Annotated in this window: 64 protein-coding genes and 2 tRNA genes (1 of these 66 cut by a window edge); 34 read left to right on the forward strand and 32 right to left on the reverse strand. The window is 59.8% G+C overall.

Annotated elements, in window-relative coordinates:
• Positions 1–216, forward strand: a 216-nt coding sequence (locus tag ACR0EF_RS14805; protein WP_480763984.1) for a hypothetical protein, incomplete at its 5' end; no start/stop codon positions are given.
• A gap of 283 nt (positions 217–499) precedes the next feature.
• On the opposite strand, the gene ACR0EF_RS14810 is transcribed toward ACR0EF_RS14805, so the two are convergent.
• Both ACR0EF_RS14810 and ACR0EF_RS14815 read right to left on the reverse strand, forming a co-directional pair.
• Complete coding sequence (locus ACR0EF_RS14810; protein WP_170343225.1) at positions 500–1,873, reverse strand: D-alanyl-D-alanine carboxypeptidase family protein; 1,374 nt, start codon at positions 1,871–1,873, stop codon at positions 500–502.
• Between the two features lie 306 nt (positions 1,874–2,179).
• Positions 2,180–2,881, reverse strand: coding sequence for an HAD family hydrolase (locus tag ACR0EF_RS14815; RefSeq protein ID WP_170372081.1), 702 nt, complete (start codon positions 2,879–2,881; stop codon positions 2,180–2,182).
• Between the two features lie 92 nt (positions 2,882–2,973).
• On the opposite strand from ACR0EF_RS14815, the gene clpS reads away from it, so the two are divergent.
• Genes clpS through hemF form a run of 4 tightly spaced genes read left to right on the forward strand, consistent with a single transcriptional unit; the run spans position 2,974 to position 6,051 of the window.
• Positions 2,974–3,315 (forward strand): ATP-dependent Clp protease adapter ClpS, encoded by a 342-nt coding sequence (gene clpS / locus ACR0EF_RS14820; RefSeq protein WP_093963054.1) that lies wholly within the window; start codon positions 2,974–2,976, stop codon positions 3,313–3,315.
• A gap of 39 nt (positions 3,316–3,354) precedes the next feature.
• A complete protein-coding gene (locus ACR0EF_RS14825) occupies positions 3,355–4,320 on the forward strand; it encodes a class I SAM-dependent methyltransferase (RefSeq protein WP_170373014.1) in 966 nt (321 codons plus the stop codon).
• A 37-nt stretch (positions 4,321–4,357) separates the two neighbouring features.
• On the forward strand, positions 4,358–5,158 hold the full coding sequence (locus tag ACR0EF_RS14830) for an SDR family NAD(P)-dependent oxidoreductase (protein ID WP_093963056.1): 801 nt from the start codon (positions 4,358–4,360) through the stop codon (positions 5,156–5,158).
• Between the two features lie 8 nt (positions 5,159–5,166).
• Positions 5,167–6,051: an oxygen-dependent coproporphyrinogen oxidase gene (gene hemF / locus ACR0EF_RS14835; protein WP_170373015.1), complete on the forward strand. Its 885-nt coding sequence runs from the start codon at positions 5,167–5,169 to the stop codon at positions 6,049–6,051.
• 4 nt (positions 6,052–6,055) lie between these two features.
• Here the strand turns inward: hemF and ACR0EF_RS14840 are convergent, their stop codons facing one another.
• A complete protein-coding gene (locus tag ACR0EF_RS14840; protein ID WP_093963058.1) occupies positions 6,056–6,466 on the reverse strand; it encodes a hypothetical protein in 411 nt (136 codons plus the stop codon).
• A 192-nt stretch (positions 6,467–6,658) separates the two neighbouring features.
• Between ACR0EF_RS14840 and ACR0EF_RS14845 the strand changes: the two genes are divergently transcribed.
• Positions 6,659–7,171, forward strand: a complete 513-nt coding sequence (locus ACR0EF_RS14845; protein ID WP_170372087.1) for a toxin-activating lysine-acyltransferase — start codon at positions 6,659–6,661, stop codon at positions 7,169–7,171.
• A 9-nt stretch (positions 7,172–7,180) separates the two neighbouring features.
• Here ACR0EF_RS14845 and modC read toward each other — a convergent pair whose 3' ends face one another.
• Genes modC through modA form a run of 3 tightly spaced genes read right to left on the reverse strand, consistent with a single transcriptional unit; the run spans position 7,181 to position 9,748 of the window.
• On the reverse strand, positions 7,181–8,278 hold the full coding sequence (gene modC / locus ACR0EF_RS14850) for a molybdenum ABC transporter ATP-binding protein (RefSeq protein ID WP_170373016.1): 1,098 nt from the start codon (positions 8,276–8,278) through the stop codon (positions 7,181–7,183).
• Positions 8,275–8,967 carry a molybdate ABC transporter permease subunit gene (gene modB, locus ACR0EF_RS14855; protein ID WP_170342025.1) on the reverse strand — a complete coding sequence of 231 codons (693 nt, stop codon included), beginning with the start codon at positions 8,965–8,967 and terminating at the stop codon, positions 8,275–8,277. The genes modC and modB overlap by 4 nt, the downstream gene beginning before the upstream one ends.
• Positions 8,968–8,971: 4 nt before the next feature.
• Positions 8,972–9,748 (reverse strand): molybdate ABC transporter substrate-binding protein, encoded by a 777-nt coding sequence (gene modA, locus ACR0EF_RS14860; protein ID WP_170373017.1) that lies wholly within the window; start codon positions 9,746–9,748, stop codon positions 8,972–8,974.
• A gap of 240 nt (positions 9,749–9,988) precedes the next feature.
• Between modA and ACR0EF_RS14865 the strand changes: the two genes are divergently transcribed.
• From ACR0EF_RS14865 to ACR0EF_RS14875, 3 genes are all read left to right on the forward strand, one after another.
• A complete protein-coding gene (locus ACR0EF_RS14865; protein ID WP_170373018.1) occupies positions 9,989–11,242 on the forward strand; it encodes an aminotransferase class V-fold PLP-dependent enzyme in 1,254 nt (417 codons plus the stop codon).
• A 77-nt stretch (positions 11,243–11,319) separates the two neighbouring features.
• A tRNA-Val gene (locus ACR0EF_RS14870) sits at positions 11,320–11,395 on the forward strand.
• Between the two features lie 158 nt (positions 11,396–11,553).
• Complete coding sequence (locus ACR0EF_RS14875; RefSeq protein ID WP_170365240.1) at positions 11,554–12,306, forward strand: outer membrane protein; 753 nt, start codon at positions 11,554–11,556, stop codon at positions 12,304–12,306.
• A 136-nt stretch (positions 12,307–12,442) separates the two neighbouring features.
• Here ACR0EF_RS14875 and ACR0EF_RS14880 read toward each other — a convergent pair whose 3' ends face one another.
• Positions 12,443–13,378, reverse strand: a complete 936-nt coding sequence (locus ACR0EF_RS14880; protein ID WP_170373019.1) for a mechanosensitive ion channel family protein — start codon at positions 13,376–13,378, stop codon at positions 12,443–12,445.
• A gap of 61 nt (positions 13,379–13,439) precedes the next feature.
• Positions 13,440–14,255, reverse strand: coding sequence for a response regulator (locus ACR0EF_RS14885; RefSeq protein ID WP_170373020.1), 816 nt, complete (start codon positions 14,253–14,255; stop codon positions 13,440–13,442).
• A 57-nt stretch (positions 14,256–14,312) separates the two neighbouring features.
• Between ACR0EF_RS14885 and ACR0EF_RS14890 the strand changes: the two genes are divergently transcribed.
• From ACR0EF_RS14890 to ACR0EF_RS14905, 4 genes are read left to right on the forward strand one after another with little or no spacing between them, the layout of a single operon-like run.
• Positions 14,313–14,537 carry a NepR family anti-sigma factor gene (locus ACR0EF_RS14890; RefSeq protein ID WP_367646417.1) on the forward strand — a complete coding sequence of 75 codons (225 nt, stop codon included), beginning with the start codon at positions 14,313–14,315 and terminating at the stop codon, positions 14,535–14,537.
• Positions 14,530–15,075 (forward strand): RNA polymerase sigma factor, encoded by a 546-nt coding sequence (locus tag ACR0EF_RS14895; RefSeq protein WP_170373021.1) that lies wholly within the window; start codon positions 14,530–14,532, stop codon positions 15,073–15,075. Before ACR0EF_RS14890 ends, ACR0EF_RS14895 begins: the two co-directional genes overlap by 8 nt.
• A gap of 6 nt (positions 15,076–15,081) precedes the next feature.
• Positions 15,082–16,842, forward strand: a complete 1,761-nt coding sequence (locus ACR0EF_RS14900) for a sensor histidine kinase (protein WP_170373022.1) — start codon at positions 15,082–15,084, stop codon at positions 16,840–16,842.
• Positions 16,820–18,316 carry a phospholipase D family protein gene (locus ACR0EF_RS14905; RefSeq protein ID WP_170373023.1) on the forward strand — a complete coding sequence of 499 codons (1,497 nt, stop codon included), beginning with the start codon at positions 16,820–16,822 and terminating at the stop codon, positions 18,314–18,316. The genes ACR0EF_RS14900 and ACR0EF_RS14905 overlap by 23 nt, the downstream gene beginning before the upstream one ends.
• Here ACR0EF_RS14905 and ACR0EF_RS14910 read toward each other — a convergent pair.
• The 4 genes from ACR0EF_RS14910 to ACR0EF_RS14925 are packed head-to-tail and all read right to left on the reverse strand — an operon-like array spanning position 18,313 to position 20,978.
• On the reverse strand, positions 18,313–19,314 hold the full coding sequence (locus tag ACR0EF_RS14910) for an AI-2E family transporter (RefSeq protein ID WP_170373024.1): 1,002 nt from the start codon (positions 19,312–19,314) through the stop codon (positions 18,313–18,315). The two genes, ACR0EF_RS14905 and ACR0EF_RS14910, sit on opposite strands and share 4 nt — an antisense overlap.
• Before the next feature lie 9 nt (positions 19,315–19,323).
• A complete protein-coding gene (locus ACR0EF_RS14915) occupies positions 19,324–20,085 on the reverse strand; it encodes a DUF883 family protein (RefSeq protein WP_170360304.1) in 762 nt (253 codons plus the stop codon).
• Positions 20,078–20,476, reverse strand: a complete 399-nt coding sequence (locus tag ACR0EF_RS14920; protein ID WP_170373025.1) for a phage holin family protein — start codon at positions 20,474–20,476, stop codon at positions 20,078–20,080. Before ACR0EF_RS14920 ends, ACR0EF_RS14915 begins: the two co-directional genes overlap by 8 nt.
• Complete coding sequence (locus ACR0EF_RS14925) at positions 20,469–20,978, reverse strand: hypothetical protein (RefSeq protein WP_170373026.1); 510 nt, start codon at positions 20,976–20,978, stop codon at positions 20,469–20,471. The genes ACR0EF_RS14920 and ACR0EF_RS14925 overlap by 8 nt, the downstream gene beginning before the upstream one ends.
• Before the next feature lie 212 nt (positions 20,979–21,190).
• Here ACR0EF_RS14925 and ACR0EF_RS14930 point away from each other — a divergent pair, with 212 nt between their 5' ends.
• The 3 genes from ACR0EF_RS14930 (at position 21,191) to ACR0EF_RS14940 (ending at position 22,827) form a co-directional block, all read left to right on the forward strand.
• A complete protein-coding gene (locus ACR0EF_RS14930; protein WP_170365257.1) occupies positions 21,191–21,388 on the forward strand; it encodes a CsbD family protein in 198 nt (65 codons plus the stop codon).
• Positions 21,389–21,482: 94 nt separating this feature from the next.
• On the forward strand, positions 21,483–22,103 hold the full coding sequence (locus tag ACR0EF_RS14935; RefSeq protein WP_170373027.1) for a PRC-barrel domain-containing protein: 621 nt from the start codon (positions 21,483–21,485) through the stop codon (positions 22,101–22,103).
• A 154-nt stretch (positions 22,104–22,257) separates the two neighbouring features.
• Positions 22,258–22,827: a PRC-barrel domain-containing protein gene (locus ACR0EF_RS14940; RefSeq protein WP_170373028.1), complete on the forward strand. Its 570-nt coding sequence runs from the start codon at positions 22,258–22,260 to the stop codon at positions 22,825–22,827.
• An 86-nt stretch (positions 22,828–22,913) separates the two neighbouring features.
• On the opposite strand, the gene ACR0EF_RS14945 is transcribed toward ACR0EF_RS14940, so the two are convergent.
• Positions 22,914–23,663 carry a Crp/Fnr family transcriptional regulator gene (locus ACR0EF_RS14945; protein ID WP_170373029.1) on the reverse strand — a complete coding sequence of 250 codons (750 nt, stop codon included), beginning with the start codon at positions 23,661–23,663 and terminating at the stop codon, positions 22,914–22,916.
• A 63-nt stretch (positions 23,664–23,726) separates the two neighbouring features.
• Here ACR0EF_RS14945 and ACR0EF_RS14950 point away from each other — a divergent pair, with 63 nt between their 5' ends.
• The gene (locus tag ACR0EF_RS14950; RefSeq protein WP_170373030.1) at positions 23,727–24,125 is read left to right on the forward strand and encodes a hypothetical protein; all 399 of its coding nucleotides are present in this window, start codon (positions 23,727–23,729) and stop codon (positions 24,123–24,125) included.
• A 95-nt stretch (positions 24,126–24,220) separates the two neighbouring features.
• Here the strand turns inward: ACR0EF_RS14950 and ACR0EF_RS14955 are convergent, their stop codons facing one another.
• Entirely contained in the window at positions 24,221–24,412 is a 192-nt protein-coding gene (locus tag ACR0EF_RS14955; RefSeq protein WP_093961670.1) for a PLD nuclease N-terminal domain-containing protein, read from the reverse strand.
• Between the two features lie 187 nt (positions 24,413–24,599).
• Between ACR0EF_RS14955 and ACR0EF_RS14960 the strand changes: the two genes are divergently transcribed.
• A complete protein-coding gene (locus ACR0EF_RS14960) occupies positions 24,600–25,454 on the forward strand; it encodes a formate/nitrite transporter family protein (protein WP_170373031.1) in 855 nt (284 codons plus the stop codon).
• A gap of 166 nt (positions 25,455–25,620) precedes the next feature.
• Here ACR0EF_RS14960 and ACR0EF_RS14965 read toward each other — a convergent pair whose 3' ends face one another.
• Positions 25,621–25,905 (reverse strand): DUF883 family protein, encoded by a 285-nt coding sequence (locus tag ACR0EF_RS14965; RefSeq protein ID WP_170367725.1) that lies wholly within the window; start codon positions 25,903–25,905, stop codon positions 25,621–25,623.
• Positions 25,906–26,028: 123 nt separating this feature from the next.
• Between ACR0EF_RS14965 and ACR0EF_RS14970 the strand changes: the two genes are divergently transcribed.
• The 4 genes from ACR0EF_RS14970 to ACR0EF_RS14985 all read left to right on the forward strand — a co-directional run bounded on the left by ACR0EF_RS14970 (position 26,029) and on the right by ACR0EF_RS14985 (position 28,936).
• A complete protein-coding gene (locus tag ACR0EF_RS14970) occupies positions 26,029–26,190 on the forward strand; it encodes a DUF1328 domain-containing protein (protein WP_093961673.1) in 162 nt (53 codons plus the stop codon).
• A 51-nt stretch (positions 26,191–26,241) separates the two neighbouring features.
• Complete coding sequence (locus tag ACR0EF_RS14975) at positions 26,242–27,867, forward strand: acetolactate synthase large subunit (protein WP_170373032.1); 1,626 nt, start codon at positions 26,242–26,244, stop codon at positions 27,865–27,867.
• A gap of 69 nt (positions 27,868–27,936) precedes the next feature.
• The gene (locus ACR0EF_RS14980; protein WP_170373033.1) at positions 27,937–28,437 is read left to right on the forward strand and encodes a Dps family protein; all 501 of its coding nucleotides are present in this window, start codon (positions 27,937–27,939) and stop codon (positions 28,435–28,437) included.
• A 124-nt stretch (positions 28,438–28,561) separates the two neighbouring features.
• The gene (locus tag ACR0EF_RS14985) at positions 28,562–28,936 is read left to right on the forward strand and encodes a YidH family protein (protein WP_170360284.1); all 375 of its coding nucleotides are present in this window, start codon (positions 28,562–28,564) and stop codon (positions 28,934–28,936) included.
• A gap of 393 nt (positions 28,937–29,329) precedes the next feature.
• On the opposite strand, the gene ACR0EF_RS14990 is transcribed toward ACR0EF_RS14985, so the two are convergent.
• From ACR0EF_RS14990 to ACR0EF_RS15000, 3 genes are all read right to left on the reverse strand, one after another.
• Positions 29,330–29,406, reverse strand: a tRNA-Arg gene (locus ACR0EF_RS14990).
• Between the two features lie 21 nt (positions 29,407–29,427).
• A complete protein-coding gene (locus tag ACR0EF_RS14995) occupies positions 29,428–29,904 on the reverse strand; it encodes a GNAT family N-acetyltransferase (RefSeq protein ID WP_170373034.1) in 477 nt (158 codons plus the stop codon).
• Positions 29,905–30,216 (reverse strand): ETC complex I subunit, encoded by a 312-nt coding sequence (locus ACR0EF_RS15000; RefSeq protein WP_093963390.1) that lies wholly within the window; start codon positions 30,214–30,216, stop codon positions 29,905–29,907. It abuts the gene before it with no gap.
• A 160-nt stretch (positions 30,217–30,376) separates the two neighbouring features.
• Here ACR0EF_RS15000 and uvrB point away from each other — a divergent pair, with 160 nt between their 5' ends.
• The 3 genes from uvrB to ACR0EF_RS15015 all read left to right on the forward strand — a co-directional run bounded on the left by uvrB (position 30,377) and on the right by ACR0EF_RS15015 (position 34,324).
• Positions 30,377–32,563 (forward strand): excinuclease ABC subunit UvrB, encoded by a 2,187-nt coding sequence (gene uvrB, locus ACR0EF_RS15005; protein ID WP_170373035.1) that lies wholly within the window; start codon positions 30,377–30,379, stop codon positions 32,561–32,563.
• A gap of 8 nt (positions 32,564–32,571) precedes the next feature.
• A complete protein-coding gene (locus ACR0EF_RS15010; RefSeq protein ID WP_170373036.1) occupies positions 32,572–33,471 on the forward strand; it encodes an abortive infection family protein in 900 nt (299 codons plus the stop codon).
• A gap of 151 nt (positions 33,472–33,622) precedes the next feature.
• Entirely contained in the window at positions 33,623–34,324 is a 702-nt protein-coding gene (locus ACR0EF_RS15015; RefSeq protein ID WP_170373037.1) for an ORF6N domain-containing protein, read from the forward strand.
• Here ACR0EF_RS15015 and ACR0EF_RS15020 read toward each other — a convergent pair.
• From ACR0EF_RS15020 to ACR0EF_RS15035, 4 genes are all read right to left on the reverse strand, one after another.
• Positions 34,321–34,674 carry an MmcQ/YjbR family DNA-binding protein gene (locus ACR0EF_RS15020; RefSeq protein WP_170342062.1) on the reverse strand — a complete coding sequence of 118 codons (354 nt, stop codon included), beginning with the start codon at positions 34,672–34,674 and terminating at the stop codon, positions 34,321–34,323. The genes ACR0EF_RS15015 and ACR0EF_RS15020 overlap by 4 nt on opposite strands.
• 56 nt (positions 34,675–34,730) lie before the next feature.
• Entirely contained in the window at positions 34,731–35,288 is a 558-nt protein-coding gene (locus ACR0EF_RS15025; protein WP_170367709.1) for a lysozyme, read from the reverse strand.
• A 27-nt stretch (positions 35,289–35,315) separates the two neighbouring features.
• Positions 35,316–35,606, reverse strand: a complete 291-nt coding sequence (locus ACR0EF_RS15030; RefSeq protein WP_170365278.1) for a hypothetical protein — start codon at positions 35,604–35,606, stop codon at positions 35,316–35,318.
• Positions 35,607–35,766: 160 nt separating this feature from the next.
• A complete protein-coding gene (locus ACR0EF_RS15035; RefSeq protein WP_170342067.1) occupies positions 35,767–36,207 on the reverse strand; it encodes an excalibur calcium-binding domain-containing protein in 441 nt (146 codons plus the stop codon).
• A 71-nt stretch (positions 36,208–36,278) separates the two neighbouring features.
• Here ACR0EF_RS15035 and ACR0EF_RS15040 point away from each other — a divergent pair, with 71 nt between their 5' ends.
• On the forward strand, positions 36,279–36,788 hold the full coding sequence (locus tag ACR0EF_RS15040; RefSeq protein ID WP_170373038.1) for a HugZ family pyridoxamine 5'-phosphate oxidase: 510 nt from the start codon (positions 36,279–36,281) through the stop codon (positions 36,786–36,788).
• Here ACR0EF_RS15040 and ACR0EF_RS15045 read toward each other — a convergent pair.
• Together ACR0EF_RS15045 and ACR0EF_RS15050 are read right to left on the reverse strand one after the other, a co-directional pair.
• Positions 36,773–37,180: a universal stress protein gene (locus ACR0EF_RS15045; RefSeq protein ID WP_093963399.1), complete on the reverse strand. Its 408-nt coding sequence runs from the start codon at positions 37,178–37,180 to the stop codon at positions 36,773–36,775. The genes ACR0EF_RS15040 and ACR0EF_RS15045 overlap by 16 nt on opposite strands.
• Before the next feature lie 72 nt (positions 37,181–37,252).
• Positions 37,253–37,573, reverse strand: a complete 321-nt coding sequence (locus tag ACR0EF_RS15050; RefSeq protein ID WP_093963400.1) for an antibiotic biosynthesis monooxygenase family protein — start codon at positions 37,571–37,573, stop codon at positions 37,253–37,255.
• 139 nt (positions 37,574–37,712) lie between these two features.
• Between ACR0EF_RS15050 and ACR0EF_RS15055 the strand changes: the two genes are divergently transcribed.
• Entirely contained in the window at positions 37,713–38,378 is a 666-nt protein-coding gene (locus ACR0EF_RS15055) for a hypothetical protein (protein WP_170373039.1), read from the forward strand.
• 43 nt (positions 38,379–38,421) lie between these two features.
• Here ACR0EF_RS15055 and ACR0EF_RS15060 read toward each other — a convergent pair whose 3' ends face one another.
• From ACR0EF_RS15060 to ACR0EF_RS15070, 3 genes are all read right to left on the reverse strand, one after another.
• The gene (locus tag ACR0EF_RS15060; protein WP_170373040.1) at positions 38,422–40,707 is read right to left on the reverse strand and encodes a glycosyl hydrolase family 28-related protein; all 2,286 of its coding nucleotides are present in this window, start codon (positions 40,705–40,707) and stop codon (positions 38,422–38,424) included.
• A gap of 142 nt (positions 40,708–40,849) precedes the next feature.
• Complete coding sequence (locus tag ACR0EF_RS15065) at positions 40,850–41,251, reverse strand: DUF4864 domain-containing protein (RefSeq protein ID WP_170343260.1); 402 nt, start codon at positions 41,249–41,251, stop codon at positions 40,850–40,852.
• Positions 41,252–41,299: 48 nt separating this feature from the next.
• A complete protein-coding gene (locus ACR0EF_RS15070; RefSeq protein WP_170373041.1) occupies positions 41,300–42,874 on the reverse strand; it encodes a lysine--tRNA ligase in 1,575 nt (524 codons plus the stop codon).
• A gap of 265 nt (positions 42,875–43,139) precedes the next feature.
• On the opposite strand from ACR0EF_RS15070, the gene ACR0EF_RS15075 reads away from it, so the two are divergent.
• Positions 43,140–43,562: a tellurite resistance TerB family protein gene (locus ACR0EF_RS15075; protein WP_093963405.1), complete on the forward strand. Its 423-nt coding sequence runs from the start codon at positions 43,140–43,142 to the stop codon at positions 43,560–43,562.
• 6 nt (positions 43,563–43,568) lie between these two features.
• On the opposite strand, the gene dacB is transcribed toward ACR0EF_RS15075, so the two are convergent.
• The 3 genes from dacB to ACR0EF_RS15090 all read right to left on the reverse strand — a co-directional run bounded on the left by dacB (position 43,569) and on the right by ACR0EF_RS15090 (position 46,237).
• Positions 43,569–45,047, reverse strand: a complete 1,479-nt coding sequence (gene dacB, locus ACR0EF_RS15080) for a D-alanyl-D-alanine carboxypeptidase/D-alanyl-D-alanine endopeptidase (protein ID WP_170373042.1) — start codon at positions 45,045–45,047, stop codon at positions 43,569–43,571.
• A gap of 84 nt (positions 45,048–45,131) precedes the next feature.
• Positions 45,132–45,734: a nicotinate-nucleotide adenylyltransferase gene (locus ACR0EF_RS15085; RefSeq protein ID WP_437342732.1), complete on the reverse strand. Its 603-nt coding sequence runs from the start codon at positions 45,732–45,734 to the stop codon at positions 45,132–45,134.
• Positions 45,735–45,766: 32 nt separating this feature from the next.
• Entirely contained in the window at positions 45,767–46,237 is a 471-nt protein-coding gene (locus tag ACR0EF_RS15090) for an MOSC domain-containing protein (RefSeq protein ID WP_170373043.1), read from the reverse strand.
• Positions 46,238–46,373: 136 nt separating this feature from the next.
• Here ACR0EF_RS15090 and ettA point away from each other — a divergent pair, with 136 nt between their 5' ends.
• From ettA to ACR0EF_RS15110, 4 genes are all read left to right on the forward strand, one after another.
• Positions 46,374–48,041, forward strand: coding sequence for an energy-dependent translational throttle protein EttA (gene ettA, locus ACR0EF_RS15095; RefSeq protein WP_170373044.1), 1,668 nt, complete (start codon positions 46,374–46,376; stop codon positions 48,039–48,041).
• An 84-nt stretch (positions 48,042–48,125) separates the two neighbouring features.
• Positions 48,126–48,434 (forward strand): hypothetical protein, encoded by a 309-nt coding sequence (locus ACR0EF_RS15100; protein WP_170373045.1) that lies wholly within the window; start codon positions 48,126–48,128, stop codon positions 48,432–48,434.
• 480 nt (positions 48,435–48,914) lie between these two features.
• A complete protein-coding gene (locus ACR0EF_RS15105; protein ID WP_170360243.1) occupies positions 48,915–49,121 on the forward strand; it encodes a cold-shock protein in 207 nt (68 codons plus the stop codon).
• Positions 49,122–49,312: 191 nt separating this feature from the next.
• Positions 49,313–49,873, forward strand: coding sequence for a L,D-transpeptidase (locus ACR0EF_RS15110; RefSeq protein ID WP_170373046.1), 561 nt, complete (start codon positions 49,313–49,315; stop codon positions 49,871–49,873).
• 8 nt (positions 49,874–49,881) lie between these two features.
• Here ACR0EF_RS15110 and ACR0EF_RS15115 read toward each other — a convergent pair whose 3' ends face one another.
• Positions 49,882–50,496 carry an SOS response-associated peptidase gene (locus ACR0EF_RS15115; protein WP_170373047.1) on the reverse strand — a complete coding sequence of 205 codons (615 nt, stop codon included), beginning with the start codon at positions 50,494–50,496 and terminating at the stop codon, positions 49,882–49,884.
• A 3-nt stretch (positions 50,497–50,499) separates the two neighbouring features.
• Positions 50,500–51,141 (reverse strand): arylesterase, encoded by a 642-nt coding sequence (locus tag ACR0EF_RS15120; RefSeq protein ID WP_254438876.1) that lies wholly within the window; start codon positions 51,139–51,141, stop codon positions 50,500–50,502.
• Between the two features lie 49 nt (positions 51,142–51,190).
• Here ACR0EF_RS15120 and ACR0EF_RS15125 point away from each other — a divergent pair, with 49 nt between their 5' ends.
• Together ACR0EF_RS15125 and ACR0EF_RS15130 are read left to right on the forward strand one after the other, a co-directional pair.
• Positions 51,191–51,886 (forward strand): ABC transporter ATP-binding protein, encoded by a 696-nt coding sequence (locus tag ACR0EF_RS15125; protein ID WP_170372157.1) that lies wholly within the window; start codon positions 51,191–51,193, stop codon positions 51,884–51,886.
• Positions 51,883–52,444 carry the 5' portion of an ABC transporter permease gene (locus tag ACR0EF_RS15130; RefSeq protein WP_170372159.1) on the forward strand. It continues 1,964 nt past the right edge of the window, so 562 of the gene's 2,526 nt are visible here — the first part of the coding sequence; its start codon is at positions 51,883–51,885; the stop codon falls past the right edge of the window. Before ACR0EF_RS15125 ends, ACR0EF_RS15130 begins: the two co-directional genes overlap by 4 nt.

The following is a 52,444-nucleotide window of genomic DNA, read 5'->3' on the forward strand; positions in this document are numbered from 1 at the left end:
GCCGTCACTCCGACCAACCAACACCGCCTCAGCAGCGCCGGTGAAGGGCGTTCTAAGGATAACTACAAATCACCGCAAGCAGAAAATGACAAACTGCCGAACTTTTTTGCTGACTTTATTTTTATCAATGCTTGTCAGACACTTAGACAACAGCCACCTAGCTCCACCGTTGGGAATTTCACCCCCGTAGATCAAGCCCGACCCGCTGGTTTCTAAGCCCGACCTCACGAGACCACTATATATAGCGAAAGCGCCCTGACACCACCACAAGAACACTCGACTCGCGCCCCATGAGTCGACTCACTCTGTGCTCGATTGGCGGCTCGGAACGCACAAGCGTTGGTGCGCCGAACACAGCGTATTGCGCCTCCCCCATGTACTTGACGCGCACTGCGCCATTGGCCTCCGGCCGGACCGAATGACCACCCCATTTAAGGCACAAAAAAAGGCCGCGAAATCCATTCGCGGCCAGCAACGATCCAGGAGAGAGTGTCGGACCTTATGATGGCCCGATCATGAAACAGGTGACATTGCGCGCCTTCAGGCGGCGACAGGCCAGATCCGCCTGCTCGCGGGTCATGCCCTGGAAGGTCGCGTCGAACCCGCGCGAACTCTGGTTCACTTTGCGCAAAGTGCCTTCCAGTGTCGTCATTTCCGACAAAGCCGTTTTCAGCAAAACCTTCTCGGCCTCGTAGCGGGTGGTGTAGCGCCCGACATTGACGCCCCAAAGATGCCCGCCCGACGTGGACAGACGGGTAACGACCTCCTGCTCGGGCTCGGCCACGACTTCTGCGGGTTCGGTCGATGCAAGCACAAGGTTCTCGGGGCGCAGGGCCGGGCGCGTGTCGGCGTTTTCGACCGGAGGCGCCGTCGGCGCGATATCCGCTGCGGCGATCGCTGCGGCGATGCCGTCTTGAATACGTGCACCGTTCTTGGCTGCGGTTTCAGCCACGGCGCCGGCAACCTGGATGGCAACGCCAGCCCCGGGTCGCATCACAGGCCGAAGGCTCCGCTGTGGCGCGCGGACCGCACTGGCCAATTGGGTGGCTCCACCCAGCCCAGTATTCCCGGCATATGCCGGACGGGCGGGTTTGCGGATCGGAGCCCGAGACGGGGCGCGCCGGAATCCCATGTCCAGCAACTCGGCCACTTTGGCGTTGCGCGAAGTGCTGGATTTGCCGCCGAACACGGTTGCGATGATCCGTTTGTCACCACGCTTAGCCGAGGCAACAAGGTTGAAGCCCGCGGCGCGCGTGTACCCGGTTTTGATGCCGTCGGCGCCCCGGTAGGCTGCCAGTAGCCGCCGGTTGGTGTTTGGAACAGTCTTGATGCCCGCATGTGTCGATTGGCGTGAAAACAGGTTGTAATACTCGGGGTAGTCATAAAGCAGGTGCCGACCCAGCGCGGTCATGTCACGCGCCGTCGAAAGATGGCCCGCTTCGGTCAGCCCGTGTGCGTTCTTGAAGGTTGTGCGGCTCATGCCCATGGCCTTGGCTGTGCGGGTCATACGGCGCGCAAAGGCAGCCTCGGATCCGCTGAGAGCGATGCCGATCGCGGTCGCGGCGTCATTGGCCGATTTCACAGCGGCCGCGCGGATGAGATAACGGAATGCGATGGTCTGGCCCGCCCGCAGGCCCAGCTTGGAGGGTGGCTCGGCCGCCGCGGCCTTGGTGATCCGCACCTGGGTGTCCAGCGTGATCTCACCGTTCCGCACCGCTTCGAAGGCGATATAGAGGGTCATCATCTTGGTGAGAGAAGCAGGGTGCAGCCTGGTATCGGCGTTGCGGGAATGCAGAACCTCTCCGGTTCTGGCGTCGATGACCATTGCCGCATAAGGAGCCGCAAGCGCCTGGGTCGCCAGGACAAGCGCCATCCATACCACTGTGACTACGAGCAAGCCCGCCCGCGCCGGAACTATCCGCCGAATCTGCACGATCTTTGCCTCTGTCTGCCTCGCGCCGCCGAGTTTTCCCGGTCAGCCTTTTTGATTATTTGGTCCAGGCTAACACACAGCACTGCTGAAATAAACCGAAAGCTGAAAAATCCGCGGCAGCGGCTCTGCTCGGTGGCGTCTAGATGTTGCGGCCCAACGGATGGCCACCACCAAAACGGCGAAGATGTCAGAAAGTTGGCGCGGCTTCGTCGTGAAAATTTGAAACTGGGGCCAATCTGTCACAGGTCAGGAAATCTGCCGGACCAGGTCAGGCAGATCTCCCAAATCGCGGATCTCCCGGAAACGGGGATGGCTTGTCGGGATCTCGGCCTGCTCGATCTCCCACACCAGACCGTGCGGGACGTGCACGCCCCAGCACCCCGCCTGGATCGGCGCGACCACATCCGACCGCATCGAATTGCCGACCATCATGGCATCGGCAGGAGACTGCCCCATCCGCCGAAAGACTTCGCGGTAGGTATCGGGCGTCTTTTCCGACACGATTTCGACCGCGTCGAACAGTTCACCCAATCCCGATTGGGCCAGTTTGCGCTCTTGATCAATGAGATCACCCTTGGTGATCAGAACAATGCGATGGGTTTCTGCGATTGCCTCAACCGTCTCCCGCGCGTGAGGCAACAGCTCGATCGGGTGAGACAGCATCTCCTGCCCGGCTTCGATCAATTCGCGGATGACCCTGGCCGGCACCCTGTCTTCCGTTACCTCGATTGCTGTTTCGATCATCGACAGGACGAAACCCTTGATGCCGTACCCATAGTGGCGGATGTTGCGCTTCTCGGCCGCCAACAACCGCTCCATCAGATGGTCACGGTCCGCATGATCCGCCAGTAGCGCAGCAAAATGCGCTTGGGTCAGCTGAAAGAAACGCTCGTTGTGCCACAGGGTATCGTCAGCGTCGAAAGCGACGATAGTCAGGTTTTCATCCATTTCGAATCCGCCCGGTTGCTCTTTCCTCTGGGTGGGTCGACGTTATATAAGCCCTGAAACGACCCGAAGTGTGAATCGGAAAATCTCGCGACATGATTGAAGCCCGTTGGATGATGGCTGGCAAATCGGAAGACGATGGCGACACGTCAATCCTTGTTCAGACCAAGCCCAAGACCAAACGACCGCCCTTGTACAAGGTGCTGCTGTTGAATGACGACTACACGCCCATGGAATTCGTGGTGCATGTGCTCGAGCGGTTCTTCGGGATGTCCCATGCGCAGGCCTTCGAGATCATGTTGACCGTGCACAAGAAAGGCGTGGCCGTGGTCGGCGTATTCAGCCACGAGATTGCCGAGACCAAGGTTGGGCAGGTGATGGATTTCGCTCGTCGGCACCAACACCCGCTTCAATGCACCATGGAGAGAGAGGAGTAGGGCCGCGACGCGCGCCTCTGCCCCCTTCAACCCGCTCTGATGTCCTCACGATTGTCTCTCGCCCTCGACTCGGGCCTGACCCTGTCGGAACCGATATCGGTCATTGGACCGACGCCGGATCATGACCTGTCGGCGCTGCCCAACGGTGTCGAGGTTGTTCAGCCTTTCAAACCATTCCACGACCATTTCCGGGACCGCGGCTTTGCAGCTGTGCCCGAAACCGACAGCGCCTGCGAAGACGTGGTTCTGTTTCTGCCCCGCGCCAAAGCGCAGGCACGCGCCATGATCCATCATGCGTGCAGCCGGGCCTCGGGAACGGTTGTCGTTGATGGTGCCAAGACAGATGGCGTGGACAGCTTGCTGAAGGACGTTCGCAAGCGGGTCGAGATCGAGGGCCCCATCGCCAAGGCGCATGGCAAGATCTTCTGGTTCAAGGCCGATCCCAACGCATTTGCAGACTGGGCCCCGCCCACAGGACAAATGGCGGATGGCTTCCAAACCGCGCCCGGGGTGTTTTCGGCCGACGGGGTCGATCCTGCTTCGGCACTGTTGCGCGAGACCCTTCCGTCAGGGCTTGGACCTCGGGTCGCCGATCTGGGTGCCGGATGGGGCTATTTGACCGCCGGGCTGCTGCAGGATGACACTGTGCGCACGCTGCATCTCGTCGAAGCCGACCATACTGCCCTGACATGCGCACGGATCAATGTGCCCGACCCAAGGGCACAGTTCCACTGGGCAGATGCGGTGACATGGTCTGCACCAGAACCCGTGGACACCGTTGTTATGAACCCGCCGTTTCATACTTCGCGCAGCGCCGATCCCGGCTTGGGGCGCGGGTTCATCACCGCCGCCGCGCGCAACCTGTCCCGCTCGGGCCACTTGTGGATGGTCGCCAACCGGCATCTCCCCTACGAAACGACTTTGACTGACGCTTTCGCGCGGGTCGAGGAAATTGCAGGCGACAACCGGTTCAAGGTATTCCACGCCTCTCGCCCTCGGCGGTGAAGCCGATTAACCTGCGCCGCGACTCAGGAGGAAACACATGTCCTTTTCCATAGCCGGCAAGACCGCCATCGTCACCGGAGGCGCCAACGGCATCGGCCTTGCCATCGGCCGTCACTTCGCCGACGCGGGCGCCAACGTGATGTTCGCCGACATGGACGAGAAACGTCTGGCCGAAGAACTGGGCGAACAGGCCGATGACAGCAACGTCCGCTACTTCGCCGGTGATCTGCGCGAAAAGCTGACGATCGCCAACCTCCTTTCGGCCACTCTGGATGCATTCGATCAGGTAGACATTCTGGTAAACGGAGCGAGACAGGTCATCTCGACGGATCCGCTGGACCTGGAAGACGACTCGGTTCGCACCCTTCTGAACCAGAACCTGATGCCAGCCCTGCGGCTGAGCCAGCTTGTGGCCAAGCGGATGATCAAACAATCCGAGGATCAGGAAGACGGGCCGAATGGTTCGATCATCAACCTGTCCTCGATCGCCGGTCAGCGCGCGCATCCAGGCCTTTTGGCCTATTCGGTTTCCAGCGCCGCGCAGGACCAGTTGACCCGGTCCCTTGCAGTGGCTCTTGCGCCTCATCGGATCCGCGTGAACTCGATTGCGTTGGGGTCGGTCATGAGCGCGTCACTGCAGGCCACCCTGAAAGACAATCGGGACTATCGGCGGGACATTGAGGATCATACCCCACTGGCCCGCATTGCCGCCCCGGCCGAGCTGGCCGAAACGGCGCAATACCTTGCCTCGGACGCGGCTGCGTTCATTACCGGGCAAGTCCTCACAATCGACGGTGGACGGACCCTTCTGGACCCGGTTGCCGCCCCCGCGCATTGAGCCTGACGATGTTTGAAACGGAAAAATCCACCGCCTCGACCTGGTTTCGCCAGTTGCGCGACGAAATCGTCGCGGCCTTCGAGGCTTTGGAAGACAGCCACCAGGTGGGGCCGTTTTCCGATGCCCCCGCCGGACGGTTCGAGGTCAAGGAGACCCGACGCCAGTCCGAGGACGGCTCGGACGCGGGTGGTGGGCTGATGTCGGTCATGCGCGGTGGCCGCGTGTTCGAGAAGGTCGGCGTCAATGTATCGACCGTCTACGGCACGCTCGGCGAACGGGCACAACAGGCAATGGCCGCGCGCAAGGGTATCCCCGGGATGACAGACGACCCGCGGTTCTGGGCCTCGGGCATCAGCCTTGTGGCGCATATGCAAAACCCGCACGCACCGGCCGTTCACATGAACACCCGCATGTTCTGGACCCCGCACGCTTGGTGGTTCGGCGGTGGATCAGACCTGAACCCCTGCATCGAATATGCCGAGGACACGGCCCATTTCCACGCCACGCAAAAAGCGCATCTAGACCCGCACGGGCCGGGTCACTATCCGCGGCTCAAAGAATGGGCAGACGAGTATTTCTACATTCCGCACCGCAAGCGTGCGCGTGGGGTGGGCGGCATTTTCATGGACGACTACTGCACCGGCGACTGGCAGGCGGATTTTGCGCTGACACAGGACATTGGCCGCGCTTTCCTGCCGGCCTTTCTGCCGCTGGTCAAAAAGCGGCGGACCCAACCCTTTACCGAGGCAGACAAAAACACCCAGCTGGTGCACCGCGGGCTCTATGCCGAATACAATCTGGTCTATGACCGGGGCACGAAATTCGGCCTGGAAACCGGGCATGACCCCGACGCCGTGCTGATGAGCCTGCCCCCACTGGCCAAGTGGGTCTGAGACGTCAGAACCCGAAATCCATGAAGTTGTCGTAGCAGTAGTTCTGCGCGGAGGACGCTGACATGTTCTCGCCCACCCGCTTGACGGTAATTGAATAGCCGGGTGTCGTATCCACGCCCGGCGGCGGCTTCAACGAGAATTGCACAGTTCGTACACCCGGCTCGTACGCCCTCCAGATGTAGATCCGTTGCGAACCGGGGACACCCAACTGCCGAATGGCGAAATCGCCGATCCCGCACCAGTAGTTGACCGGTGCTGACGACCCGATTGCCTTGACCTCATACACACCGTCTCCGACGGATCTTATCTCGGTGCGGTAGGTCGGGCGGACGCCGATGCCAAACCCGACAGCTTGTGCGGCGATCGGAGCCAACAGAGTTGCAGACAGAACCAAGGCTGAAATCGAATGCTTCATCAAAACTATCCGCCAAAAAACCGGGTTGTGCCAATCATAGGCCGCATGTCCATTGAGTAAAGCCAAACCCGGTCACCTTTGGAAACAGGCCGCGCCCACACGCCCTCTCAGCTTCGGCGGCGACAGAAAACAAGTACCATTTCAAGACTTTGCCCGATATACTGCCGATGTCCCAAGGGGTTGAGGTCAGGTTTGAGCAGAAAATTTCCAAAGGACTGGTTTGATATCTCTCCCGAGAAATACGCCGATTTCGGCGCGCTCTTCTACCTTGCCGGGCTGACCAAAACCCACCAGCAGCGCAGCCTCGCCCAGGTTCTCTACGCGTTCGAAACGCCTTTGCGGCTGGGGCAGTATCACATCTTTCGCCAAAACGGATTCCCGCGCGGGTTCGTGACCTTTGCCGGGCTCAGCCCTGAAGCGGAATACCGATATGCGGTGCGGGAAAAGCCGCTGATGGATACCGACTTCACCAGCGGCTCATCTTTCTGGATCGTCGATTTGGTCGCACCTTTCGGACAGACCAACCAGATGGTCGAGATTCTGAAACGCGAGATTCCGCATCCGAGGGTGCGCACGAACCGCATGGACAGCGACATGACCCGAAACCGCATCGTCGAATGGACCCGGGATGAGGCCGGCAAGGTCCACATGAAGCTGTACCGGAAAAAAGAGTTCTCGCAGCTTCTGAAAGAACAGGGTGATTGACCCTGCCACCTAAGACTTGGCGACCCGCCCGCCGACATCCTGCGGTGCCAGCGCTACGGTCTTGACGACCGCGTGGCACGGTTTGCCGGGCTGCAACGCCAGGGCATCGACCGACCGGCGCGTCACACGGGCCAGCAAGGTGCCCGCCGGTGTTCGGACCGAAACGATCGCCCCCGGACCTTCGCCCGCGCGCACGGTCTCGACGGTGCCCTGCAGGACGTTCAGCGCCGACAGACCCTCGGGCTTTCGGTCCGACAATATGACTTCCTGGGCGGGGATGCGGATCCGAAGCGCGTCGCCAACCGAATGCGGGATGCGCGGCAGGAACAGTCGGACACCGTTTGCCGTCAGTTCCGTCAGGCCATCTTCGTGATGCGCGGCCACACTGACCTCAAGCACCGCACCCACAGCCCGCACACCTGTCGGCGCAACCGAGGGATCCGCCAGCACTTCGGAGGCCGGTCCCTGCCGCAGCACCTTGCCGTCCTGCAACGCCACGACCGAGGTGGCAAGGCGGGCCACTTCGGCCGCAGAATGCGTGACATAGAGGATCGGCACCGAGACCTCGTCTCTCAATCGCTCGAAATAGGGCAGGATCTCGGCCTTTCGGGCTTCGTCCAGCGCAGCGAGAGGTTCATCGGCCAGGATCAACCGCGGGCTTGCCAGCAGAGCACGGCCAATGGCGACACGCTGTTTTTCACCGCCCGACAGGTGGGCGGGGCGACGGTCCAGCAGGTGGCCGATGCCCAGCATCTCTATCACGTGATCGGGGTTTTCACGGCGCGCGCCCCGGGGAGCGAACCACCGGCCGTACGACAGGTTTTGGCGCACGGTCAGGTGCGGGAACAAGCGGCCTTCCTGAAAGATATACCCCAGCCGGCGGCGATGCGGCGGCAACCAATGGCCTTGCTCGGTATCGAACAGCACCCAATCATCCACCGCGACCCGCCCAGCCTGGGGGCGCAGCAAACCGGCCACGGCATCCACAATGGTGGTTTTGCCCGACCCCGATCGTCCGAACAGAACCGTCACACCCCGCGGCGCCTGGAACAGGATGTCCAGGTCAATGCCCGGCAGGCGGTGGCTTATCTGCACGGACAGGCTCATGTTCCGGCCACCCGGGCCGCTGCGCGACGCCCCACATATTCCGACAGAAGCAACGCCCCCATGGCGATGACGATCGAGATGATGACCAGCCGCATCGCGGCACTCTCACCGCCCGGCACCTGAAGGAAGGCATAAACGGCCGACGGCAGGGTCTGGGTCTGACCGGGAATGTTCGACACGAAGGTGATCGTGGCTCCGAACTCGCCCATCGCCTTTGCGAAAGCAAGGATTGCCCCTGCGATGATCCCCGGCAAAATCATAGGCAAAGTCACGGTGACAAAGACAAAAGGTTGCGATGCCCCAAGCGTCGCTCCGGCCTGTTCCAGTTTTGGATCAACCGCCTCGATCGACAGGCGGATTGCCCGAACCATCAGCGGAAATGCCATGATCCCGGCGGCCAGTGCGGCTCCGGTCCAGCGGAAAGCCACAACGACGCCCAGATCAGCCAGCACCCGACCAACCGGGGCTTGTACGTTGAAGGTCAGCAACAACAGATAACCGGTCACGACCGGTGGCAGGATAAGCGGCAGATGCACCAGACCGTTCAGCACTTGGCGGCCGGGAAACCTCCAGCGGGCCAGTGCGTAGGCGACGAATATCCCGAGTGGCAGCGAAACGATCGTCGCCCAGAAAGAGACGCGCAGAGACAGCCGCAACGCTTCGATCTCGGCGGGGCCCAGCCAACCCATGGCGCTATCCGTGCGGCAGGGTGAAACCCTGCGCCTTGAATATGCCGGTCGCCGGTTCGCTCTGCAGGTAGTCGAGGAAGACCTGCGCCTCAGGCCGTGCAGTCGCGGTCAGGGCCGCGGGATAGACGATCACCGGGTGCGTGCCTTCAGGGAAAATTCCGACCACATCCACCCGGGCCTCGGCCTGCGCATCGGATCGGTAGACAACACCCATTGGTGCCGCGCCGCTTGCGACAAGCGCCAACGCCGCGCGCACGTTGTCGGCCTGAGCCACCTGATCCTGAACATCGTTCCACAGGTCCAGGGCAGTCAGCGCGGCCTTGCCGTAGATTCCGGCGGGAACCGCATCAACGAGGGCCATCGCCAGATAGCCGGCTTTCAATTGACCGCTCAGATCGAAGTCCGGCGTAAGCGTCTGTTCGCTGGGCTGCCCTGCGCGCGCAATCAGCACCAGCCCGTTGCCCACAAGATCGACGCGCGACGCCGGGTCGATGTCTCCGTTCCGCTCAAGAACATCCATCCAGGCGGTATTGGCCGAAATATACAGATCGGCCGGCGCGCCCAGCTGAATCTGCCGGGCCAAAACGGAAGAGGCTGCGAAGGAAACCGTAACCTGTTGACCTGTCGCGGCCTCGAATTCCGGAGCGATCTGGTCCAGCGCGGTCTTGAGACTGGCCGCCGCGAACACCAGGACCTCAGCCGCCGCAACCCGAACCGGGGCAACCAACGCGCCGCAAACGGCGGCAACCGCAACAAGACGGCGGCATGTGTCGAACTGCATCCCCGGCTCTCCTGTTCGGACGGTCGCACTGCTTTTGGCATATCGGAGGCAGCGGGCCGCAGGCAAGGTGTATTCCCGCCGGCGTGCCATGCAGAGTCCGGAATCAATTGGTCTTTCCGGCGTCGAAAGAGTAAGCCCGGAGAAAAAGGCGGCATCCCAAACCCGCAATCTGTCGCAAACGAAATTGATGTCGCGCACTCGCAAGACGAGTCTGGGCACGAACCAAACAGGACGTACACCATGCTGCACCAAACCCCGGGATTGATCGACACCGTTCGCGCGCGGTTTGCCCATGTGGACAACTGCCCCTTTCAGGGTCCCCGCATCTTTTTCGAGAATGCCGGCGGCGCACTGACCTTGAACTCGGTGGTCGAAACCTCGGCCCGTTTTGCGGCCATCCCGGACAATCAGGGGCGGGACAACCCCGCCAGTCACGCGTTGGTCGACATCATCAGCCGTGCCAAGGCAGATCTTGCCGTGTTTATGAATGCGCCTTCGGGGCAGTTCTTCGTGGGTGAAAGCGGAACCGAGCTGCTGTTCCGCATGATCCGCACGGCCTGCGTGAATGCGCCAAAAGGGGCAAAGGTGATCGGCAGCTCGATCGAACATCCCGCCAGCCGCAGCGCCGCGCGCCGCTGGGCGGGCCTTGCCGGATTGGACTATGTGAACGTGCCGCATAACGACGCGACAGGTTTGGTTACTGCCGCAGATTATTCGGCCCACATGACACCGGACGTCGCGGTCGCCACGATCCTGCACGCTTCGCCGGTGACGGGAATGGGAATGGACATGGCTGAAATCTCGCGCGCGATCCGGGCGGTGTCGCCGGATTGTTTCATCATTGTCGATGGCATCCAGCACGCAGCACACGGACAGTTGGATATCGACAGCTATGAAGTCGATGGATATGCGATTTCACCCTACAAAGTGTTTTCCCGGCATGGCTACGGCATTGCCTGGATCTCCGACCGGCTGACCGCCCTGCCCCATGACCAACTGATTGACGCGCCCGCTGATGGTTGGGAATTCGGCACGCGCGATACCGGCGCCTACGCCACGATGTCCGACGTGGTTGCCTATTTCGACTGGCTGGGCGGTCAGGTGTCGGATGCCCCTGATCAACGCACCAGAATCGAGGCCGCCGGCCAGGCGATTCATGCCTATGAGACCCATCTGACCAACGCGATGATCAACGGCGTCGGCAACCTGCCCGGCCTGCGCGATATGGATCACGTCACGATTCTGGCCGGAGCAGACAACCCCGCCCGAGAAGGACTGGTGTCGATCGTGGTCCGCGACATGCCCTCGACCGACGTAGTCTCGCGCCTGAACGCGCAGGGTATCCGAACCCACACCCGCAAGGCCGACCATTACAGCGGGAACGTGCTGAACCCGTTGGGCTTGTCCGATTGTATCCGGATTTCGTTGTGCCACTACAACACCGAGCACGAAGTTGCGCAGCTGCTGACGGCATTGAAAGACATGAATCCCTGAGACACACGGCCACCGGCGCAGAAATTCTGAAAGACCCTCTTGCGCCGGCCCACCAGCTTGGCTAAATCCCCCCTCACGGGTGATTAGCTCAGTTGGTAGAGCGCTTCGTTTACACCGAAGATGTCGGGAGTTCGAGTCTCTCATCACCCACCATCCCAACCTCTTCTCCGTCTTCAGTATTTGCGCGGATGTGACCTGCCAATTCCTGGCGCGTCGCCCCGACCCATGCACAAATCAAAATACTATTTTGGTTTGCCGGCAGCCTCCTTTACTGTGGGTCAAAGCCAAAATGGGCTCACCGGAGGGACATCATGAAGACGGTACGGATCGCGAAACCCCTGATGCTTGGCCTGTCGCTGGCGATTTCAGCAGCGACCTCGGCACTATCTCAGCAGTCCGACTGGTCCTATTCGGCCACGATCTACCTGTTCACCCCTGAAACCGAAGTGTCGCTGGACACACCGGCAGGAACCCTGGATGGCACGCTCAGCTTCTCTGACGCGCTGGAGAACCTCGACCTTGCTTTCATGGGCACGTTTACCGCGTCGAACGGCCGTTGGTCGTTCCTTGCGGACTACAACTATACGAACCTGTCCTTCTCGAACGAGACTCCGGGACCGGCAAGTTCGGGTCTGGACACGTCGTTCAAAACCCAGTTCCTGAGCGGCTATGTCGGCTACCGTGTCCTAGAAACACCGACAGCCAGCGTCGATCTGGCTGGCGGGTTCAGATGGTTCAGCACTGAAACAAAGTTCAACCTGTTGCCCGGAACAGCGCCCGGCAATCAGACGTCGGTCGACAGCAGCTGGACCGATCCGGTGATCGGCGTCCGTGCCCGGGTCGCGTTTTCGGACAAATGGTCGGGAACCGGGTTCCTGGACTATGGCGGGTTCCGCAGCGACAGCGAAACCTGGCAGGTCCTGCTGACCGCGGACTATGCGATCAACGACCGCTGGCTGCTACGTGGCGGGTACCGCTACATTTCCTTTGATCACGACATCAATGGCAATGACTTCAGCTTCCACCAATCCGGCCCGGTCATTGGCGCAACCTACCGATTCTAGGGCATTTTCCACCCACTAGGTGACGCTCGACGTTCAAAGCCCGTCCTGCGACGCATAAATCCTGTCTTTCGGCACCCCGATGACGTTCGCTTTTTTGGAGTTCCGGCTTCAGACCCGCTAAGATCAACAGTCAAGGTTACTCTGCCGCGATCGCCTTCTCTTGCCGTCTCTCGACGTCTTCGATCAACAGCGTGCGGGTCGGAAACGGAATATTGATTTCGGCTTCGTCCAGTGCCTCTTTGACTTTGCGCTTCATGTCTGCCTGGTACTGGAAGTAGTCCGAAGACTTGCACCAAACGCGGACAAGAAAATCGACGCTGCTACTGCCAAGATTGTTAACTTGGATGAACGGTTCGGGGTCAGCCAACGAACGGGCGTCCGACATGATCGTCTCGCGAATGACGCGCTCGGCCTCCGCCAGGTTGACGCCGTATCCAACACCGAACGTCCACTCGGCACGACGGGTTTCATAGACGGAATAGTTCTTGATGGTGTTTCCCCACACCTCGGCGTTGGGAACGATAACCTTGACGTTCCCCATATCCGCAATTTCGGTGTAATTCAGGGTGATATCTTTTACGGTTCCGAGCACGCCGTTCACGTCAACGAAATCGCCGATCTTGAGCGGCCGGAAAAGGATGATCATCACGCCGGCTGCAACGTTGGACAATGTGCCTTGCAGCGCAAGTCCAATGGCCAAACCCGCGGCACCGATCAGCGCGATGATCGACGTGGTCTGCACCCCGAACGTGTTCAGAATGAACAGCCCCGTAAACGCCAGAATCGTATAGCGCGCCAGATTGCCGAGAAAGTTGAAGAGCGTATCATCCAGGCGTTCCGATTTTTCACCGACGCCCCGGATCTTCCGGCTGACATATCTTGAAATCACAAGCCCAAGAACCAGAAGGATCAGCGCCGCGATCGTGTTCGCGACGAGGCCAAGAAGGGCCTCGAGCGTCAGCAGGTCGCTTAGCGATTTCCCGTCATAAAGTTCGGTATTCAAAACTTGCGACAGTTCGGCCCAAACGGTGTTCGTCACGGTCTCTGCGGTCTGTGCAATCTCGTTTTCCATGGTGTTCCTCGTCGTGTCTCATCGCCTGAATTTTCGTATCTTGCAGCGCGGCCCTGCCGCGTCAGACCTCGATCACGGCGCTAGAGGCAAAGAACATGGCTTGGCTGACGGCCGATTTGACCTGTTCTTCGGTGTAGGGTTTGGAAATCAAAAATGCCGGTTCGGGCCCTTTGCCCGTCAGAAGGCGCTCGGGGAATGCGGTAATGAAAATGACGGGGCAATCGCCGTGCTGGGCAATGATGCGGTTCACCGCATCGATTCCGCTGGATTTGTCCGCCAGTTGGATGTCCGACAGGATCAGGTCGAACGGCCCGCGCTCGGCCAGGTCAATGGCGGCCGTCTCGGTGCGTGCGACCCCAGTGACCCGGTGGCCCAGGTCGGTCACCATCGCTTCAAGATCCATCGCGATGATTGCTTCGTCTTCGATGATCAATATCCGGCCGGATGTGTGGCGGGCCATTTCCTCGTAGGCGATTTCGATCAGCTTCTGAGCCTCGGCGGGTTCTATCTGCATGATTGCGGCGATATCGCTGACCGAGAACTCTTCGACCGTGCGCAGCAGCAAGGCCTCGCGCGTGTTCGGCGTCAGGCGTGCCAACTGGGCGTGAGCGCGCGTTTGGATGTCAGAGCTGTGGCCATCTGCGTCAACAGGCATTCCCGATGTTGACCAGATGCTGTGAAACACACGAAACAGCGCGACCCGCGGCGCGAGATCGGCATCGAACTGGGCGGGATCTGCAAGGATCGCCTCAAGCGATGCAGCGGCGTACGCGTCGCCACTGTCCTGTGAGCCGGTGAGGGCACGTGCATAACGGCGCAGAAACGGCAAGAGCGGGCCAATTTGATCTGCGACGGAAACTCCGGTCAGCTCGGTCATCTATGTTTTCCTCATTTTTTTCTCTAAACTCGGGAACCAAACGCTTACTGGGGCGTTATGGTTCCAGCAAAAGTAAAAATTTTTGATGATGCCATGACAAAACCACAGCCCGGCCGAGAACATCGGCCAGAAATAGAAAAGCGGATCGACGAAAACCTCAAGCGGGCTTTCGATGAGGTTGCAAGCGAACCGGTTCCAGATCGGTTCGTCGATCTTCTTGAAAAACTGCGCAATCAGACCAGTGTTCCCAAAAGCGGTGACACGGGAGGCTCGGATGGTTGATCCGCGAGAAGAGCTTGTCGAACATATCGGCGCGATGCGTGCCTTTGCGATCAGTTTGTGCCGAAACGGCGCCACGGCCGATGACATCGTGCAGGACGCACTGATCAAGGCATGGAGCAATATCGACTCGTTCCAAGAAGGCACCAACATGCGGGCCTGGCTGTTCACCATCGTCCGGAACACCTATTTTTCCCTGCACCGCAAACGCAAGCGCGAGGTCGAGGATGTCGATGGCGTCATGGCCGAGAGCCTGTCGCAAAAGCCCGACCATGACGGACGTTTGGCCTTGAAGGATTTTGCGGTTGCTTTTGATCAGTTGACGGATGAGCAGCGCGAAGCGTTGGTGTTGGTCGGTGCACAAGGGTTTTCCTATGAGGAAGCGGCCGAGATGTGCGGCGTCGCCCTTGGAACGATCAAAAGCCGGGTGAACCGGGCCCGCGCGCAACTGGCCGAACTGATGGATTTGGAAGATGCCGAACCCATCGAATTGACCGATGCGGTAACGGCGGCAATCGTTCAGACGCAACCGGCGGCCTGACGATCAATGGATGCGAAGCCGCGCAGCCTGACCGTTTATCTTGCCGCGCTGGTCACCTTGGCGCTTCTGCCGCTAGGGCTGATTGCGGTATTGCAGACACGCGCTGTTATTACCGAGGCCGACGAAAGATCGCGGGCCTCAGTGCTGGCGCGCACGATTGAGGCTGCCAGCCGGGAACGGGAGCTTCTGCAGAAAGCTGTTGGTGCAAGTTCGGGACTCACAGCCGCGCTTGCCGAGGGAGGCTTGGACAATGCTGCTTGTTCGGACCTCATGCGCCGGTTCGTCGAACACCAGCCCGAGTTCGTATTTGCCGGATTTATTCAGCCAAACGGGGTCATGGCCTGCTCGACCGTCGAGCGAACCATCGATTTGTCGGACGCGCCCGGTTTCGGGCAGATCTCTGAAAATCCGCAACTTACGTTTTCTGTCAATCGTGCCGGCGAGGCGACCGGGCAATCGGTGATCATCGTGACCCAGCCGGTCCTGAACAGGACCGAGCTTGTGGGGTTCGTTTCCATCTCGATACCTCATGCGCTGGCACGGACGCCCCTGGATGTTGGCAACATCGGGAGCGACGTCGTCATCGCCCTGTTCGACGCGACCGGAGAAGTGCTGTCGTCAAATGTGGGCTTGGACGCGGTCCAGCAATTCCTGCCGCCCGTGCAGGAAAATCTGTTGGTTCTATCCAGTTCCGGCAAGACCTTTTCCGCCAAGACGGTTGGCGGCGAGGATCGGGTTTTTGCAGTTGCCACCATCATTCCGGGCGAAGTTGCCGTGATCGGCAGTTGGCCGCGCGAGGCGGCGCTGGCCTCTGTTGGCGCGGGCAGTACGGCCCTGACCATTGCGTTTCCCATCCTGATGTGGGTGACCGGACTGGGAGTTGCCCTGTGGGGCCTGCATCGGTTGGTGATCCGGCATCTCGACAGCTTGCGTTCGGCCGTGCGTCGCTTTGCGTTGGGCGAGCGCGACCCCATTGAAAGCCTTGCAGGCGCGCCGCAGGAGTTCCAGCAAATCCAGACTGCATTCAACCGCATGGTCTTGTTGATCCGCGAGGCTGAGGCGCAGCACGAACGGGATCTTGTCGAAAAAACGCTGTTGTTGCGCGAGGTTCACCATCGTGTCAAAAACAACCTGCAACTGATCGCTTCGATCATGAACATGCATTTGCGCAAGGCTGAAACCCCCGAGGCCCGGCGCTTGCTGGAACAGTTGCAGCGTCGGGTTCGCGGCCTGGCCATGGTGCACCAAACCTTGAACCAGAACTCGCAGATGACGACGATCAACACCGAGGCTCTCATCGGGCATTTGGTGGCCGAACTGGCGCATCGACCGCCAATTCTGGGTCAGGTGGTCGAGGTCGACTGCCGGATCGCGCCGGTCGAACTGGGGCAGGATCAGGCCGTCACGATGTCGATGCTGGTGGCCGAGGCGCTGACGAACGCGGTCAAATACGTAGGCGTACCGCAGGACGGACCGCCGACAATCTCGGTGGAATTGACCCGCCCCGAGGAGAGCACCCTGCATCTGAAAATCTCCAACACGCGCGGGCAGTCGGACGACGGTTCGGATCTGTTCCACAGCGGCGGGATCGGTCAACGGCTGATGCAGGCCTTCCTTCGCCAATTGGACGGTTCGGAAACCATAACCGAGACATCATCGCATTATGTGTATGAGGTGACGTTCGAAATCGCCGAAGTAGAAGGGGATAGCGAACCACAGACCATTGCGGATGAGAGAGGCGGTGATGCCCGTGCCGCAGCAGAATGACTTTGAAGTCCTGATCACGGCCGAGCAAGCCTGGCCCGCCTTGGAAAAAGCGGTTCTGGAGGCCCGGCACCAGATCAAGGCAAGTTTTCGGATATTCGATTTCATGACACGGCTGCGCAGCGATGAGGCGCGCCGGATTGGCGATACCTGGTTTGACCTGATCGAGCATGTCATCCGCAAGGGTGTCTCGTTTCATTTGGTCATCAGCGATTTCGATCCGATCTTTGCGACCGAGTTGCACGAACTGAGCTGGCGCACCAAACGGCAGGCAATTGCGCTTGCGGAAATCCTTGGCCCAGATCTGGCCGCGCGCTTGAGCGTTCGCGTGTCCATGCATCCCGCGCAGGCCGGCGCATTGCCTTGGGCCACGCTGTTACCCGCGGTTTTGCGAAAAAAGGCGCAGCGGATGCAGGAACTGTCCCGCGAACGACGCGAACGGCAGGCGGTGCGGCTGGGGTCGGACACGCTGCCCCGGCTTCACACCGTGTCGCACCATCAGAAAGTCGCCGTGATCGACAATGAGGTCTGCTACCTCGGCGGATTGGACTTGAACGAAAGGCGCTTTGACACGCCGGATCACGATCGTCTGGCCAAGAACACCTGGTCAGACGTTCAATTGCTGGTCCGCGGACCCGAGGCCGCCGAGGCCGCGCGCCATATCGACCGGTTCGAACATGAAATCGCAACCGGACAACCGGACCCGCAGGCGACACACCTGCGCCGCACCCTGTCCAGCCCGCGCCGGTTCGCGTTCTGGCGGCTGTCGCCAAAGACCATCGCGCATGAGATCGAGGATGAGCACATCGCCGCCTTTCAAGCCGCGCGGCAACTTCTGCACATCGAGACCCAGTATTTCAGATCAACCCGGCTGGCCGAGGCCTTGGCTGAGGCGGGCCATTCCAAGCAGGATCTGAAACTGGTGCTTGTTCTGCCAGCCTTACCCGAGGAGGTGGCCTTTGGCGGGCATGACGGATTGGACGCGCAATACGGTTTGGACCTGCAGGCCAAATGTCTGGGGATCATCCAGCAGGGGTTCCAAAACCGGGTTTCGGTGTCGACCCCGGTCCAACCGATTTCGGCCAGTGGGGCCGATGTCAGCGCTGAAGTTCTGAGCGGCTCTCCGATCATTCACGTTCACAACAAAGTTCTGGTGGTGGATGACCATCATGCCTTGGTCGGGTCCGCCAACCTGAACGGACGGTCTTTGCGGTGGGACACAGAAGTCGCCCTTCGGATCACCGACCGGCAGCGGGTGGCGGTTCTGCGGCAGGCCCTGGTGGACCATTGGTGGTTCTCGGATGATCTGCGCAAACAGATCGAGCCCGATGCCATGTTCGACTGGTGGCGGCGAGAGGTTCAGGCCAACGGCGTGCGGCGCCCCGAAGCGCGCAGCGGCTTCTTGGTCCCGCATGACGCCGACGTTGCGCGCGACATGCGGCAACCTCTTCCGGGGGTAACTGAAAACATCGTCTAGGTGGTCGCGACCGGGCTCATGACCTTGGGGTGCATCAATACGCCGAACCACAGCAGGATCGGCAGCGCGACGATGGCGCCGACCGGTCCCCACAGCCAAAGCCCAAAGATGATGGCGATGAATACGACCAGCGGGTTCACCTGCAGACGTTGGCCGACGAAGGCGGGTGTTACGAATTGTGCCTCGGACAGATTGATGGCCAGGAAAATCAGGGGGGGCAACAGAGCCGCGGCTCCGCCGAACTGGGTTAACCCGGCGATCAGAAGCCCGGTCAGGATCATCAGAGGGCCGAGATACAGCACAAAATTCAGAAGGCCGGCGGCCACCCCCCAGACCACGGCGTCATTGATGCCGATCAGTCCCAAGGCCACGGCCGTAACAGTCCCGAGGCCGATATTGACCAACGTCACGGCAGCGAAATAGCGATAGACCGCGCGGTCGGCCAGATACAGCCGCTCCGTCAACGGGCCGGCTGCGGCATAGAGCTCGGGTCGGGTTAAAACGAAAAAGAACAGCGTGCCGATGAAAATCAGGATCTTTGATCCGAAATTGGGCGCCAGCCACAAGGCATCCATCACTGACGGAAGGGCGGACTCCGTTTCCGCTGCCCCATCGGCGCCGACGGTTTCCTCGATCTCGCGTCCAAGCGTTTCGATACCCCGAATGAACTCGGACATCGCGGCGACCCAAGAGCGCAACTCGCGTTTGATGGCAGGCAACTGTTCGACCAGCGTGGACAGCAATGGTTCAAGCAGAAGGAATGCCGCGACGATGACGGTGCTGGTCACGAACAGCAGTGCCGAGGCGGATATCACACGCGGGCAACCGACCTTCTCAAGCTTGTCCGCAAGCGGGGCAACCACGACCCCCAAAACCAAAGCGAAGGTGATCGGCGCAACGATCGACCGGGCCAGGTACAAAGCGGTGATGATGGCAATCCCGGTCAGGATCGCCAGCATCGCACGCAGGGACGATGGAGAGCTGAAAGCAGTTTGCATGGGTGCGCTTCACTGACTGCGCAAAGCGTCAGAGGCCCGATCAGCGGCCTCATCCAGCCGTGCGTTGGCCGCGGCATGCAGTTTGTCCAGTTCTTCGTTCAAAACCCGTTGGGCCTGTCGCATCAGCTGATCGCGCCGATGGCCCAGCAACTCGTCCTCTTTGCGGGTGTTGGGCAGCAGAGCGCCAGCCAGAATACCTACGCCCAGCGCTAATGCTCCGGCCGCCAGCGGCTGATCATGAACGAAGGTTTGCGAGGCCTTCGCCGCCTTCCGCGCACGCTTCTCGACCGCTTGCTGCGCACTGATTGCGGCCTTGCGCGCCTCGATCACCCGGGCACGGGATTGGGGGGACAGCTTGTCCAGACCACGGTCCAAGGCGGCGGACAGCACGCTGGCAGATTGGCTGTGTTCAGTCATTCCGGTCATCTCCTGTTTCATGCGGCTGTCGGCGTCGGCGACACGCTGATCAAACCCGTTGAAGGCCTGCTGCGGAGGTACGGCCTGGGGCGGGGATTGGGTGCTTTTTGCGCCGGACCCTGGGCCCGCAACCAAAAGGGCTGCCCCTGCACCGAACAGAGCGAAGGCGGCCGGGTTTTTTCGAGCCGCGGACCAGAGCTGCGCACCGATCTGCCCACCATAGGCTTCAAGCGACGATTTCGCCTCGTCTGCCAGGCGCTGCGGCGCCAGCGTATCCGACAGAGCGTTCAGCGAGCGCGCAAGGGCGCTGCGTTCATATGCGATCTGTGTCTCAAGGGGTGTCAGGTCAGACATGGGTCGACTCCTTCATCGCTTCGATGTCGCGCTGCAGGTTTTTCATGGCTTTCTCGGGAACCAAGGCGCTGGCGGACATGCGGGACCGGCCAAAAAACGCCAGGCACGCAGCAGCCAGTGCCAAGCCCGCGCCAACGAGCAACGAGGCCATACCCACCGACAATCCATTGGCGGCGATATACGCGACCAGGGCTGTGGCCATGAGGTTCAGCGCGATCATCAACAGGATCAGAGCAATGCCAATGCAGGCCAGCCCTACGCCCGCTCGCGTCAGGTTTCGGGACAACTCCTCCTTGGCTAGCTTCGCCTCAGCCTGAAGCAAACTCGACAGATGTTTGAGCGCGTTTGCCAAAAGCCCCGGTGCCGATCGCAGATCGTTGGGGTTATGCATCGCGGCCACCATTCATCCGCGCCAGCGCGCTTGTGTGGCCCGACGTATCGACCGAAGTCCCATGCAGCGGCGACGGATCAATATCCCAAGGATCTGCACCAAAAGATGCGGATTGAGCCGCGCCCGTATTGCGCGCGCTCAGAAAACGGGCTGCGGCAAACCCGGCCAGGGCAACCGATCCGACGAACAACAGCGGGTTTTGCTGGGCGAAATCAGAGACCTTTCGGCTCACACTGGCCAAATCGGCAGAGCGCACCTGCCCAGCCACGGCCTCCATGTTGTCCGCAATCCTCGACAGGACCTGATGCTGCACAGATTGGTCAGGAAATGCATCGGCAGCTGCGTCAGCTGCATGAGCGGCACTCTCAGCCTCCTGCGCTGCGCTGTCTTTCAAGGCTTCGGCTCGGGCCGAAGCCTCTGCGGTCACGGTGTCCTTGACCTTGCCGGCCAGATCCTGGGCATGGGCTTTCGCTTTCTCCGTGGTCTCGGTTCGACGTGGCATGGTTCGATCTCCTGTGTTGAGGTCTCGGTCCCCAAACGCATGGCCGGCGAGATTGTTCCCAAGTCCGGTTCGAACGCCACGGTTGACGCAGTTCGGATACCGTCAGATCGCCCTTGCACGTTGTCAGTTGCAGAAAAAACGCCGCCGCCCGGAACCAGCTCGCGTTTGGCGCGTTTCACTGACAGCGACGAAGCAATCGAAAGGAAATTACGATGAACTGGGACCAAATTCTTGGACGCTGGACCGAATTCAAAGGCAAGCTGATCGAGCGTTTCGGCGAGCTGACTGATGACGAAATCGAACAAGCGCGCGGCGATCGCGAACAACTGGAAGGCATCATCCAGAAGAAATACGGAGACTCGAAAGAGGACGTTCGGGAAATCGTGGATCGCCTGATGAAGGACATGTAGAGCAAAGGTGGATGCACATATCGCGTGGGGTGGCGTCAAACCAACGGCGCCCCACACACTCCCAAGATCGAGCCCAAAGGTAATTAAGAGCGCCATGAAGCTGTCTGACCTCATCAACACGCCCGTTGTCTCAGCTGGAACCGACCACGCAATTGGTCGTGTTTCCGATATCGCCATCCGCGCTGGGCAAACCGAGTTGGAGTACGTCTTGGTCAATCTGAGCGTGACCGGGGGGAGTGACCCGGTGGCGTTCATGGCCGATACGCTCGATTTTGGCGCAAGCGAGATGGAGTGCGCGTTTTCCCAACAGCAATTGGATCACCTTCGCCAGCGCAAAGACGACGAAGATCCCCTTGCAGTGGACATCGAAGGCCTGCCGCCCCTGGTCATAGGGCCGTTCGGCAACGCGATCGCGCCGGTTGTGATGGGGGCGGTCCTGAATGACACCCTCCGCAAACGCCCCCAACCGACGCCACCCGGTAGCAACTTCCGATGGTTTACGAAGTTGCAGGGCAACCCCGTGTTTGACTCGACTGGTGAGTTGGGCAGATTCAAGGATATTGAGTTCGACCCTGACACCAAGGCACTGCGGTTTCTTCTGATCGACGGGCGACCAGATATCCTGAGTTTTCCATTCGCCGAGTTACGCAATATTCCCGACGACGAACACTACATGGTTCTATCCAGGTCTTCTGACCCGCTGCACCCGGTCTGAGTATCTGGACACGGCTTATCAAACCGCGCAGATGCGCGGTTTTTTCTTTTTAAAACAAATATTTTTGCATTCTTTTGGGAACAAGTCGCGGCGTCATTCGTTTGTTCAACAAGACCGCGGGAAATGCGGTCAGAACAGACCAAAGGAGTGAGCTATGAAACGTTTTCTGACCACAACTTCGATCGTTCTGGTGATGTCGGCATCGGCCTATGCAGAAAGCTCGAATGTCGAAGAAGTCGGCAAGAACCTGGAAGAGGCAGCCGAGGCAGCCGGTGATGCGCTGTCGAATACCGCGCAGGATATCAAGAACGCTGCGCAGAACACGGCGGAAGACGTCGACCAGGCAGCCGAAGCAACCGGTGAGTACATCAGCGAAAAAGCTGGGCAGGTGGCCGATGCAGTCGACCCCACCACCATCGACATCGAGGGTTATGTCCCCGTTGCCCAAGGCACCATCCCGGCCGAAGATCTGACCGGCATGCGCGTCTATGACGTCTCGCAAGAGTGGATCGGCGAGATCGAAGAGGTCGTCGTTGACATGGACGGATCGGTCGATGGTGCCGTGATCGGCGTCGGCGGGTTCCTCGGCTTGGGGGAAAAGGATGTTCTGATCGATTTCTCGCGCGTGTCGCTGATGCGTGAAGTCGATGGTGATACCACCTATGCCTTCGTTCACGCGGACAAGGAGATGCTGAAGGACATGCCGGCCTACGAAGGGTCGTAAACGGCTCCTCAGTCGCAAAGCATGTGATCAAGCCGCCGGCCGATTTTTCGGTCGGCGGTTCTTTAATTCCCGTCCATCCGCCGCGATCAGATCAGCGGTCGTGGAACGGCCTCGGTGATTTCGACCAAGCCAAGCTCGGCCAGACCCTCAAGATCGTTGATCTGCAGCACATTGTTGGACCACTCGGCAAGGCCCAGATCCTTCAGCCGGCGCAGGGTCTTGTTCGTGTGAACCAGCGACAAGCCCAACGCATCTGCAAGATCCTGCTGCCGGTAGGGCAGCGGACACCGCAAGCCTTTGGCCAATCCGACGGCCTGCGACCTTGTGTAGAAGCGGTGCAGGCTCCACGCGATCTTCTCGATCGCGCCGCGCTGGCCAACGGTTGTCAGGGCGTCGCCCAGGAAATGCTCTTCGACGGCTGCCAGGAATGTAAGGTCAAAGGCCCGATCAGGCTGGTTCTGATATAACTCGAACAGCCGAGAGCGATTGAAAACGCACAGCCGCATCGCGGTTGTCGCTTCGACCGAGTGCCGCATCTCGCCCATGACCCCAGCCTGCAACCCGACCAGATCGCCTGGAAGCACAAAGCCGATGACCTGCCTGCGACCGTTTTCCAGCGTTTTGTAACGAACGCCCATCCCGCTCAGAACCGTGAACAGATGCGCGGATTTCGCACCCTCGATGAACAGCTGTGTTCCGGGTTCGGCCTGCATCTCGCCGGTTTTGAACCCCTGCATGAACCGCAGGTCGTCTCCCGAGAACGGCAGGAAGACATCCATCTGCCTCAGCGGACAGTCCGCACATGCGATCAGAGAAATTTTTCGTTTCTGTGTCATAGTTTATTGCGGCGCTGCGGGATTGCCCTACGGTGGCATCGAACAGATTTCAGGATGGTATTTATGGAAGCCTCTTCCCGCAGCGTAGCAGATGTTTTAATTGTTACGGAAAACTTTATCGAAGCAGCGGACATCAGTGACGCCATCCCCGGAGTTTCGCCCGATCGCATTGTCCATATCCGCGAGCTGCACGCGGGCGGGCATTTCTGGCAGGACCCCGAATTCGCCCCGGCCCTGAGCGTTCTGAGCTATCGCAGAAGTGAGACGTCATTTGACGCCGTCGCGCGGCTGTTGGTTGAACGCGGCAGTGCACTGTTGCTGCTGGACCCGTCCCCCGAGGTGCAAGCGAAATTTGAATGCGCGACACTGATACGGCCTTTCACGGCCGCAGATCTTGCCCGTACGATCGCAGCCATTGATTTTAGTGGGAACGGCTTGAAGATCGGTTCAGATCCTGGGTGAGCCGGCGCAGGGCGCATTGTGCCCCCAAGATCCTTCAACCAAAAAAGCGCGGCCGATGCCGCGCTTTGATTTTGTACTGACAATTTCCGAACTGATCAGATCGCGCTGCGCGCGGCCTTCGGGCCAAAGATCAGCCAGCAGATGAATCCGATGACCGGAAGCAACAGAACGAAAAGGACCCACAGAATTTTCGCACCGGTCGTCGCAGACGAACCGATGATCGAGATTATGGCCCAGATCGATAAAACCAGGACGATCAGACCGCCGATGCCATATACTTCCACCATACCGAAGTTCCTTTCGAATTACGTGTCGTTGTTCCTACAAGGACACAACGCGATAGGTGGCTGAAAGTTCCCTACAAAGATCTGGGCGTGTTCCCAGTTCTTTCAGAAGGTTTGAGGAACTTTGTACCTGACGGAACCAAAACGACCGGCAGAACGTTGGGTTTGAAGGTCGATACATGGGGTCAAAATGTCCGATAAAAACAAAGCGCCGCGAAAAGATCTTGTCGAGAAAGAAAGTGAGCGCGAAGCGGTCGAAGAAGCGTCCGGCCTGTCTCCGCGCCTGATATTCGAGTCCATCCGCCAAAACGGCGAGGAGGAACTGGACCGCCCGACCAAAGCGTTGTTCTGGTCCGGGATTGCCGCAGGCGTGCTGATCAGCTTTTCGGTGCTCGGCGAAGCGATCTTGCGAGCACATCTGCCCGAAACCAGCGGGCGCTTTCTGATCGAGAACCTGGGCTATTCCCTCGGCTTTGTCCTAGTCATTTTGGGGCGGATGCAGCTGTTCACCGAAAACACGATTACGACTGTGGTTCCAGCCATGATAAACCCGTCCGTTGCCTGCTTCACCAAAACCGCCAGGCTGTGGGCAATCGTACTGGGTGCCAATGTGCTTGGGGCGTTTGCGATATCTGCCTTCCTGATCCATACGCCGGTGTTGTCACCCGAACTCGTCTCGGTCATCAACGACCTGAGCCACCACGCCACCGGCATGGGCGCTTGGGTTGGCTTTCTGCGCGGAATACCGGCGGGGATCCTGATTGCGGCAATCGTTTGGATGCTGCCTTCGGCACAGAACAACGAGGTGCTGGTCATCGTCATCTTCACTTGGATGATTGCGGCCGGTGACTTTACCCACGTCGTTGCCGGATCGGTGGAAATGGCGGTTCTGATGCTTCAGGGGCAGTTGCCAGTAGGCGCAGCCGTTTTCAGCTTTTTCCTACCCGTTCTCGCCGGCAACATCATCGGAGGAACCGCTGTCTTCACGATGCTGGCCTACGCCCAGATCAAACCCGAAATAGAAGAAGACCCAAAGCGCGGCTGAGGCGCTTTGGGTCGTTGGGATGGCGGGCTGGTTGGCGTGGCAGTGACGAATAGCGCTGTCAGCGATTCCTGATGAAAAACCAGATCAGTAGACCGGCCAAACCCAAGCCGAGCATGGCCGGCAATACGTATTCGATGCCCATATCGGTCGCGGTGTACCGCGTGTTCTAACCGCGGTCCGCCTTGCGCAACGCGAGGCCCAGCAGGACACCCACGCCCAACGCTCCGACCATTGCCAAGCCCGGGTTCTCGCGCACGAATGCGGCACTTTTCTCGGATGTCTGTGTCAGCTGCTTTTGCGCCTCGTCGCGCGCCGTCTTCAACGTGTCACGCGTTGCGGTTACGCCATCTTCCAACGCTGATTTTGCCTCCTTGGCCACTTCGTCAATCCGCGCCGCCATCTCGACATGGGGAGTGTCCTGAGGGGCCTTCTTCGCCGTTTTCTGTGTCATGTCAGATCTCCTTTCACCGACCCAACGCGAGCGGTCGCCGATGGTTCCACCAAAATGATCCGGAACCAATCTGGGGTTCCAAGCGTTGACCCGTCAGTAGTTACAAAAATGAAAGGAAATCCCATGTTGTCTTGGGCGCTGATCTTTTTCGCACTTGCTATCGTTGCTGGCATCTTCGGGTTTGGCGGCATCGCGTCGGCCTCGGCCGGTATCGCGCAGATCCTTTTCGTGATCTTTCTGGTCCTGTTCATCGGTTCGCTGATCTTGCGGCTGATCCGTGGGTAAGCCCCCGCGCATCCGCACTCCCTGAAACAGTACCCCGAGGTTCAAAGCCCTATGAAAGATGCCGTCCATACCCAAACAGCCGCCGAATTGCTGATTGCCTGCCTGGAAGCCAACGGCGTGACCTGTGCATTCGGTGTTCCGGGTGAGGAAACAACCGATCTGATCGCCGCATTCGACAAATCGAGCATCGACTTCGTCCTGTGCCGGCACGAGCAGTCGGCGGCGTTCATGGCATCGGTTCACGGTCGATTGACGGGGAACCCGGCGGTATGCCTCTCGACACTTGGACCTGGTGCGACCAACCTTGTCACCGGTGTGGCTGACGCCACGCTTGACCATGTGCCGCTGATCGCCCTCACGGGACAGGGTGCGCGGTCCAGGCTGGGCCGCGAAAGCCATCAGATCATCGATCTCGAAGCACTCTTCGCGCCAGTCACCAAGTTGAGCCGAACGCTGATGGTTGCGGATGAAATTCCCCAAGTCGTGGCCGAGGCCGTGCGGTTGAGCAAGCTCGACAAACCCGGAGCCGTCCATCTTTCCCTGCCCGAAGATCTGGCCGAGGTCCCGATTCTGGCCGAACCTTTCGTGGCCCCGCCGCCAGCGGAGGTACGACCGGCAGCCGATGCGATCATCCGTTCCGCGCGCCTGCTGGCTGAGGCGAAAAAGCCCTTGATCCTTGCAGGACACGGGGTGATCCGATCCGGCACCGCAAGCGACGTTCGGGCACTTGCGGAAAGCCTGTCTGCCCCGGTCGTCACGACATTCATGGCCAAAGGCGTTCTGCCTCCGGGGCACCCGCTCTCGCTGCATTCGATCGGTCAGCCGGGCAAAGAATTGGCATCAGAAGCCTTCGACCTGTGCGACCTGATCATTGCAATCGGGTTTGACCCGGTTGAATATCCACCCTCGAACATCTCGATGGGCGGTAAGAAGCCGGTTCTCGAGATCTCGGACGTGGCCTCGACTGTTGATGTGGACTGGCCGGTAAAGGCCGCTCTGACAGGCGACCTTCCGCACTGCATCGACGTTCTGGTGAAGGCCACGGCCGAACGTCCCACGCAAAGCTGGTTCAAAGGTCTCCAGCGGAGGATTGAAGCCTCGCTGGAAGGTGGACCAACAGCTTCCGATGCCGCCTGTGTCGCGCCGTCGGACATTTGTCAGGCGATTTCCGAAACGCTTCGCGACAGCGACGTTCTGTTGTCTGGCGTTGGCCTGCACAAGCTTTGGGTCGCCAGCAAGGTTCAAGCACGCCGGGCGGGTCAAATCATCATTCCGAACGGTCTGGCCGGTATGGGCCTTGCGCTGCCCGGAGCGATTGAGGCTGCCCGTCTGTTGGACGAGGGTCGGGTGATCGCCGTTTGTGGTGATGGGGACTTCCTGATGAACGTTCAGGAGATGGAGACGGCGGCCCGGTTGTGCGTGCCCATTACCGTTCTGATCTGGGAAGACAACGGCTATGGTCTGATCGACGAAAAACAGCCAGGTGCGCGCGAGTTTTCCTTCGGCAACCCCGATTGGGAGTCACTGGCCCGATCCTTTGGCTGGGTCTACCACGATATCGAAAGTCACAGCAAACTTGCTCCTGCGCTGCAGGCGGCGGCTGACGTCGCCGTTCCGACCTTGCTGCGGGTGTCAATCGACTATTCCGCTGATGGCGGGATGCCCACCGTCACCTGATTTTTCCGCCGAAAGTGGAACAAAATCCGGTTTTGGACGTTTCTTCCCCAGTAGAAAAAAGGAGTTGTCATGACCGACGCATTGAACGTTGTCCCGAACGAAAACCCCGTTTCCACTGGCGTGCGCGACACCGCGCCCTTGGCCAAGGGTCTGGCTGATGTTCTGGCCGATACCTACCGGCTGACCTTCAAGACACATGCGTATCACTGGAACGTGGAGGGCCCGCTGTTCTATTCGATTCACAAGCTGACCGAAGAACAGTACGAAAACATGTTCGCCGCCGCTGATGAGATCGCGGAACGCATCCGCGCGCTGGGTCATCTGGCACCCTCGCGTATGTCCGACATCCTCGAATTCTCGGCCATCAAAGATCGCGAAGGGGACCTGTCCGCCGCCGACATGATCGAAGATCTGGCTGCTGATCACGAACGAGTGGCGCACCGCCTGCACGCCCTGACCGAGCTTGCAGGAAGCCGCAAAGACGTCGTGACCGAAGATCTGGCGACCGAACGTTCGGCTTTTCATGAGCAGGCAGCGTGGATGCTGCGGGCGATCTCCAAATCAAGCTGACGGGGTGCCCGGGCGCGTGTGTCGTTTTGCGACCCAACCGTGCGCGTTTAAGGTCTTGCGCAGGCTTGCCGAAAAACCGGCAAGCCTGCACAATTCAATCTGGTGACCAGTCCAAAGGGCGGCAATGTCTGGAAAAAACACGAAAAGCCAAAACTTGGCCGAGGAGCGGACCGACTGGGCCGAAGACCGCACGATTTTGGCAAATGAGCGCACATTTGCAGGCTGGATGAGAACCGGAATGGCATGCGTAGCCATCGCCCTTGGGCTCAAGGCCGTATTTTCCGCCGTCGAGCCCGAGTGGCTGGCGAAAGCCGCAGCCACTCTTTTTGTGTTGATCTCGCTGCTGATCTATTGGGGAGCCTGGATGAACGCCCGCCGCGTATATTCCCGATTGGAAGCGCACAGCGCCCAACCGGCATCTCGCTTCCACTTGCAATTGGTTGTTGGGAGCCTGTCCCTCGGATCAATCGCATGTTGTCTCGTGTTGTGGCTTGTCTAATTGAGGTGGCCCGTTCGATTTTAAGATCATCGCGGGCCTTCGGTCCATCGGGCGATGCTTTCTGGTGCAGGCGGACGTTAGCCAATGCGCTGTGTGGCCTGACGGTAGTGTAGTGGAGACGCCATTGCACGATCAGGGTTTCGGCTTGCTTTGCCGCCGCAGCGGGTGCAGTCCCCGCCTGGGGACAAAACTTCGGCATACCGGTCCAGATGATCAGGCAACGGCTTGCGGCTGTGCTATCGGACCCGGTCAGATTGAATGAACCGCCGCATCGCGAATAAGCCGTTGAAAGATCAGCGCTAAAGGCAAAGCAGGTTCGAGCGCAATTCCAAAAAACCGCTTTTTTGTCGCAAAAACCGACTTTGGATCTCGAACGTCACTTGGATCAGTAACTGGCGATCCCGGAAGGACTCGAACCCTCAACCTGCTGATTAGAAGTCAGCTGCTCTATCCAGTTGAGCTACGGGACCGCTGGGCCCTTCTTGATCGGTTTAGAGCCGGGGTTCAAGAGCCAAGCGCATGAACGCGCTGTTGGGATCGTCGTGATACCCAAAGATCGGACCGCAATAGCTGTATCCCAACGCTTCATAGAGTTTGCGTGCGGCGTCGTACTCGGCCAGATGGGCAGCGCCGGTTTCCAGAACCAGAGCAGAGATTCCGTCGGCGCGGGCGCTTTCGGCCAGGTGGTTCATCATCGTCCGCGCCAACCCGCGCCCACGTGCTTTGGCCAGGATATGGACGGACTTCACCTCGGCCGTCCCGTCCGGCAAAGCCTTCAATGCGCCGCACCCCACAGGCTCGTCGTCGTCGAACAGGGCCCAGAACCGAATATCCGGCCCAGAGAGCGCCTCGGCATCCATTGTGTGATTGCTTTCGGCGGGTCCCGCGGTTTCGCTGTGCGCGAAATGCGCCTCGACCACCGGCCGCAGGGCAGCCGAAGTCGGATCCGCCTCGCGGATGTCAATCATTCAGTGGGTCCAGGGACCGCGGCGGTCTGTTGCAAAATTCTCGCCATACCCGCGCTGGCGCAGGTTGGGTTTGCGCTTGTGCGGTTCGCTGACCAGAACTTCGATGCCATGATCCTTGGCATAGTCCAACGCTTCTTCCTTGGTGTCGAACTTCAGGCGAACCTGGGATTGCGTGTCCGAAGACGATGTCCAGCCCATCAGCGGATCAACCTCGCGCGCCGACGCAGGCGCGAATTCCAAAACCCATTTGCGGGTCTTGGCCATACCCGACGTCATCGCATTTCTTGCAGGCTGGTAAATCCGTGCGCGCATGTCGCCTCTCCATACTCGGTTGGTCGCGACCGTTTATGCGTCAGAGTGCGGGCGGGGACAAGATTGCAAATGCCGCAGGGCCATGCAAATGACCGGCGCTGCAGGGGTTGCATGCGGACAAAATAAGAACAAATGTAAGAAGCCCAAGCGGAGCCTGCCGATGCCCTATGCACATTCTGACAAAACCCAGCTGACCGTCGACGATGTCCGCGCCCGCCTGAAGCTCGAGGGCGGCAAGCGGTTCGTCATGCATACGGAGTTTGCACCGGCGGGTGACCAGCCAACGGCCATCAAGGAACTCGCCGCCGGTGTCCTGGACGGCGAGCGCGATCAGGTGCTGCTGGGTGCCACGGGCACCGGCAAGACCTTCACCATGGCCAAGGTGATCGAGGAAACCCAGCGCCCCGCCATCATCCTGGCCCCCAACAAGACGCTGGCGGCCCAGCTTTACGGCGAGTTCAAAGGCTTCTTCCCGGACAACGCGGTCGAGTATTTCGTCTCGTACTACGACTACTACCAGCCCGAGGCCTATGTGCCGCGCAGCGATACCTATATCGAGAAGGAATCGCAGATCAACGAACAGATCGACCGGATGCGCCACTCGGCCACCCGGGCGCTGCTGGAACGCGACGACGTGATCATCGTGGCCTCGGTGTCGTGCATATACGGCATTGGATCGGTCGAGACCTACGGGGCGATGACGCAGGATCTGAAGGTCGGGAACGAATACGACCAGCGGCAGGTGATGGCCGATCTGGTGGCCCAGCAATACCGCCGCAACGATCAGGCCTTCCAGCGCGGCAGCTTCCGGGTGCGGGGCGATTCCCTGGAAATCTGGCCCGCCCACCTGGAAGACCGCGCGTGGAAACTCTCGTTCTTCGGCGAGGAACTGGAGGCGATCACCGAGTTCGACCCCCTGACCGGCGAGCGCACCGACACGATGGAGCAGATCCGCGTCTACGCGAACTCGCACTACGTCACGCCGAAACCGACGATGCAGCAGGCGATCCTCGGCATCAAAAAGGAACTGCGCCAACGGCTGGATCAGCTGGTGGGCGAGGGCAAACTGCTGGAAGCGCAGCGGCTGGAACAGCGCACAAATTTCGACCTAGAAATGCTCGAAGCCACCGGCGTCTGCAACGGGATCGAGAACTACTCGCGCTATCTGACCGGCCGCGCACCGGGCGAGCCGCCCCCGACCCTGTTCGAATTCATCCCCGACAACGCCATCGTCTTTGCCGACGAATCCCACGTATCCGTGCCGCAGATCGGCGGCATGTATCGCGGCGACTACCGGCGGAAATTTACGCTGGCCGAACACGGGTTCCGCCTGCCCTCCTGCATGGACAACCGTCCCCTCAAGTTCGAGGAATGGGACGCCATGCGCCCGCAGTCGGTCTTTGTCAGCGCCACCCCGGCCAAGTGGGAACTGGAGCAGACCGGCGGCGTCTTCACCGAACAGGTGATCCGCCCCACGGGTCTGCTGGACCCCGAGGTTGAAATCCGCCCCGTCGAGATGCAGGTCGACGACCTGTTGGACGAGGTGCGCAAGGTCTCGGCCAAGGGGTTCCGCACGCTGGTCACCACGCTGACCAAACGCATGGCCGAGGACCTGACCGAATACATGCATGAGCAGGGCATCAAGGTCCGCTACATGCATTCCGACATCGACACGATCGAGCGGATCGAAATCCTGCGCGACCTGCGGCTGGGGGCTTTCGACGTGCTGGTGGGCATCAACCTGCTGCGCGAGGGGCTCGACATTCCCGAATGCGGGCTGGTCGCCATTCTTGACGCGGACAAAGAGGGCTTCCTGCGATCGGAAACCTCGCTGATCCAGACCATCGGCCGCGCCGCCCGCAACGCCGAAGGCCGCGTGATCATGTATGCCGACCGCATCACCGGCAGCATGGAGCGCGCGCTGGAGGAAACCAACCGCCGCCGCGCCAAGCAGATCGCCTATAACGAGGAACACGGCATCACGCCCGAGACGGTGAAGAAGAATGTCGATGACGTCTTGGCCGGTCTCTATCAGGGCGACGTGGACATGAACCGCGTCACCGCCACCATCGACAAACCGATGCACGGCGCCAATCTCGAGGCCCATCTGGACGGGTTGCGCGACCAGATGCGCAAGGCGGCCGAGAACCTGGAATTCGAAGAGGCCGCCCGCATCCGGGATGAGATCAAGCGGCTCGAGGCGGTCGACCTGGCCGTCGCCGACGACCCCATGGCGCGTCAATGGGCGGTCGAGAAAGCCTCGGAAGACGCGGTGAAATCGCGTGGTCGTTCAACGGCTGGACGACCGGGGCAACGGGGTGGGAATGTGAAGCGACGGAAGAGGTAGAGCGTTGTATGGCAAAGTTAAAACATTACCAAAGAGATCAAATTCGAGATTGGTTTTGTCCTAAACCAGGGTACGTTTTAAACTTTTCGAACAAAACTTTTGCAGAATTTTTCGACGACCACTTTGAGATTAACATCTATTCAGACGCATTTAGTGAGAAGGGCACGTCCAAATTCAACCGGCTTCTTGCATTCATAGAGTTGTCGCCCCCGCATCTAGTAATTGAGTTATTGAATCTACTTTGGAAACAGAAAAATTCGGAACGCGATGACGAGATTGAAAGAGCGACGCAATCACTGCAATCAGACGCATGGAGCTCCAACCCTGAGTATGTCGAGGCGCTGCTAAACTCTGCCGCCTTGGAGGACTTACCTTTTGAAAAACTAATCCCTGAGCTTGCAGCACTTCCTAGCCATTCTGCTGCACCGCACTTGATGAGGATCAGTGCAGAGTGGACGCTTGATACTGTGGAAAGAGAGTTTCAAAGGGCGTTTGAAAACTTGGAAAAAGATCCTGAAGCAGCCGTCACAGCGGCGTGCTCTATGCTTGAGAGTGTGTGTCGCTCGGTATTAATCTCAAGGCAAATGGAACTCCCGAGAAGCTTGGATATTAAGTCTCTGTACAAAGAAGTTCGTGAACCGCTTGGATTGTCACCTAACAAGGACATAGCTGACACAAAAATCGAAGCAGACGTAAGAACCGTACTCAGTGCGTTGTTTAATACCGTTCAGGGCATTGGAGCACTGCGTACTCATGCTGGAACGGCTCATGGAAGAGAGCGCGGGTTTAGAAGGTTAGATCCAAGGATAGCACGCCTTGCCGTCAGTACAGCTACATCAACCGCTTTGTTTTTAGTCGAAACATGGGAAAAGCGCTTCCCTAACGACAAGCTCCTTAGCGACAATTGACCAAGCAAGTGTAGGATGGGTGCTCGCACCCGTCTATTCCGATGACGCACCATGATGGGTGAAATCACCCATCCTACACACCTCCACCCTTGCACCCTTCCCCACCCTCCTCCACGTTTGAAATCACAAATTGTGATTCCAAACGGTTGCCATGACGAACACCTTGCCCAGCACGCATGAGGTCCAAAGCGCCATTCACCGGGTGCGTGGCACCCGCGTGGTGCTGGCCGAGGACTTGGCGCGGTTCTACGGAAAATCCGTCAGCGCCTTCAATCAGGCCGTCTCGCGCAACAAGGACCTGTTCGAAGGCTACCGCTTTCAGCTGACCGATGCCGAGGTGGCCGATTTGACATCACGGAATGTGATTTCAAAGCCCAAAGGCCGCGGCGGGCGGCGGGTCAATCCGTGGGTCTATACCGATTACGGCGTGGCCATCGCCTCGACCCTGTTCAAAGACCCGCGCGCGATCAAGATCACCCGGATGATCACCGAGGCCTTCGTCGACGGCGCCAATGCCCTGGCTGAAACCCCGCGCAGCGCGCCCGAGATCCTGCCGCCCGAAGGCACCCCCGCCCCGCTGCTGCCCAATGGCGAGCAATTGCGGGCGCTGGCCGAAAACATCCTCGATTCCGGGCAACAGAGCCTGGTCGACTACATCGCCAACCCCACCACCAAGCGCCAGCAGGCGGTGGCGACGATCATGAAGACGCTGGCCGAAACCGCGGGCGAAGAGGTGCGCACCCAGCACGAGCGTCTGCGCCTGCGCATCGCCGAACGGTTGGCCGCGGGCGACTATGCCGATGACGATGACCGCAAGCGGCTGATCGAACTGCTGCAGGCGATGAAGGGCTAAAGCCCCAGCTCGGCCCGCATCTTTTTCGTCAGCTTGGCCACGACCATCTCGTAGGACGTCACGATGTGGTCGCGCAGGGACGCGTCGCTCATCCCGCGTTCGTCGTAAACCTGCAGCCATTTCATGCCGCGCGAGGCCAGATAGGGCGCGGGCCGGATGCCGGGCTGATCCTGCAGCACCTCATAGGCCAGGTCGGTGGCCTTGAAGGTAAAGGCGTCCTTGCCGTCGTTCCATCCGCAGATCGCGAACACCTTGCCACCCACCTTCCACACATCCGCATTGCCCCACTGCACGACGTGGCTCGTGGCCTTGAGAGAGGCGCAGAAGGCGTTGAATTCGTCTCGGGTCATGACGCCGATCCTGACGGGCCGGCAAGGATTTCGCAAGCAAGCATGACCTGTCGGGCCTAACCAAACAGGTCTTGCAGAACGTCGCCGATTTGAACCGTCGCCGCGCTGGACCAGTCTGGCCGATAGGACGGTTTTCGCACCTGGTACTCGGTTCCGGTGCCCGTGCCCGACCAGACGCCATCGAAGAACAGAGCGCGCTCCTTGCGCCGCCGTGGGCGTATTTCAGGCGGCCGCCGCCAATACATGATCGCGCGTCGAGCACCGGCCACATCTCCGGCCTTCCACCTGCGCACCCAAACGGCCCGGTCTATGGCCCCGGTGTTGTAGTGAAAGGACAAGGCCGCGCCCAACTGCGCCTCGGTCAGGGCGTGGCCGGCAAAGGCCGTTTCCACCGCAGGCAGATAGTTGGTGCGGATAGCCCACTCATACACTTCAAAACAGCGCCGCAAGGTCTGGGGGTTGTCCAGATAACGCGGCCAGACCGTGTGGCCCGAGGCCGACGTGATCCCCACACTCCAGGTCCAGACATCAACGGAATCCAGATAGGCCTCGCGCACGATCGCTTCGTGCGCGATAAGCTCGGCGGCAATACGCGGTGTGATCTTGTAAGGCATCAGGCCATCCCCGGGTGGCGGCCGATGTCACCCCTTTTCCCAATGGGCGATGACATCATACCCCATCGGCGTCGGAGGTCCTTCAAGATACTCGGCAAACTGGCCCCACAACTCGGCAACCTTGGGGGCGTTTGCGTTTGATGTCGCCTCGCTTTCGACAACCGAGATCACATAGCCGCTGCCATCCTCGTTCATCACATTCGTAAAGCAGTGCATACCGGGCATGCCCATGATCTGATCCTTAAGATCGTTCATTCGGGCCGTGGCGGCCTCACGGGTGCCGGGCTTCATCTTGAACTGGGTAACGCGTGCAAACATGGTTGTCCTCCCTCGCATGGGGTCCAGACCCCGAACCGCGGCAAACTGCCAGCGGACGGTATGATCCTACCACGTCCTGCCCAAATCACGCAGGGACACAGGCAACGCGGTCATCTGCGAGAAAAGGTTCAACCATGAAGATAGGCGTCTTCAAGGACCGTCACGGGCGGACAAATTTGGCGTTTCCGACAGCCCGGGGTTTGGGCGCCGCGCTTTGCGTGGACGCAGGAGCCTGGACCGGCACAGCCGACCGCGTCGCGGCCCGGACACTGGACTCGCATGCGATCCCGTCGCCGTCAGGGTCGTTGCGTTTGTGGTACCCAAGCTGTCCCTCGCGCATCGGTCCAAGACCAACGGAGCGAGCCGCGTCGCAACCAGCCAGCGCCACAAGGTGCATCACGGCTTCGGTCCGCTCCAGATCCGAGGTCCGGAGATATACGCCCAGCGCGATCATCCCAGTCGTCAGCGGCAGGGCCAGCACCATCAGCAGAATGCGCAGCGGGGACAGCGCATGTCGGCGCAGGGCATCAGCCTTGCGCTGCCGACGTGCCAAGCGCGGATCTGGTGCGGGTTCGTTGTATACGGTTGTCTTCAGCTTCATAAACTTGGCGATACACCAACTATGTGGCAAAGCCGAGGCATCGGAATGACGCAATCCAGCGAGGGCGCCACGTGAACACTCGAAACCCATTTCAACCGGTCGACAAGACTGCGCGGGAACTGGCCCTTGATCTTATCACGCAGGCCCGTTTTGCTGCGCTTGCCGTGGTACATCCGGACAACGGACTGCCGTCGATCAGCCGCATCGCACTGGCCACCGACAGTGCTGGATGGCCGCTCACCCTGATCTCGGATCTGGCGGAGCACTCACGCGCGTTGGAGGCAAATCCGGCCTGCGCGTTGCTGATCGGCGAGCCCGCTGACAAAGGTGATCCACTGACCCATCCCCGGCTGACCCTGCACTGCACGGCGCGCCCGATCCCACGGGCGACCGAGGAGCATACCGCGCTTCGGGCAAGCTACTTGTCACAGCGTCCGAAGGCCGGACTATATATCGACTTCGCAGATTTCCGTTTTGTGCGTTTCGAGATTGTCGATGGGCTTCTCAATGGCGGGTTCGGCAAAGCGTGGAAGATGACACGCGAAGACCTTTGCCCGCCATCAAATCAGCGAACGACGTGAACTGCGCAACTGGCGTGGCGCACCACATGTGTCGCGGTCGAGCCGAGCAACAGATCCTGCATCCCCGGTCGGTGCGACGCCATAATGATCAGGTCAGGTTTGTTGGTTTCCGCCCAATCCAGAATCGTGCGCCCCGAATGGCCCTCGACCACAACGCCCTTTGCGTTCGGCAGCTTGGCGGCCAGAATGTTCAGCTCATCCTGGATCGCGCGCCGCGCTTCGGTCAGGTATTCGGCCGGCATGTAAGAGATTGCGTAGTCCGGAATATGCTCGACAACATGCAACAGGGTCACTTTGGCATCTGGCGTCGCCAACAGCTTGGCCAGTTTCAGCGGCCCCGACGTGTCACGCTCGGCATCGAAGGAAATCGGGACAAGAATATTATGATACATGGCTGGCGCCTCCTTGAGTTTCGCGTTCAGATAGCAGTAGCCAAAGTCTTCTGACCTTGATTCAGGTCAGGATCAGTCAAATGTTTCGGCCACGTCGTACATCACCGGCTCGAAGCTTTTGCATAATTCGTTGATCTTGCGGTTGCGCTCGCGCATTTCAGGCGTTCGCAGCATGGCCAGAAAGTCTTCCCGCCGCTCCCACTGCGAATAGTTCGCGATGCGGGTCTGGGCATCGTTGACATGCAGTCCGGCCGCGACAAAACCGGGCTGCTTGGAAATGAAGTTCGCATAGGCGTCGGTCAACGCTTCCAGCAGGTCCTGGCAGGTTCCGGGGGTCATTTCGAAAGTGGTGATAACGGTCTGAACACTGGCGTCTTTTGATATCTTCGGCATCGGTCATCTCCCTTGTCTGACCCAAGCCTAGCACAGGTTATTCAAACGTCCTGCCTTTCGTTGAGCTGGCGCGAAAAAGTTTCCGAAAAATGAACCGAGCGCTAACCTTCCGTTAACCAAGGTTGATGATCCTGCGCAAATGGACCGCCTGATCGCCTTCCTGTGTGCAAGTCTTGTGTTTTCGACTCCGGCCTTGGCCGGGGCATGGCTTCGTGAAGAAGGCGCCTCGTTCACATCGTTGGCCCTGACGGCGTTTTCCGAGCCCGGGAAGGGCATCCGCTTCAAGTCCTCGCTCTATGGGGAATGGGGAATGCGCCCAAATCTGACGCTGGGTTTGGACGCGGAAGAGCATCAAGAACTCTACGGTCACGCCGTGGTGTTTGCGCGCCTACCGGTTGCCGAATTTTCCAACGGTGGGCGTCTGGCGGCCGAGTTGGGTGTCGGCGCGCATCACCGTGAAACCCGCGCATGGGCGATGTACAAGGCAACCCTGTCTTGGGGCAAAGGATTTCAGGCCCGATATGGCAGTGGCTGGCTGGCGGCTGATGCCGCGCTGGAGTACCGAAGCCATGACGCTCTGATCCGAAAACTGGACCTGACAGTGGGTTTGTCGTCGCACCGTCGGGTCAATCCCCTGCTCCAGATCGAAACGTCCTATGTACCTGGCCGCCCGCTCTATTGGAGCGCGCGACCCTCGGCGATGTTTCGATCCGAAAGCGGCCCCAACACCTGGATAATCGGGGTCGAGCGCAACGCCACCCGGGACAGGCCAGGCCTGAGATTCGCGCTGTGGCGCGAGTTCTGAATGCTGCGCGCCGGCCGCCCCAAAAGCGACCGGCCGACACGGATCAGACCTCGATCCGCATGATCACCGAAACTTCACCACTCAAGGCCTCGGACCAACGCAACTTGATCTGGTCCTGGTTCGTCCCTTGCTGCAACTGAACATAGGGGGCCGTATAGCGCAGAGTTCCAAAGGCGGTTCTCAGCCCGTCCAGCACGACGACGCTGTCACAGCTGCGGGCCTGCCCACTAAAGGGGAATGCACCATCCGAGTCCACCGTCCAGGCAGAGGCCGCCGTATTCTGTTCGTGTCGGACCCGCAGCGGGTTCGCGGTCTTGAGTGTCACGTTGTGATACGTGTTGTCTGCGAACGTGACATTCACATGCCGATCAGGATTCAGATCGGCAAAAGTTGTATCAACCTTGTCCACGCGGTCGATTGACCCGTTCGCCGTTCGGAACTTGTTGCCCGTGACCGTCATTCCGTTCAAAAAATGCCCGACGCCATGCGGGCGCACGACGATATAGGCGAACCACGGGGCAACGTCACTTGAATAGAAGATGTTGTCGGTGATGCTCATGGCGCTGAAGGAATAGCCCGAGGTGTAGTCGGGTTCGGCATCGCGCTCATTGCTCCACTCGATGAAACAGTTGTCGATATAATTGTCGGCGATCGAAGAACTGTTGTAGGCCCCGATCATCACCAAACCCGCATTGCGCACACCGTTCGGCACGCTGCCGCCCTGAAAGAAGTGGTTGCCCAGAACCAGGTTGTTGTCTCCGCCCAGAACCGCGAAGTGGTGGAATCGAACGGCGCGGTTGTGGCGCAGCTTGACGTCGTTGGCATTGGCGTTGATGGCAATCGAACTGCGGTCGGGCACGTCCAGAGACTCTTCACTGGACAGGAACTGGCAACCGTCGATCAACATGCCCTGGCACCCCACCCCGATTGAAGTGATGCCGCGATCCAACGGACGGCTGACAAAGCAGTTCTTCAAAACGAACGTGTTCCCGCCCGGCGACAGGCGGATCGCGCTGCAGCGCCCGTTGCATTGAAACTCGATGTCTTCCATGGCGAATTTCTGGAGCGCACTGAAGCCCGAGAAATCCAACAGGTACTTGAAAGCAACGAACGTGAATGTCTGCGTGCCAGCCGCATCATAGATAGGTGCGTTCAAGGTGATCTCACCGGCACCTTCATCCTTGGACCGAACATAGATCTCACGTCCAACGCCGCTGCCCTGAACCAACGACCCGAGCGGGATATTGGCCACGTTGGCCACACCGGACAACTTGTAAGGATCCGCCAGATCGTATGTTGCGACAGAGGTAAAGGTCTCGGTGTCCCATGAGGCGCTGCTCTTGACGTCGAACTGCCCGTTGCGGATCACGCGGCGAGTGGAGTAGCTGCCGCGATTGGGTACGGCGGCCTGCATGTCGATCGGCTCGGACACCGAGATCTTGCGGCCGCCCAGGTCCAGCGATTCATGATCCGAGTTGTTCAACAGCGCCTGAAACGCCTTTTTGAAGGCCAGGGCTTCATCGCCGAAGGCGGAGATGTAAGTCGGCAGATCGAAATTCTTGGTCAGAAGAAGCATCTTGTCATCAGGCATCGTGACCGTGCCCTCAAAGTCGACCTCTGCGTCCAGCCCAACATCCTGTGCCAGGTGGTAGGTTCCCTGCGGCACATAGATGCGGCGACCTCTCGCGGCTTGGTCTGCCGCCTCGAACGCGGCCGAGTCGTCGGTCACACCATCTCCCAACGCGCCATAGTCCCGCACGTCCACAAGGCTGATCATGTCGCGCAAGAAGACCCCGGTGACATCGGTAATTTCGATATCATCGATCCGAACGAGCGCGCCGTTTGCCCCCTCGATATCGAGGCCGAAATGCCCGTATAGCGCCGAAATGCCCCAAGGCATGTCCACGCCCGGCCGCTGCCCAATCCCGACGATGGCGGTGACCTCGTGCACCACGCCATAGCCCGACAGCTGGATGGCCGGGCCCTGTTCGGTCAGTCCGGAAAGGTGCACGTCGCCGGCCCCTCCGGCCCATCCAGCGATCCGGACCTGCGGCAATGGCCCGCTGATCGCTTTGACCCGCGCCTTGATCTGCAAATAGCAGCCCGGCAGAAGCGGCGTCTGCCCCATGTACCGCAGTTGCTGCGTGGCGTTGACCTTCAGTATCTCAAGACAACCGCCAAACTCCGCATCTGCAGGCACGAACACTCCCGTTCCAGACCCGTCATAGGTCGGTGAGCCCGGAGTGCCATCGCCGCTGGACCACACATCCAGACCATTCGCGAATTGCGGCGGCGTGAAAACGATGCCGTCGGTGATTGCCTTGTTCATTGAATACCCTTTCCCAAACGCGCCCACTCTTCAGGCTATGGCGCATGCCAAATTCCGGATCCGGAAGCCGCCCGGACACGCTGGTCTGAGTATCGAAAAGGGATTAACCGTCGCTCATATCATCGTGACGGTGGGTGTTGCATCAGGCCGACGGGTCGGAATTGCCAAGCAGCTGCACCCCGTTGATCTTCCAGCCGTTTTCCAGCTGGACCATCTGATAGTCCAGGATGTGAACCCGGCCGTTCGCATCCACCACCATCACTTTCTGCCACCAGAACCCTGAGATCTGCCGCAATTCCAGAAATCGGATCTCAGCCGGGCGCCAGACCATTGGATAGCCGTTGCGCACCATCGCGCCAAAATTCTCGGGCGTGCGGAACATTGTCTGGATGTTGGGGCTGGCGAAGGTGAAGGCCGTGGCGAAGTCATCGGCCTTGAAGGCTTCAATCTGTGCCGCGATATTGGCTTCGATGTCGCCACTTTGGGCAACTGCGGCTGTTGCCAGACCGGCACTCAGGGAAACTGCAAGCAAAAGTCGACGCATGGGGCCACCTCCTGCCGGAAAAGTAGCCCCATGCAGTATGTGGTCAAATCAGGCCAGGTCTCCGGCCAGGGCCTTGTCGATCAGTGCAATCGTTTCGGGGACGCCATAAAGGGCGATGAACCCGCCGAACCGAGGACCTTGGCTGGCGCCCAACAACACCTCGTAAAGGGCTGTGAACCAGCCGCGCATCGGGTCAAAGCGCTCGCGGCCGATGGAATAGACCACAGATTGCAGAGCTTCGTCCTCGACCGGACCGTCATAGGCTTCAAGCGCGAACTTCAGGGCTTCAAGCGCCTCGCGCTCTTGCTCCGTCGGCGCCCGATGCTTGCGGGTCGGTTTCACGAAGTCGTTGAAGTAGCGCACGGCAAAACCGGCGGCTTTGTCGAGGTCCGGGTGGCTTTCGGCCGTGGCTTCCGGCGCATAGCGGCGGATGAAGCCCCATAGCGTCTCTTTGTCCTCGGCACCTGAAACCGACGCGAGGTTCAACAGCATTGCAAAGGGAACGATCAACGTCGATTCCGGCACGTCACCGCCGTGAATGTGCCAGACCGGGTTGTTCAACTGAGCCTTCAGGTCCTGCCCGGGGTAGGCACGCAACTGCTGATGGTATTCATCATACGCCTTGGGGATGACGTCAAAATGCATCCGCTTTGCCGTCTTCGGCTTTTGATACATGAAATAGGCCAGACTCTCGGTCGGCGCATAGGTCAGCCACTCGTCGATTGAAACACCGTTTCCGGACGACTTCGAGATTTTCTGCCCGTTTTCATCGAGAAACAGCTCATACGAGAAATGCTCGGGCGCACGGCCGCCCAGCGCCCGGCAGATCGCGTCATAGATCTTTTCGTTGGTCGCATGTTCCTTGCCATACATCTCGAAGTCGACGCCCAACGCCGCCCAGCGCGCTCCGAAATCCGGCTTCCACTGCAACTTCACATTGCCGCCGGTCACGGGCAGCGTCCACTCCTTGCCATCTTCATCATCGAAGGTGACGGTGTAGGTCTCGGCGCACACCTTTTTCATCGGCACATAAAGGACCCGGCCCGTTTCCGGATGGATCGGCAGGAAGATCGAATAGGTCTGCTGCCGCTCCTCGCGCAGGCTTTTCAGCATGATGGCCATGATGTCGTCATAACGTTCGACTGCACGCTTCAGGATTTCGTCGAACTGACCCGAACGATAAAAGTCGCGCGCCGAATAGAACTCGTATTCGAACCCGAACGTATCCAGAAAACGACGCAGCATGGCGTTGTTGTGTTCACCAAAGCTGGGATACTCGCCGAACGGGTCAGGGACCGAAGTCAGCGGCTGCTGCAGATAGGCTTCAAGGGCCTCTGGGTTCGGCACGTTGCTGGGAACCTTGCGCATCCCGTCCAGATCATCCGAAAAGCAGATCAGCTTGGTGGGAATGTCCGACAGTGCTTCGAAGGCGCGCTTGACCATCGTGGTCCGCGCCACCTCACCGAAAGTGCCGATATGCGGCAGGCCCGACGGGCCATATCCCGTTTCGAACAGAACGAAGCCCTTCTCCGGAGGAGACTTCTGATAGCGTTTGAGCAACCGGCGCGCCTCTTCGAAAGGCCAGGCCTTTGACGTCATGGCGGTTTCACGCAGTTCAGACATTTCGTTCGTTCTCCATCGGGAAATCAGCGACGGTCGCTCAATGCGACCGACCGGCATCTCCTATTGTGCAGATGCAGCGTGAGTCAATGACCGCAGGCGAGAAACGCCGCCCCTGCTACGATTTCAGATGGTTGCTCGTGACCAGGAACACGGCAAAATCTGATCAGGACACAAGCAGACATCGGTATGTATTGGAAAACAAGATATTGAACCCTTCGCCACTCCTCAATAACGTGCGGCACGATACCAATCGCAGGACGTTCCCATGACCCAACCCGTTTCCCATCCGATGTCGCCGCAGGATTGCCTTGTGGCGATCATGGTGGCCGTCTCAGCCTCGGACGAGAACATCCGCACCGTCGAACTGGTCAAGATCGAGACAGCCGTGAATATGCTGCCTGTGTTTGCCGACTACGATATTGACCGTATGCGCCGGGTTTCGCAGATCGTATTCGACCTGTTTGAACAGGAGGACGGCCTGGACGCACTGTTTGGTCTGATCCGGGACAACCTGCCTGAGCGGTTGAACGAAACGGCCTATGCTCTGGCCTGCGATGTCGCCGCCGCCGACGGCTCGCTGGCCGAAACCGAACTGCGGCTGCTGGAAGAGATCCGGTATGAGTTGGAGATCGATCGGCTGCACGCCGCAGCGATCGAGCGCGGCGCACGGGCGCGTCACACCGTCTGATCGGATTCAGCTGCCATAAAGCGCACCCCAGCGCTCGATGAGGGCCTGCTGCAGTTTGCGAGACCTGCGATTCCAGCTGCGCGCGCCTTCAGGGCGTTCGCGGCTTTCACGCGCGATGGTCGCCCGATGCGGAAGATCGGCAGTGAATATCGCAAAGGCCAACTCGGATCCTTCGGCGGTGGTCAGATACCCGCCCAAGCCAGATACAAAGTTCAGGGTTCCGGTCTTGGCGTCGACCTTGATCGGGTGCCCTTGGATCCGCTGGCCTTTGGCGTCGGTCAGGGTAAACGGCTTCAACAGATGTCGCAGCGTTTCATGTTGCTGAGCGGCCACCAGAACTTTGACCAGGCCAGACGGCACCATTCGCGAAGCATCGCCCAACCCCGAATGATCCACCATAGCAATACCGGACGCGCCATAGGTCTGAGCCGACCAGCGATTCATCTCATCCGCGGACTCTGCCAGTGTTTGCGGCCGCCTACCCCGCGCGACGGTCGCAGCCAGCCCCACCATCTCGGCCGTGAGGTTGGTCGAATATTTCAGCATCCCTTTCACTATGCTGGTAAGTTCATCGCTCTGATGCGTGACCACAACGGTGCCGCTGGGGGCCTCGCGTGTGACTTGAACCCGCCCCAGGACGATGCCGTTCACCCGGGCCAGAGTGCGGAACACATCCCCGGCATACAAACCCGGTTTGCGCACGGGCAACCACCTGGCGCCACCATTACCCAGCGCGTCCTTGGCAACTGTCCAGCGGTCCTGCCGCGCGCTGGGTTGATAGCTGTAGACCGGAAGGTTGCGATTTTCGATCCGCATCGCGGCCATGTCCACCGACGGCGTATAACTGGCACTGCGTGCGTCCATGGTCACGTCATAGCTGGACCCTTGGCGTTTCCACTCGAAATGCACACGGTTGAAGTTCAGGGAAATTCCACTGATCGCAGGGCTATAGCCCACATGATCAGGCTGACCGGGGTCTATGCTGAATACATAGGGCAATGCGCCGCTGTACACTTTGAACGCCCCCCGAACCTCGGTCAGTCCGGCCTTGCGCAGGTTGGCGGCCATCGTGGCCAGAGCATCGGTATCCAATACCGGATCGGCGCCTCCGACCAGTATCAGATCACCCTTGAGGATCCCGTTTTCAATCGGACCATCTGCGATCAGCTTTGTTTCGAACCGATGGTCCGGCCCCAGAACGTCCAGCGCGTAAAGCGCGGTCAGGGCTTTGGCGACGCTGGCCGGCGGCAAGCCGCGGGCCCCGCCGAATTCCTCCAGTTGCGCGCCGGTTTTTACGTCGGCCACAGCGAAGACCACTTCGCCGTTCAATCGCGCCGCCTGAATGATGCGTTCGGCACCGCTCAACTCGGCGCCACGGGCAACAGGCCGCAATGAGACAGTTGGCGCCCCGGCAAGACCCGCGGTGGGGATCAGAAGCGAACCGGCGCCGGCCAGAAAGAAACGTCTCGAAATACGATCAGTCATGGGTCAAATAAAATCCCAGAGATCACAGGCAAACAACCATGCACCTGAATTATGTGCCCATCGGGGCTGTTCAGGCAACACCTGTCAGGTCCAGCCGCCTTTGGAGCGTATCTGAGTCGAGCTGACATCGACCATCGGCACGTTCACGAAACACCAGGCCGGCGCATCGGCCCGACCCAAAAGATGCCGCGCCGTTCCGTCAATCCGGTATTTGCCATAGACACGCGCCGCCGGTGACATGCGGGCCGAAATCCGATCTCCGGGGCGCGCCACCACGCCCACAGGAACGGTGTCCATGATCAACCGCCAGTCCTTCCATTTGTGAAACTGGGCCAGGTTGTCAGCCCCCATCAGCCAAACGAACCGAACCTGCGGATAGAGCCGCCGCAAGGCAGCAAGTGTGTCAGCCGTGGCGCGGGTGCCGGTCAGATCCTCAATGTCAGTCACCTCAACCTTGGGATGCTGCATGATGGACCGTGCGGCCTCGACACGCTGATCGATCGGAGCCGGGCCGCGAGACTTCAGCGGATTCCCCGGCGACACCAACCACCAGACCCGATCCAACCCAAAAGCCTTCATCGCCTCCAGTGTAACGTGCACATGCCCCTGATGCGGTGGATCGAACGATCCCCCGAACAGTCCCACGACCTGACCGGGCCGCGCATATGGTACCGCGCTTCGCAACATCCCCTGCTGTAGTCCAGAACTCGCCGGCCTTGTCAATCAACAGGTTGCACAGCATCGCCCAAACCGACCGCCCCCGATCGCACCACTTCGGCACACCAGCCGCCATGCCCACGCACGGCAGAGTACCCCCCGTTGCCCAACGCCTCTTCCATCCTGCTGCAAGGCGCGCAGATAACCGTGATCCGCAAAATGGCTGTGCCGACCTGAACCTCGCGCCCTTTGAGAGCGCCCAGATTGATGCCGGACACCAACAGATTGCGCCGCAGCACGTCCGGTGTAACCGGACCTTGTCCCAAAAAGCTGCCGATCGCGGCAAGATGCTCGTGCTGAATCAGGGTCACCGCACGCTTCCCCGGGCGACTGCGATCGCCCTCAACTCCGTCTTCCCGGATCACCGCCTGACCCAGCGCGATCATGTCCAACCGTCGCCCCGGTCTGACGCCGATCCATTCGATCCGTCCGGCCTTGGCCCAACCCGATACCAATTGCGCAAGTTCCGGCATTCCCAGCATCCTTCCCAGTCCGGTCCGGCCGGCGCATAAGGCCAGCCAGAAATTCGCCAAAGCACCAGCTTGCCCCGCCCGTCCCGCTTGGCTATCAAGCGGGTCAACCTGAATTCCCCGACCCAGAGGACGCGACATGGCCGCCTATCAATATGTCTACCACATGCAGGGTGTCTCAAAGACCTATCCCGGTGGCAAGAAGTGCTTTGAAAACATTCACCTGAGCTTTCTGCCCGGCGTAAAGATCGGTGTCGTCGGCGTGAACGGCGCCGGTAAGTCGACCCTGATGAAGATCATGGCCGGCCTCGACACCGATTTCACCGGCGAGGCGTGGGCCGCCGAGGGCGCCAAGGTCGGCTATCTGCCACAGGAACCTCAGTTGGTCGAATCCCTGACCGTCCGCGAAAACGTCATGCTGGGCGTGGCCGAGAAAAAGGCCAAGGTCGACCGCTTCAACGAAATCGCGATGGAGATCGCCGAGAACTACTCGGACGAACTGATGGAAGAGATGACCGCCCTGCAGGACGCGATCGACGCGGAAAACCTGTGGGACCTCGACAGCCAGATCGACGTGTCGATGGAGGCGCTGCGCTGCCCGCCGGACGATGCCAACATCGCCAACCTCTCGGGCGGTGAGAAACGCCGCGTGGCGCTGTGCAAGCTGCTGCTGGAAGCGCCCGACATGCTGCTCTTGGACGAACCGACCAACCACCTGGACGCCGAGACCATCGCCTGGCTGCAACAGCACCTGATCGACTACAAGGGCACCATCCTGATCGTCACGCACGACCGCTACTTCCTGGATGACATCACCGGCTGGATCCTCGAGCTGGACCGGGGACGTGGCATCCCGTACGAGGGCAACTATTCCTCGTGGCTGGAGCAGAAAGCCAAGCGGCTTGAGCAGGAAGCCCGCGAGGACAAATCCAAGCAGAAGACCCTGCAACGCGAACTGGAATGGATGCGTCAGGGTCAAAAGGCCCGTCAGGCCAAATCCAAGGCCCGTATCAACGCCTACAACGAGTTGGCGGAACAGTCCGAGCGCGAGAAGCTGACCCGCGCCCAGATCGTCATCCCCAACGGCCCACGCCTGGGCAGCAAGGTGATCGACGTCAACGGGCTGGCCAAGCATATGGGCGACAAGCAACTGATCGAGAACCTGTCCTTCAGCCTGCCGCCGGGCGGCATCGTCGGTGTGATCGGCCCCAACGGCGCCGGTAAATCGACCCTGTTCAAAATGCTCACCGGCCAGGAAAAGCCCGATGCCGGCACCATTGAATACGGCGACACGGTACAACTGTCCTATGTCGATCAGTCGCGCGACGACCTCAACGACAACGACACCGTGTGGGAGGCGATCACCGGCGGCGCCGAGATCATCCAACTGGGTGACGCGCAGGTCAATTCCCGCGCCTATTGCTCGTCCTTCAACTTCAAGGGCGGCGACCAGCAGAAAAAGGTCTCGCTGCTGTCAGGGGGTGAGCGCAACCGCGTCCACATGGCCCGCCTGCTGAAAGAGGGCGGCAACGTCCTGCTGCTGGACGAACCGACCAACGACCTGGACGTCGAAACCCTGCGCGCACTGGAAGACGCGCTGGTCGATTTCGCCGGCTGCGCCGTGGTCATCTCGCACGACCGTTTCTTCCTCGACCGGATTTGTACGCACATCCTGGCCTTCGAAGGTGATGCGCATGTCGAATGGTTCGAGGGCAACTTCGAAGACTACGAAGAAGACAAGAAGCGCCGCCTGGGACCGGACGCGCTGGAGCCCAAGCGGTTGAAGCATAAGAAGTTTGCGCGATAACACTCCTGACACATCTCCGGATGGATAGTGTGGGCAGAAATAAGCCCATACTATCAACGGGATGATGGACAGTTGGAGAACGGTATGGCGGAAGCGCCACTGTTGCTTGGTTTCTTTATGATCGCAAGCATTTCGGTGTGGGTGTCTCCGCTGATCTTGGCGTCTGTGTTTCCATTCTTCAACTTCAAGAAAGAGTATACCGAGTATCTGTTGAGGGTAAGCGGCGCACCGCCCGCCCGTCTTCGTCTGCTTCTGACGGTTTACAGGGCTAACAGCTATTTCTTTAAGATTGATTGGGGGTACGAGTCACCTGCACCGGGTGCACTCAAAACCACTCCAAATCGCAACCTTTTTCGCATGCTCCTCCTGGCATTTGCGACCTTGATTTTTTAACGTGTTCCTTTGGGTCGCTGCATTCGCGATTTTCGACATCATCTCGGCACTCATTTAGAAAACGACATCCCGGCATCCGGGTGATTGCTTGTGCCTATCGAGGCTTTCGGGCGTCCGAATGCCATTGAATGGAGTCGACTATCAGACAGGTGACCGATCCTCTTTCTTAGTTGTGCCGCTGCTGGCCTCGCGCCCGTTCGGCCCGCGTAGGGCGCGATAATCTGACAACAAAAAAGCCCGAGGCAGGTTCGAATTCAGTTCGGCGGATTTACGTTCACAACGCCCGTTGACCCCTGAAAGCGCAGCACATTCTGCCCAACCAGCCCTTGCCACATGGCGTTCTCAGTGCCATATGCAAAGAGCTTACGTTTTTCTACTTCGACCTACTGTCTCCGTTTTCGGCGTTCAGTCTATCGATCCAGACAACGACGCCGGGCTGCCGCAATTCCGTGGGCAGCACTAAAAACAGGAGATACGGATATGCCTGCAGGCACCGTAAAATGGTTCAACACCACCAAAGGCTACGGCTTCATCGCACCCGAAGAGGGCGGCAAAGACGTGTTTGTGCACATTTCGTCCGTCGAGCGTTCGGGCCTGACCGGCCTGGCCGACAACCAGAAAGTCACTTACGAACTGCGTTCGGGTCGTGACGGTCGCGAAAGCGCCGACAACATCGAACTGGCCTAAACCAGGTCTCTGGGGGCGACGGATGACCGTTGCCCCCGTTTTTTTTGCGCGGTTTCTGATCGCGCTTTCCAGCCCCGGTGGGGCAGGAAAACAACATCACTTTCCGGTGAAACCCGCGCGGGAATTGACCGGGTCGGCTATTCTGAACAGACTGCTACCCTGTTTTCTTTGTTGATTAGCCGAGTATTGCCATGTTCTCACGCCGCAATTTTCTGATCTCCGCTGCTGCTCTCAGCGCCGTGCCTGGCGCGGCCCACGCGAAAAAGAAGCCGGTCGAATACGACCCGACCCCGCAAATCGTTCGGATCAAGAAGCAGTTTTTGCCCGGGCAATTGTTGGTCGCGCCACGTTCGTTCTACCTGTATTTCGTGACCGAGCCCCGCAAAGCCATCCGTTATGGCTGTGGCGTCGGCAAGGCCGGGCTGGAATTTACCGGAACTGCGACGATCGACGTGAAAAAGGAATGGCCCACCTGGCGCCCGACCGAAGAGATGATCGAGCGGGACCCCGTTGCCTATGCCAAATTCAAGGACAATGACTATGTCCAGCCCGGTGGAGGAGACAACCCGCTGGGCGCCCGTGCCTTGTATCTGTTTCAGAACGGCGTCGACACGTATTTCCGCATCCATGGAACGACCCAGCCGCAGACCATCGGACGAGCCGTGTCGAACGGGTGCATCAGAATGCTGAATGAGCACGTGATCGACCTGTACAACCGCGTCCCGATCGGAACGGTCGTCACCGTCGTCTAAGGCAGCGGTCAAGGCCCCGACCAATCCACCCCTTCGGCTTTTTCAATCTTCAGTCTTCCGTTTGGCCACGGGACACAAAGGCTTGCCGCTTGCCTGTCCGATCCGTTCAGCCAGGTCCGGACGTCTTCGGGCCGCAACAGGACACCCATGCGGTGGTGGATCGGCCGCAGATCATCGTTCGGCTCGCAGGTCACAGCAGCGAACTGATCGACATGCTGACCACCGGGCGCGATCCATCTGTCCGTAATCGCGGCAAACAACAAGGGGATTCCGTCGGCGGATTCAATCCGCCACGCGGTTTTGCGGCGCTTTTCGCCGGTCCACTCGTACCAGCCATCAACCGGAACAACCGCGCGACCGACACCTAGAAAAGCAGATTTGTCAAAAACCGTTTCCGACCGCGCATTGATGATCGTTTCCATGACCGGTCGCCCCCGGGCATTGACGCGCCCTACGGGAATCATGCCCCACCGCATGGGCCCGGCGCCTTCAGCGGTCAGAACGATAACTTCCTGACCGGGCTGTATGTTCTGGCGCGGCTGTTCATCCGGCCAAACAGTTTCTCGACCCAGGAATTCGGAAATCTGGGAAAACGGCCGCGTCAGAAAGAACCGCCCGGGCACGGTTTACGGCCGCTGTTCTGCGGCGGCGATCAGATCAAGGACAGCAGGTCCAAGATCATCCACGATCAGCGCAACGCCGCGCGCATTGGGGTGGATCCCGTCTGGTTGCATGTAGGTCTGCACGGCTTCAGGGTCGCCACCCGCCTGCAACCCGGAAAAAAAGCTGGGGGAATAAAGTGTGCCGAACTGGGTGGCCAAATCCGGATACATCGCATCAAACGCCTGTTTGTAGTCCGCGCCATAATTGCCCGGAGCCTGCATGCCGATCAGCAGAACCGGAACCTTGGCCGTTTGCGCCTCGGTCAGAATTTTTTCCAGATTCGACTTCGAGACCGCCGGGTCGATCCCACGAAGAACGTCGTTTCCGCCCAGCGCCACGATCATCCCGTCCACCTCTGGTGTCAGGGTCCAGCCCACACGCGCCGCACCACCGGCCGTTGTGTCCCCGGAAACACCGGCGTTGATTATCTTCACCTCGACGCCTTGCGCATCCAGCCACCGGTTCAGTTGAGGGACGAACCCATCCTCCTCAACAAGGCCGTAGCCTTGAGTCAGCGAGTCTCCGAGAGCGGCCAGGACCACCGGCTCGGCTGTGGCAGCAATGCCGCAGAGCGACAACAGCCCCGCCGCCAGAGCCTTGCGCAAATTCCTGACCGCTCCATATCCCAAATGACTGCCCCTTTCGGAAAGACTTATGACTGAACCCGTTCTGACACTCCAAAATGCCGCTTTGTCGCTGGATGGCAATGCCGGACCCGTTGAAATCTTGCGGGACATCAATCTGACCGTCAAAGAGGGAGAGACGCTGGGCCTCGTCGGCCCATCCGGTTCGGGCAAATCCTCGCTGTTGATGCTGATGGGTGGGCTGGAGCAGACGACCGCGGGTCGCATCACCGCACTGGGGCAGGACCTGACCTTGATGAGTGAGGACGCGCTTGCCCGCTTTCGTCGTGATGCGATGGGCGTCGTTTTCCAGAATTTCCATCTGATCCCAACGATGACGGCGCTTGAAAACGTGGCCACCCCGCTGGAACTGGCCGGTCACCGCGATGCCTTCGATCGGGCCGAGGCCGAATTGGCGGCGGTGGGGCTTTCGCATCGGCGTGATCACTACCCGGCGCAACTGTCGGGCGGCGAACAACAGCGGGTCGCGCTGGCCCGCGCTTCGGCCCCGCGGCCTCGGATCCTGTTGGCGGACGAACCGACCGGCAATCTGGATGAGGCGAATGGCGCGGCCATCGTTGATTTGCTGTTCGGCCTGCGTGACCGGCACGGGGCAACGCTGGTTCTGGTCACACACAGCCACTCGCTGGCCCGCAGTTGCGACCGGGTCGTCCGATTGCGCGACGGCCGCATCACCGAAGAGGCCAGCCAAGAGGCAGCGGAATGAGCTTGCGCCTGGCGACGCGCCTGGCCCGACGTGAACTCAGGGGCGGCTTACGCGGCTTTCGGGTTTTTCTGGCCTGTCTGACCCTGGGGGTTGCCGCCATTGCTGCGGTTGGATCGGTGCGGCAAGCAATCATGACTGGCCTTGCGCAAGAGGGCGCAGCCTTGCTGGGCGGCGATGCCCAGATCGAGCTGACCTACCGCTTCGCAAACGAAGCAGAAACCGCATGGATGGAGCAGAACGCCGATCGCGTGTCCGAAGTCGTCGATTTCCGCTCGATGGCCGTGACCCGCAGCGACGCACCGCAACGCGGACTTACTCAGGTCAAGGCCATCGATGACGCCTATCCTCTGATCGGCACCGTCCAACTGGACCCCGAAATCTCGCTGTCCGAGGCGTTGGACGGAAATGCCACTCTTCCCGGGGCAGTGATGGACCCGGTTCTGATCGAGCGTCTGGGGCTGGACATCGGCGACAGTCTTGCACTGGGCACGCAGGACTTTGTGCTGGCCGCCGCCTTGATATCCGAGCCCGACGCGGCCGGAGATGGATTCACCTTGG

This window comes from Ruegeria sp. CG8 (assembly GCF_056537165.1).

Excerpts from the sequence above, each read along its gene's own strand:
- ACR0EF_RS15110 (WP_170373046.1), top strand. The coding sequence starts at position 49,313 with ATGTTCTCACGCCGCAATTTTCTGATCTCCGCTGCTGCTCTCAGCGCC.
- ACR0EF_RS15030 (WP_170365278.1), bottom strand. The coding sequence starts at position 35,606 with ATGTTTGCACGCGTTACCCAGTTCAAGATGAAGCCCGGCACCCGTGAG.
- modB (WP_170342025.1), bottom strand. The coding sequence starts at position 8,967 with ATGGGTTGGCTGGGCCCCGCCGAGATCGAAGCGTTGCGGCTGTCTCTG.
- clpS (WP_093963054.1), top strand. The coding sequence starts at position 2,974 with ATGATTGAAGCCCGTTGGATGATGGCTGGCAAATCGGAAGACGATGGC.
- ACR0EF_RS14955 (WP_093961670.1), bottom strand. The coding sequence starts at position 24,412 with ATGGTGGAAGTATATGGCATCGGCGGTCTGATCGTCCTGGTTTTATCG.
- ACR0EF_RS14830 (WP_093963056.1), top strand. The coding sequence starts at position 4,358 with ATGTCCTTTTCCATAGCCGGCAAGACCGCCATCGTCACCGGAGGCGCC.
- ACR0EF_RS14985 (WP_170360284.1), top strand. The coding sequence starts at position 28,562 with ATGTCTGGAAAAAACACGAAAAGCCAAAACTTGGCCGAGGAGCGGACC.
- ACR0EF_RS15100 (WP_170373045.1), top strand. The coding sequence starts at position 48,126 with ATGGCGGAAGCGCCACTGTTGCTTGGTTTCTTTATGATCGCAAGCATT.
- ACR0EF_RS14970 (WP_093961673.1), top strand. The coding sequence starts at position 26,029 with ATGTTGTCTTGGGCGCTGATCTTTTTCGCACTTGCTATCGTTGCTGGC.
- ACR0EF_RS14890 (WP_367646417.1), top strand. The coding sequence starts at position 14,313 with ATGGTTCCAGCAAAAGTAAAAATTTTTGATGATGCCATGACAAAACCA.
- ACR0EF_RS14880 (WP_170373019.1), bottom strand. The coding sequence starts at position 13,378 with ATGGAAAACGAGATTGCACAGACCGCAGAGACCGTGACGAACACCGTT.
- modC (WP_170373016.1), bottom strand. The coding sequence starts at position 8,278 with ATGAGCCTGTCCGTGCAGATAAGCCACCGCCTGCCGGGCATTGACCTG.
- ACR0EF_RS15050 (WP_093963400.1), bottom strand. The coding sequence starts at position 37,573 with ATGCCGAAGATATCAAAAGACGCCAGTGTTCAGACCGTTATCACCACT.
- ACR0EF_RS15125 (WP_170372157.1), top strand. The coding sequence starts at position 51,191 with ATGACTGAACCCGTTCTGACACTCCAAAATGCCGCTTTGTCGCTGGAT.
- ACR0EF_RS14920 (WP_170373025.1), bottom strand. The coding sequence starts at position 20,476 with ATGCATAACCCCAACGATCTGCGATCGGCACCGGGGCTTTTGGCAAAC.
- ACR0EF_RS15015 (WP_170373037.1), top strand. The coding sequence starts at position 33,623 with ATGACGAACACCTTGCCCAGCACGCATGAGGTCCAAAGCGCCATTCAC.
- ACR0EF_RS14810 (WP_170343225.1), bottom strand. The coding sequence starts at position 1,873 with ATGGCGCTTGTCCTGGCGACCCAGGCGCTTGCGGCTCCTTATGCGGCA.
- ACR0EF_RS15090 (WP_170373043.1), bottom strand. The coding sequence starts at position 46,237 with ATGCCGGAACTTGCGCAATTGGTATCGGGTTGGGCCAAGGCCGGACGG.
- hemF (WP_170373015.1), top strand. The coding sequence starts at position 5,167 with ATGTTTGAAACGGAAAAATCCACCGCCTCGACCTGGTTTCGCCAGTTG.
- ACR0EF_RS14840 (WP_093963058.1), bottom strand. The coding sequence starts at position 6,466 with ATGAAGCATTCGATTTCAGCCTTGGTTCTGTCTGCAACTCTGTTGGCT.
- ACR0EF_RS15075 (WP_093963405.1), top strand. The coding sequence starts at position 43,140 with ATGACCCAACCCGTTTCCCATCCGATGTCGCCGCAGGATTGCCTTGTG.
- ACR0EF_RS14815 (WP_170372081.1), bottom strand. The coding sequence starts at position 2,881 with ATGGATGAAAACCTGACTATCGTCGCTTTCGACGCTGACGATACCCTG.
- modA (WP_170373017.1), bottom strand. The coding sequence starts at position 9,748 with ATGCAGTTCGACACATGCCGCCGTCTTGTTGCGGTTGCCGCCGTTTGC.
- ACR0EF_RS15020 (WP_170342062.1), bottom strand. The coding sequence starts at position 34,674 with ATGACCCGAGACGAATTCAACGCCTTCTGCGCCTCTCTCAAGGCCACG.
- ACR0EF_RS14895 (WP_170373021.1), top strand. The coding sequence starts at position 14,530 with ATGGTTGATCCGCGAGAAGAGCTTGTCGAACATATCGGCGCGATGCGT.
- ACR0EF_RS14875 (WP_170365240.1), top strand. The coding sequence starts at position 11,554 with ATGAAGACGGTACGGATCGCGAAACCCCTGATGCTTGGCCTGTCGCTG.
- ACR0EF_RS15060 (WP_170373040.1), bottom strand. The coding sequence starts at position 40,707 with ATGAACAAGGCAATCACCGACGGCATCGTTTTCACGCCGCCGCAATTC.
- ACR0EF_RS14915 (WP_170360304.1), bottom strand. The coding sequence starts at position 20,085 with ATGTCTGACCTGACACCCCTTGAGACACAGATCGCATATGAACGCAGC.
- ACR0EF_RS14930 (WP_170365257.1), top strand. The coding sequence starts at position 21,191 with ATGAACTGGGACCAAATTCTTGGACGCTGGACCGAATTCAAAGGCAAG.
- ACR0EF_RS15105 (WP_170360243.1), top strand. The coding sequence starts at position 48,915 with ATGCCTGCAGGCACCGTAAAATGGTTCAACACCACCAAAGGCTACGGC.
- ACR0EF_RS14910 (WP_170373024.1), bottom strand. The coding sequence starts at position 19,314 with ATGCAAACTGCTTTCAGCTCTCCATCGTCCCTGCGTGCGATGCTGGCG.
- ACR0EF_RS14825 (WP_170373014.1), top strand. The coding sequence starts at position 3,355 with ATGTCCTCACGATTGTCTCTCGCCCTCGACTCGGGCCTGACCCTGTCG.
- ACR0EF_RS15010 (WP_170373036.1), top strand. The coding sequence starts at position 32,572 with ATGGCAAAGTTAAAACATTACCAAAGAGATCAAATTCGAGATTGGTTT.
- ACR0EF_RS14935 (WP_170373027.1), top strand. The coding sequence starts at position 21,483 with ATGAAGCTGTCTGACCTCATCAACACGCCCGTTGTCTCAGCTGGAACC.
- ACR0EF_RS14900 (WP_170373022.1), top strand. The coding sequence starts at position 15,082 with ATGGATGCGAAGCCGCGCAGCCTGACCGTTTATCTTGCCGCGCTGGTC.
- ACR0EF_RS14950 (WP_170373030.1), top strand. The coding sequence starts at position 23,727 with ATGGAAGCCTCTTCCCGCAGCGTAGCAGATGTTTTAATTGTTACGGAA.
- ACR0EF_RS14975 (WP_170373032.1), top strand. The coding sequence starts at position 26,242 with ATGAAAGATGCCGTCCATACCCAAACAGCCGCCGAATTGCTGATTGCC.
- ACR0EF_RS14965 (WP_170367725.1), bottom strand. The coding sequence starts at position 25,905 with ATGACACAGAAAACGGCGAAGAAGGCCCCTCAGGACACTCCCCATGTC.
- ACR0EF_RS14995 (WP_170373034.1), bottom strand. The coding sequence starts at position 29,904 with ATGATTGACATCCGCGAGGCGGATCCGACTTCGGCTGCCCTGCGGCCG.
- ACR0EF_RS15000 (WP_093963390.1), bottom strand. The coding sequence starts at position 30,216 with ATGCGCGCACGGATTTACCAGCCTGCAAGAAATGCGATGACGTCGGGT.
- ACR0EF_RS14980 (WP_170373033.1), top strand. The coding sequence starts at position 27,937 with ATGACCGACGCATTGAACGTTGTCCCGAACGAAAACCCCGTTTCCACT.
- ACR0EF_RS15055 (WP_170373039.1), top strand. The coding sequence starts at position 37,713 with ATGGACCGCCTGATCGCCTTCCTGTGTGCAAGTCTTGTGTTTTCGACT.
- ACR0EF_RS14925 (WP_170373026.1), bottom strand. The coding sequence starts at position 20,978 with ATGCCACGTCGAACCGAGACCACGGAGAAAGCGAAAGCCCATGCCCAG.
- ACR0EF_RS15065 (WP_170343260.1), bottom strand. The coding sequence starts at position 41,251 with ATGCGTCGACTTTTGCTTGCAGTTTCCCTGAGTGCCGGTCTGGCAACA.
- ACR0EF_RS14940 (WP_170373028.1), top strand. The coding sequence starts at position 22,258 with ATGAAACGTTTTCTGACCACAACTTCGATCGTTCTGGTGATGTCGGCA.
- ACR0EF_RS15025 (WP_170367709.1), bottom strand. The coding sequence starts at position 35,288 with ATGCCTTACAAGATCACACCGCGTATTGCCGCCGAGCTTATCGCGCAC.
- ACR0EF_RS14905 (WP_170373023.1), top strand. The coding sequence starts at position 16,820 with ATGCCCGTGCCGCAGCAGAATGACTTTGAAGTCCTGATCACGGCCGAG.
- ACR0EF_RS15035 (WP_170342067.1), bottom strand. The coding sequence starts at position 36,207 with ATGAAGCTGAAGACAACCGTATACAACGAACCCGCACCAGATCCGCGC.
- ACR0EF_RS15045 (WP_093963399.1), bottom strand. The coding sequence starts at position 37,180 with ATGTATCATAATATTCTTGTCCCGATTTCCTTCGATGCCGAGCGTGAC.
- ACR0EF_RS14945 (WP_170373029.1), bottom strand. The coding sequence starts at position 23,663 with ATGACACAGAAACGAAAAATTTCTCTGATCGCATGTGCGGACTGTCCG.
- uvrB (WP_170373035.1), top strand. The coding sequence starts at position 30,377 with ATGCCCTATGCACATTCTGACAAAACCCAGCTGACCGTCGACGATGTC.
- dacB (WP_170373042.1), bottom strand. The coding sequence starts at position 45,047 with ATGACTGATCGTATTTCGAGACGTTTCTTTCTGGCCGGCGCCGGTTCG.
- ACR0EF_RS14885 (WP_170373020.1), bottom strand. The coding sequence starts at position 14,255 with ATGACCGAGCTGACCGGAGTTTCCGTCGCAGATCAAATTGGCCCGCTC.
- ACR0EF_RS14960 (WP_170373031.1), top strand. The coding sequence starts at position 24,600 with ATGTCCGATAAAAACAAAGCGCCGCGAAAAGATCTTGTCGAGAAAGAA.
- ettA (WP_170373044.1), top strand. The coding sequence starts at position 46,374 with ATGGCCGCCTATCAATATGTCTACCACATGCAGGGTGTCTCAAAGACC.
- ACR0EF_RS15085 (WP_437342732.1), bottom strand. The coding sequence starts at position 45,734 with ATGTTGCGAAGCGCGGTACCATATGCGCGGCCCGGTCAGGTCGTGGGA.
- ACR0EF_RS14865 (WP_170373018.1), top strand. The coding sequence starts at position 9,989 with ATGCTGCACCAAACCCCGGGATTGATCGACACCGTTCGCGCGCGGTTT.
- ACR0EF_RS15070 (WP_170373041.1), bottom strand. The coding sequence starts at position 42,874 with ATGTCTGAACTGCGTGAAACCGCCATGACGTCAAAGGCCTGGCCTTTC.